At 66.0% G+C, this 46,360-nt stretch carries 48 protein-coding genes and 1 pseudogene (1 of these 49 only partly in view); 29 read left to right on the top strand and 20 right to left on the bottom strand.

Going from position 1 to position 46,360, the window contains the following annotated elements; genetic code table 11:
* The 5 genes from TL10_RS03220 to TL10_RS03240 form a co-directional block, all read left to right on the top strand.
* On the top strand, nucleotides 1–697 hold the end of the coding sequence (locus TL10_RS03220; protein ID WP_043984462.1) for a thiamine pyrophosphate-binding protein. Its footprint begins 1,019 nt before the window's first position; 697 of the gene's 1,716 nt are visible here — the last part of the coding sequence; the start codon falls outside the window, past its left edge; its stop codon occupies nucleotides 695–697.
* Complete coding sequence (locus TL10_RS03225; RefSeq protein WP_043401811.1) at nucleotides 678–1,325, top strand: DUF8713 domain-containing protein; 648 nt, start codon at nucleotides 678–680, stop codon at nucleotides 1,323–1,325. Before TL10_RS03220 ends, TL10_RS03225 begins: the two co-directional genes overlap by 20 nt.
* Complete coding sequence (locus tag TL10_RS03230) at nucleotides 1,322–2,353, top strand: 3-oxoacyl-ACP synthase III family protein (RefSeq protein WP_043401813.1); 1,032 nt, start codon at nucleotides 1,322–1,324, stop codon at nucleotides 2,351–2,353. Before TL10_RS03225 ends, TL10_RS03230 begins: the two co-directional genes overlap by 4 nt.
* Nucleotides 2,350–3,393: a pyridoxal phosphate-dependent aminotransferase gene (locus tag TL10_RS03235; RefSeq protein ID WP_043984463.1), complete on the top strand. Its 1,044-nt coding sequence runs from the start codon at nucleotides 2,350–2,352 to the stop codon at nucleotides 3,391–3,393. Before TL10_RS03230 ends, TL10_RS03235 begins: the two co-directional genes overlap by 4 nt.
* A gap of 69 nt (nucleotides 3,394–3,462) precedes the next feature.
* On the top strand, nucleotides 3,463–3,951 hold the full coding sequence (locus tag TL10_RS03240) for a MarR family winged helix-turn-helix transcriptional regulator (RefSeq protein WP_043984464.1): 489 nt from the start codon (nucleotides 3,463–3,465) through the stop codon (nucleotides 3,949–3,951).
* 48 nt (nucleotides 3,952–3,999) lie between these two features.
* Here the strand turns inward: TL10_RS03240 and TL10_RS03245 are convergent, their stop codons facing one another.
* Together TL10_RS03245 and TL10_RS03250 are read right to left on the bottom strand one after the other, a co-directional pair.
* Nucleotides 4,000–5,205: a GAF domain-containing sensor histidine kinase gene (locus tag TL10_RS03245; protein WP_043401823.1), complete on the bottom strand. Its 1,206-nt coding sequence runs from the start codon at nucleotides 5,203–5,205 to the stop codon at nucleotides 4,000–4,002.
* The gene (locus TL10_RS03250) at nucleotides 5,202–5,879 is read right to left on the bottom strand and encodes a response regulator (protein ID WP_043984465.1); all 678 of its coding nucleotides are present in this window, start codon (nucleotides 5,877–5,879) and stop codon (nucleotides 5,202–5,204) included. Before TL10_RS03250 ends, TL10_RS03245 begins: the two co-directional genes overlap by 4 nt.
* Before the next feature lie 177 nt (nucleotides 5,880–6,056).
* On the opposite strand from TL10_RS03250, the gene TL10_RS03255 reads away from it, so the two are divergent.
* On the top strand, nucleotides 6,057–6,827 hold the full coding sequence (locus TL10_RS03255; RefSeq protein WP_043984466.1) for an HAD family hydrolase: 771 nt from the start codon (nucleotides 6,057–6,059) through the stop codon (nucleotides 6,825–6,827).
* Between the two features lie 65 nt (nucleotides 6,828–6,892).
* Here TL10_RS03255 and TL10_RS03260 read toward each other — a convergent pair whose 3' ends face one another.
* The 4 genes from TL10_RS03260 to TL10_RS03275 all read right to left on the bottom strand — a co-directional run bounded on the left by TL10_RS03260 (nucleotide 6,893) and on the right by TL10_RS03275 (nucleotide 11,612).
* Nucleotides 6,893–7,858: a hypothetical protein gene (locus tag TL10_RS03260; protein WP_131630668.1), complete on the bottom strand. Its 966-nt coding sequence runs from the start codon at nucleotides 7,856–7,858 to the stop codon at nucleotides 6,893–6,895.
* 108 nt (nucleotides 7,859–7,966) lie between these two features.
* Nucleotides 7,967–8,839 carry a 3-hydroxyisobutyrate dehydrogenase gene (gene mmsB, locus TL10_RS03265; RefSeq protein WP_043401834.1) on the bottom strand — a complete coding sequence of 291 codons (873 nt, stop codon included), beginning with the start codon at nucleotides 8,837–8,839 and terminating at the stop codon, nucleotides 7,967–7,969.
* A 76-nt stretch (nucleotides 8,840–8,915) separates the two neighbouring features.
* A complete protein-coding gene (locus TL10_RS03270; protein WP_043984516.1) occupies nucleotides 8,916–10,076 on the bottom strand; it encodes an acyl-CoA dehydrogenase family protein in 1,161 nt (386 codons plus the stop codon).
* A gap of 15 nt (nucleotides 10,077–10,091) precedes the next feature.
* Complete coding sequence (locus tag TL10_RS03275; RefSeq protein ID WP_043401837.1) at nucleotides 10,092–11,612, bottom strand: CoA-acylating methylmalonate-semialdehyde dehydrogenase; 1,521 nt, start codon at nucleotides 11,610–11,612, stop codon at nucleotides 10,092–10,094.
* Between the two features lie 269 nt (nucleotides 11,613–11,881).
* Between TL10_RS03275 and TL10_RS03280 the strand changes: the two genes are divergently transcribed.
* Nucleotides 11,882–12,208 (top strand): hypothetical protein, encoded by a 327-nt coding sequence (locus tag TL10_RS03280; protein WP_131630669.1) that lies wholly within the window; start codon nucleotides 11,882–11,884, stop codon nucleotides 12,206–12,208.
* A 19-nt stretch (nucleotides 12,209–12,227) separates the two neighbouring features.
* Nucleotides 12,228–13,559: an RNA polymerase sigma factor gene (locus TL10_RS31600; protein WP_052506289.1), complete on the top strand. Its 1,332-nt coding sequence runs from the start codon at nucleotides 12,228–12,230 to the stop codon at nucleotides 13,557–13,559.
* 181 nt (nucleotides 13,560–13,740) lie between these two features.
* Here the strand turns inward: TL10_RS31600 and TL10_RS03290 are convergent, their stop codons facing one another.
* The gene (locus TL10_RS03290; protein ID WP_043984467.1) at nucleotides 13,741–14,454 is read right to left on the bottom strand and encodes a hypothetical protein; all 714 of its coding nucleotides are present in this window, start codon (nucleotides 14,452–14,454) and stop codon (nucleotides 13,741–13,743) included.
* Nucleotides 14,455–14,608: 154 nt separating this feature from the next.
* Here TL10_RS03290 and TL10_RS30865 point away from each other — a divergent pair, with 154 nt between their 5' ends.
* From TL10_RS30865 to TL10_RS03305, 3 genes are all read left to right on the top strand, one after another.
* Nucleotides 14,609–14,884, top strand: coding sequence for a hypothetical protein (locus TL10_RS30865; RefSeq protein WP_043984468.1), 276 nt, complete (start codon nucleotides 14,609–14,611; stop codon nucleotides 14,882–14,884).
* A 191-nt stretch (nucleotides 14,885–15,075) separates the two neighbouring features.
* Entirely contained in the window at nucleotides 15,076–16,524 is a 1,449-nt protein-coding gene (locus TL10_RS31605; protein WP_043984469.1) for an RNA polymerase sigma factor, read from the top strand.
* 120 nt (nucleotides 16,525–16,644) lie between these two features.
* Nucleotides 16,645–17,214, top strand: coding sequence for a hypothetical protein (locus TL10_RS03305; RefSeq protein WP_043984470.1), 570 nt, complete (start codon nucleotides 16,645–16,647; stop codon nucleotides 17,212–17,214).
* An 11-nt stretch (nucleotides 17,215–17,225) separates the two neighbouring features.
* Here TL10_RS03305 and TL10_RS03310 read toward each other — a convergent pair whose 3' ends face one another.
* Genes TL10_RS03310 through TL10_RS03325 form a run of 4 tightly spaced genes read right to left on the bottom strand, consistent with a single transcriptional unit; the run spans nucleotide 17,226 to nucleotide 22,163 of the window.
* Entirely contained in the window at nucleotides 17,226–18,074 is an 849-nt protein-coding gene (locus tag TL10_RS03310; protein ID WP_043984471.1) for an LLM class F420-dependent oxidoreductase, read from the bottom strand.
* A gap of 15 nt (nucleotides 18,075–18,089) precedes the next feature.
* Nucleotides 18,090–18,920, bottom strand: a complete 831-nt coding sequence (locus TL10_RS03315) for an LLM class F420-dependent oxidoreductase (protein ID WP_043401858.1) — start codon at nucleotides 18,918–18,920, stop codon at nucleotides 18,090–18,092.
* A 57-nt stretch (nucleotides 18,921–18,977) separates the two neighbouring features.
* A complete protein-coding gene (locus TL10_RS03320) occupies nucleotides 18,978–20,450 on the bottom strand; it encodes an ATP-binding protein (protein ID WP_043984472.1) in 1,473 nt (490 codons plus the stop codon).
* A gap of 12 nt (nucleotides 20,451–20,462) precedes the next feature.
* Nucleotides 20,463–22,163, bottom strand: coding sequence for an NAD(P)/FAD-dependent oxidoreductase (locus tag TL10_RS03325; RefSeq protein WP_043401863.1), 1,701 nt, complete (start codon nucleotides 22,161–22,163; stop codon nucleotides 20,463–20,465).
* Between the two features lie 265 nt (nucleotides 22,164–22,428).
* Between TL10_RS03325 and infA the strand changes: the two genes are divergently transcribed.
* The 8 genes from infA (at nucleotide 22,429) to truA (ending at nucleotide 27,062) form a co-directional block, all read left to right on the top strand.
* Complete coding sequence (gene infA, locus TL10_RS03330) at nucleotides 22,429–22,650, top strand: translation initiation factor IF-1 (protein ID WP_003886926.1); 222 nt, start codon at nucleotides 22,429–22,431, stop codon at nucleotides 22,648–22,650.
* Nucleotides 22,651–22,747: 97 nt separating this feature from the next.
* Nucleotides 22,748–22,861: a 50S ribosomal protein L36 gene (rpmJ, locus tag TL10_RS03335; protein ID WP_003879483.1), complete on the top strand. Its 114-nt coding sequence runs from the start codon at nucleotides 22,748–22,750 to the stop codon at nucleotides 22,859–22,861.
* A 158-nt stretch (nucleotides 22,862–23,019) separates the two neighbouring features.
* The gene (rpsM, locus tag TL10_RS03340) at nucleotides 23,020–23,394 is read left to right on the top strand and encodes a 30S ribosomal protein S13 (RefSeq protein WP_043401867.1); all 375 of its coding nucleotides are present in this window, start codon (nucleotides 23,020–23,022) and stop codon (nucleotides 23,392–23,394) included.
* Nucleotides 23,395–23,398: 4 nt separating this feature from the next.
* Nucleotides 23,399–23,815 (top strand): 30S ribosomal protein S11, encoded by a 417-nt coding sequence (gene rpsK, locus TL10_RS03345; RefSeq protein WP_020101461.1) that lies wholly within the window; start codon nucleotides 23,399–23,401, stop codon nucleotides 23,813–23,815.
* Between the two features lie 14 nt (nucleotides 23,816–23,829).
* The gene (rpsD, locus tag TL10_RS03350; protein WP_043401870.1) at nucleotides 23,830–24,435 is read left to right on the top strand and encodes a 30S ribosomal protein S4; all 606 of its coding nucleotides are present in this window, start codon (nucleotides 23,830–23,832) and stop codon (nucleotides 24,433–24,435) included.
* A gap of 90 nt (nucleotides 24,436–24,525) precedes the next feature.
* Nucleotides 24,526–25,578 (top strand): DNA-directed RNA polymerase subunit alpha, encoded by a 1,053-nt coding sequence (locus tag TL10_RS03355; protein ID WP_020101463.1) that lies wholly within the window; start codon nucleotides 24,526–24,528, stop codon nucleotides 25,576–25,578.
* 64 nt (nucleotides 25,579–25,642) lie between these two features.
* A complete protein-coding gene (gene rplQ, locus TL10_RS03360) occupies nucleotides 25,643–26,182 on the top strand; it encodes a 50S ribosomal protein L17 (RefSeq protein ID WP_043984473.1) in 540 nt (179 codons plus the stop codon).
* A gap of 16 nt (nucleotides 26,183–26,198) precedes the next feature.
* The gene (truA, locus tag TL10_RS03365) at nucleotides 26,199–27,062 is read left to right on the top strand and encodes a tRNA pseudouridine(38-40) synthase TruA (RefSeq protein ID WP_043402209.1); all 864 of its coding nucleotides are present in this window, start codon (nucleotides 26,199–26,201) and stop codon (nucleotides 27,060–27,062) included.
* A gap of 9 nt (nucleotides 27,063–27,071) precedes the next feature.
* On the opposite strand, the gene TL10_RS03370 is transcribed toward truA, so the two are convergent.
* The 5 genes from TL10_RS03370 to TL10_RS03390 form a co-directional block, all read right to left on the bottom strand.
* Nucleotides 27,072–27,806: a cutinase family protein gene (locus TL10_RS03370; protein ID WP_423136052.1), complete on the bottom strand. Its 735-nt coding sequence runs from the start codon at nucleotides 27,804–27,806 to the stop codon at nucleotides 27,072–27,074.
* 20 nt (nucleotides 27,807–27,826) lie between these two features.
* A complete protein-coding gene (locus TL10_RS03375; RefSeq protein WP_231575695.1) occupies nucleotides 27,827–28,432 on the bottom strand; it encodes a cutinase family protein in 606 nt (201 codons plus the stop codon).
* 114 nt (nucleotides 28,433–28,546) lie between these two features.
* Nucleotides 28,547–29,212, bottom strand: coding sequence for a cutinase family protein (locus TL10_RS03380; RefSeq protein WP_082067823.1), 666 nt, complete (start codon nucleotides 29,210–29,212; stop codon nucleotides 28,547–28,549).
* A gap of 56 nt (nucleotides 29,213–29,268) precedes the next feature.
* Nucleotides 29,269–29,937: a cutinase family protein gene (locus tag TL10_RS03385; protein ID WP_043984519.1), complete on the bottom strand. Its 669-nt coding sequence runs from the start codon at nucleotides 29,935–29,937 to the stop codon at nucleotides 29,269–29,271.
* Nucleotides 29,938–29,952: 15 nt separating this feature from the next.
* Nucleotides 29,953–30,930, bottom strand: coding sequence for an EamA family transporter (locus TL10_RS03390; protein WP_234711357.1), 978 nt, complete (start codon nucleotides 30,928–30,930; stop codon nucleotides 29,953–29,955).
* A gap of 120 nt (nucleotides 30,931–31,050) precedes the next feature.
* Between TL10_RS03390 and TL10_RS03395 the strand changes: the two genes are divergently transcribed.
* The 3 genes from TL10_RS03395 to eccB all read left to right on the top strand — a co-directional run bounded on the left by TL10_RS03395 (nucleotide 31,051) and on the right by eccB (nucleotide 34,669).
* On the top strand, nucleotides 31,051–31,605 hold the full coding sequence (locus tag TL10_RS03395; protein WP_043401880.1) for a CGNR zinc finger domain-containing protein: 555 nt from the start codon (nucleotides 31,051–31,053) through the stop codon (nucleotides 31,603–31,605).
* Nucleotides 31,606–31,715: 110 nt separating this feature from the next.
* Complete coding sequence (gene glpK / locus TL10_RS03400) at nucleotides 31,716–33,233, top strand: glycerol kinase GlpK (RefSeq protein ID WP_043984521.1); 1,518 nt, start codon at nucleotides 31,716–31,718, stop codon at nucleotides 33,231–33,233.
* 86 nt (nucleotides 33,234–33,319) lie between these two features.
* Nucleotides 33,320–34,669, top strand: coding sequence for a type VII secretion protein EccB (eccB, locus tag TL10_RS03405; protein ID WP_043984522.1), 1,350 nt, complete (start codon nucleotides 33,320–33,322; stop codon nucleotides 34,667–34,669).
* Between the two features lie 45 nt (nucleotides 34,670–34,714).
* On the opposite strand, the gene TL10_RS03410 is transcribed toward eccB, so the two are convergent.
* The gene (locus TL10_RS03410) at nucleotides 34,715–36,100 is read right to left on the bottom strand and encodes an aspartate aminotransferase family protein (protein ID WP_043984477.1); all 1,386 of its coding nucleotides are present in this window, start codon (nucleotides 36,098–36,100) and stop codon (nucleotides 34,715–34,717) included.
* The gene (locus tag TL10_RS03415) at nucleotides 36,097–36,618 is read right to left on the bottom strand and encodes an Lrp/AsnC family transcriptional regulator (protein WP_043984478.1); all 522 of its coding nucleotides are present in this window, start codon (nucleotides 36,616–36,618) and stop codon (nucleotides 36,097–36,099) included. Before TL10_RS03415 ends, TL10_RS03410 begins: the two co-directional genes overlap by 4 nt.
* A gap of 114 nt (nucleotides 36,619–36,732) precedes the next feature.
* On the opposite strand from TL10_RS03415, the gene TL10_RS03420 reads away from it, so the two are divergent.
* Both TL10_RS03420 and TL10_RS03425 read left to right on the top strand, forming a co-directional pair.
* Nucleotides 36,733–38,226: a gamma-aminobutyraldehyde dehydrogenase gene (locus TL10_RS03420; RefSeq protein WP_110788951.1), complete on the top strand. Its 1,494-nt coding sequence runs from the start codon at nucleotides 36,733–36,735 to the stop codon at nucleotides 38,224–38,226.
* Between the two features lie 691 nt (nucleotides 38,227–38,917).
* Nucleotides 38,918–40,390, top strand: coding sequence for an APC family permease (locus tag TL10_RS03425; RefSeq protein WP_043984479.1), 1,473 nt, complete (start codon nucleotides 38,918–38,920; stop codon nucleotides 40,388–40,390).
* Nucleotides 40,391–40,584: 194 nt separating this feature from the next.
* Here TL10_RS03425 and TL10_RS29965 read toward each other — a convergent pair.
* Nucleotides 40,585–40,998 (bottom strand): annotated as a pseudogene (locus tag TL10_RS29965) (S8 family serine peptidase); the annotation flags it as partial.
* 220 nt (nucleotides 40,999–41,218) lie between these two features.
* Here TL10_RS29965 and TL10_RS03430 point away from each other — a divergent pair.
* The 5 genes from TL10_RS03430 (at nucleotide 41,219) to TL10_RS03450 (ending at nucleotide 45,114) form a co-directional block, all read left to right on the top strand.
* Nucleotides 41,219–41,929 carry an HD domain-containing protein gene (locus tag TL10_RS03430; RefSeq protein WP_043984480.1) on the top strand — a complete coding sequence of 237 codons (711 nt, stop codon included), beginning with the start codon at nucleotides 41,219–41,221 and terminating at the stop codon, nucleotides 41,927–41,929.
* A gap of 88 nt (nucleotides 41,930–42,017) precedes the next feature.
* Nucleotides 42,018–42,446, top strand: a complete 429-nt coding sequence (locus TL10_RS03435) for a Rid family hydrolase (RefSeq protein ID WP_043984481.1) — start codon at nucleotides 42,018–42,020, stop codon at nucleotides 42,444–42,446.
* A 323-nt stretch (nucleotides 42,447–42,769) separates the two neighbouring features.
* Nucleotides 42,770–43,741, top strand: a complete 972-nt coding sequence (locus TL10_RS03440; protein ID WP_043984524.1) for an NAD-dependent epimerase/dehydratase family protein — start codon at nucleotides 42,770–42,772, stop codon at nucleotides 43,739–43,741.
* Nucleotides 43,742–43,835: 94 nt separating this feature from the next.
* On the top strand, nucleotides 43,836–44,249 hold the full coding sequence (locus TL10_RS03445) for a RidA family protein (protein WP_029119788.1): 414 nt from the start codon (nucleotides 43,836–43,838) through the stop codon (nucleotides 44,247–44,249).
* A gap of 154 nt (nucleotides 44,250–44,403) precedes the next feature.
* A complete protein-coding gene (locus TL10_RS03450) occupies nucleotides 44,404–45,114 on the top strand; it encodes a DJ-1/PfpI family protein (protein ID WP_043984482.1) in 711 nt (236 codons plus the stop codon).
* Between the two features lie 93 nt (nucleotides 45,115–45,207).
* Here the strand turns inward: TL10_RS03450 and TL10_RS29970 are convergent, their stop codons facing one another.
* Nucleotides 45,208–46,224, bottom strand: coding sequence for an NADP-dependent oxidoreductase (locus tag TL10_RS29970; protein ID WP_110788943.1), 1,017 nt, complete (start codon nucleotides 46,222–46,224; stop codon nucleotides 45,208–45,210).
* Nucleotides 46,225–46,360: the final 136 nt, after the last annotated feature.

Raw genomic sequence — 46,360 nt, forward strand, 5'->3', positions numbered from 1 at the left:
GATTCGGGTCCTGGATCCGTTGCCGCACACTGAACTTCAGCCACCAGTGCACGAGGGCCCCGGCATCCGGTACCGCGATACCGTCACGCTGCTCGACGAGCTGGTGCCTGATGGCGCCGACATCGTCGTCGACGCCGGCAACACCGGTGCCTCGACGGTGCACGGGCTACCGGTGCGCCGTGCCGGGCGCTTCGTGGTGGCGCTCGGGATGGGCGGCATGGGGTACAGTTTCGGCGCCGCCATCGGCATGTGCTTTGCCCGGGCGAAAACCGCTGGGCCGCAATACCGGACCGTGGTGGTGGCCGGCGACGGCTCGTTCTTCATGCACGGCATGGAATTGCACACCGCGGTGCAGTACCGGCTCCCGATCACCTTCGTGCTGTTCAACAACAACGCCCACGCCATGTGCGTCACCCGTGAGCAGTTGTTCTACGGCGACCGTTACAGCTACAACCGCTTCACACCGGCCCGGCTCGGCGCCGGTCTGGCAGCGATGTTCCCCGGCCTGCACGCAACCGACGTCACCGAGCTGCCGCAGCTGGCCGGCGCGCTGAGCGAAGCGCTCAGCCGGCATGGACCATCGGTGGTCAGCGTCGAATGTTCCGCTGACGAAATCCCCACATTCGCACCATTTCTCGATTCAGTCACCCAACAGACGCAGAAAGAGAGCTCTCAGCATGTCGCTGCCCGCGCTTGAAGACATCGCCCTACCGATCGACGGGATCACCCGCATCGAGAACGCGCCCCGGGAGAAGGCCACCCCGGTCATCATGGAGATGATGCGGTCGGTGTACCCGCACGACGTGGTCTTCGGTGAGTACTGCACCGTCAACGATTACATCGACTGCCCGCCGGAGGAATTGTTCGAGTACCTGTCGGACACCCGCAGCCTGGAGGAGTGGACCTACAGCCTGCGCGGGTTCACCGAGACCACCGAGCCCGGCCTCTGGTTGGCCTACGACCGGCTGGGCTCGGAGACCGAAATCTACACGCGCACAGTGTCGAACCGTGACGCGATGACCGTCGACTACCACTGCGCGTGGGACCAGGGCCAGCACCTCTGGATGATCTACCTGATGCGCGTCGTCGACGCGCAGACCGTGCTGAACAAGCCCGGCTCGGTGGTGCTGTGGACCAACTGCCACCACCCGTTCTACGACAAGAACCCGTACCCCGAGGCGGCGCCTGCGCAGCGGCCCGTGTGGGTCGGGGATTTCTGGGACATGTTCGGGGCGGGCCACCGCCTGGAACTGGACAACCTCAAGGCAATCGCCGAATACCGGCACCGCAACGGTCTGCCGATCACGCCGGCCTGGATGAAATGAGCGAAGAGATGCAGCAGCCTGCCGTCAGCCTTCTGGATGTCTCGACCTATCTCCCGGGCGAGCCGATCGGTGCCGACTACTACGCGCAATTCGCCGGTTCCGACGACCTGCGGGACAACCTGATGTTCCGGGCGCCGAAGTTCCGGCACCACGTGGCGCCCGACGAGACCGCCATCGACATGGTCGAGCGCGCCGCCGCGGGCATCGTGGACCGGCACGGGTCTGATGTCCTGGCCAATGTCGACGTGCTGATCACCCACACCCAGCTGCCCGACATGCCGTTCTACGGCGGTGGTGGCGGTATGGCGAATCGTCTTGGTATGAAACCGAACTGGGTGATCGACCTGCACAACGGTGGGTGTGCGGCCTTCATCCTGGGCCTGAAGCTGGCCCGGCAGTTGCTCGCGTCCGGCGAGGGACGCACGGCGCTGGTGGCGGTGGCGCAGAACGCGGCGGGTCAGGTCTTCGACCAGGCCACCATCCGGCCCAAGGCGCAGGCGTCCGTGCCCGGTGACGGTGCTGCAGTGGGACTGGTTGCGCTGTCGGATGTTTCGCCGATCCTCGACGTCGAATGCCGCACCTACGGCGAGTACGCCGGTGACATGACCATGGCCGTCGATCCGCCGCGCAAATGGTGGCAGGCGGGGCCGGGGGAGGGCTGCATCGGCTTCACCGAAAGCAAGATCACCAAGGTGCTGGCCCGCGGAAACCGTCAGGTTCCTGAGGTCGCATATGCGGTGTGCGACCGGATCGGGCTGGCGCCCAAGGACATCGGCCTATTGGTCACCAACCAGCCGAACCGGGTGTTCCTGCGGAACTGGCGTGAGGCGCTGGAGCTGCCCGCCGAGCGGCACCGGGACACGTTTGAAGAGTGCGGCAACCTGTTCGCCGCGGGCGTGCCGATCAACCTGGACCGGGCGATCGATGACGGACAGGTCAAGAAGGGCGACATCGTGATGATGGCGGCCTTCGCACACGCTGGTGACTTCGCCGGCGCGGCCGCGGTGCGGTGGGGCGGACAGCGATGACGCCCACCTGCGCGTTGACCGACGCGGTCGATTCGCTGCCCGCCGCAGTCGACCCGTTGGCATTGTCGCTCAACGAGAATCCGTTCCCGCCGCTGCCTGGGGTGCGCGCCGCGCTGACCGCGTCGATCGAGGTGGTGAACCGGTACCCGGAATTCCTGCCACAGCGGTTGCGATCGCTGATCGCCGGGCGCGTCGGCGTCGCCGACGAACAGGTGGTGGTCGGCGCCGGTGCCACGGGCGTGATCATGCAGGTGCTGCAGGCCGTCACCAAACCCGGTGACGTGATGGTGACGGCAACGCCGACGTTCGACGGCTACCCGATCTTCGCGCAGATGGCGCGATTGCGGTCGGTGACGGTGCCGCTGGACCGGCATGGGCACCACGATCTCGATGCCATGGCAGACGCTGCGGCACGGGCGCGGGTCGTGGTGGTGTGCCGGCCACACAACCCGACCGGGACCGTCGAGTCGCCCGCTGACCTGTACCGGTTCCTGGATCGAGTGCCGTCCGGCACGGTGGTTCTGCTGGACGAGGCGTATGTGGAGTTCCTGGCGCCTGACTTGTGCCTGAACATCCCCTCGCTAGTGGAGCGTTACCCCAATTTGGTTGTGGTACGCACCTTTTCGAAGGCCTACGGGCTGGCCGGGCTGCGCATCGGCTACGGCGTGTGTGCCCCGCCGCTGGCCCGTCAGCTGTGGGGCATGCAGCTGCCGTTCGGCATCGGCATCACCGGGTTGGTGGCGGTCGCCGCGTCCTACGACGCGGAAGATCAACTGCAGCAACGTATCCAGATGATCTCCGCCGAAGGGGCATTTCTGCGGGCGCGGTTGCGGTCGATGGGGGTGTACTGCACGGACAGCCACGCCAACTTCGTCTACCTGCCGAGTGGGGCGCGGGCCTGGACCTTCGGCGATGACGGCCCGCGCGTGCGCAGCTACGCCGATGGCGGCGTGCGGATCACTGTCGGGGACCGCAGGTCGTCGCGCGCGGTGCTCGCGGCCATCCGTAAAGCAGTGGACGGGACGAGCGTCGGGGGCTGACCGCGTCGGATCCGTGGCCAACTGGGCGAGCGCAGCGCCGGCGAGTATGCGGTGCGGTAAGAATGAGGCGTGAGCAGTGACCCCATCGCCCGGGCCCGGGCCAACTGGGAGCGGGCCGGCTGGGGCGACGTCGCCGACGGCATGGTCGCCGTGACGTCCGTGATGCGCGCCCACCAGATCCTGCTGGCCCGGGTCGAGACCGCGCTGCGGCCGTATGACCTGAGCTTTTCCCGCTATGAACTGCTGCGGCTGCTGGCGTTCAGCGGCAGCGGCGCACTGCCGATCACCAAGGCGTCGGACCGGCTGCAGGTGCACGTCACCAGCGTCACCCACGCGATCCGGCGGCTGGAAGCCGACGGCCTCGTCGAGCGGGTGCCGCACCCGACGGACGGCCGGACCACGCTGGTGCAACTGACCGAGGTGGGCCGCTCGACGGTCGAGGACGCCACGGTCACGCTGAACAAGGAAGTCTTCGCCGACGTCGGAATGTCCGACAGTCAGTCGGAGGCGCTGGTGACAGCCATCGAGACGCTGCGCCGCAACGCCGGAGACTTCTGATCGCGAGCAGACACAAAACTGTCGCTTTTGCCACTGAAATCGACAGTTTTATGTCTGCTCGCGCACCGTGGTGAGCGGGATGGTCGCGGTGACGATGGTCCCCGAGCCGGGCCGCGACCGGATGTTCAGCCGGCCGCCGACGATCTCGGCGCGTTCTGCCATCGACAACAACCCGTAGCCGCCCGTCTCGTCGGCGCCCAGCGGGCGCTCGAAGGTGTCGAAACCGATGCCGTTGTCGATGATCTCGAGCCGCGCATGTTCGGCGTCGGCCGCGAACTTCAGCAGCGCGTTGCTGGCGTGGGCGTGCTTCACGACGTTCTGCAGGCACTCCTGGGCGATCCGGTACAACGCCAGCTCGATGTGGTCGGGCAGCCGGACGTCGGCCAGTTCCACGTCGACGTCGAGTTGGCCGATGGACCGTGCCAGGCTCGCCAGCCCGCCGGCCAGCCCCAGGTCGTCGAGGACCGGTGGGCGCAGGTTCCCGATGGCGGCCCGGGCCTCGCCGAGGGTCAGATCCACGAGTTCGCGGGCCAACGTCAGCTGCTCGGCCGCGACGGCGGTGTCCGAGCCGACCGCCCGGCTGGCTGCATCGAGCCGGTAGGACAGGGTCACCAGCCGCTGCGAAATGCCGTCGTGGATATCACCGGCCAGGCGGCGGCGCTCGATCTCCTGGGCTTCGATGACCTGCTCGACGAAATTCTCGTGGGCGCGCTCGCGGGCCACCAGCTGGCGGTGCAGCCGGGCCTGATGCATGGCCCCGGCGATCAGCCGGCCGATGACCAGCAGCAGCTCCACGTCGCGGGCGCTGAACTCCCGGCGTTCGACGGTGTGCACGTTGAGCACGCCGACCAGCCCACCCGGGTCGGTCTCCATCGGCACCGACACCATGGACGCGAAGTCACTGCCGCGCAGCGATTCGAACGGCCGGTAGCGCGGGTCGGATTCCTTGTCGTGGCTGATCACCACGGGTTCGCGATTGCTGGCCACCCACCCCGAGACGCCTTCGCCCAGCGGTAGCCGGATCTTGCCGACCTCCTGGTCGAACGGCGGCGTGGCGCCCGTCAGGGTCAGCGACCGTTCGGTGTCGTCGAGCACGTGAACGAAGCAGACGTCGGTGCCGGTGGCCGCGGTGATCATCCGGGCGGCCGCCGCGGCCAGCGGCTCGACGCCGGGACCGCTCGAGGCGGCCTGGATCAGTTCGCGCAACAGGGCCAGTTCGCGGTCGGCGGTCAAAACCTCATTGCGCGGCGTCATCGGTAGATGCCCTCCCGCAGCGCGGTGGCCACCGCGCCCGCCCGGTCGCTGACGTCGAGCTTGCGATAGATCGCGCGCAGGTGACTCTTGACGGTCTCCTCGCCGATCACCAGCCGCGTCGCGATGCCGCGGTTGGACAGGCCGTCGACGACGAACGACAGGATCTCGCTTTCGCGCTGGGTGAGGCCCTGCCGGGCACCGGGCCAGAACTCGTCACGCTGCATGCGGGCGGCGGTGTCGGCAGCGCGCGCGGCCATGCTCGGGTCGATGGCGGTCGCGCCGCCGTGCACCAGCTCGAGCTGACGGACCAGGTCGTCACTGCTGATGCTCTTGAGCAGATACCCCGACGCGCCGACCCGAAGTGCCTGGTACAGGTACTGCTCGTCGTCGTACACCGACAGCATGACCACCTTGCGTTCCGGATCGCGTTCCCGCAGCTCACGGCACAGGTCCAGGCCGCTGGCGCCCTGCATCCGGACGTCGCACAGCACGATGTCGGGCTGCAGTTCGTCGACCACGGCGGCGGCGCGTTCGGCCCCGACGGCCTGGCCGACCACCCGTACCCGGTCGCTGAAAGCGGCCAGCATGGCCTTGAGTCCCTCGATGACCATTTCGTGGTCGTCGACCAGGATCAGCCGAACCGGCGCAGTGTCGGCTTCGGGTTCAGCCGTCATGCGCGATCCGCCTGCGGCTTCTCGCTGGTGCTCATGGCATCACCTTAGAGCGGCGATTCGGCGCTGGTCGGCAGGACCGGCTGTGGACTGCCGGAGAAAGTCCGTCGGCAATCTCGCCCGCCCAATCCCCCATTGGGGGGAGGCCCGGGGTGTGTGACGTAGGACACGCTGGTAGCCATGTCGGTGAGTTGTGTGGAGCGCACGTTCTGGTGGGATGTGGCGCGCCCGGCCCATGCCGTGATCGATCCGCTGCGTGCGGTGATCTTCGACCTGGACGGTGCGCTGGCCGATGTCGAGCGCGATGCACACCGGGTGGCGTTCAACGCCGCATTCGCCGCGCACGGGCTGGACATCTCCTGGTCGGTCGCCGAATACGGCCGGCTGGTCCGCATCGCCGACGAACAGCGTCGCGTCGCCTCGGCACTGCGCCGGCGCGGCTACGGGCGGGTCAGCACCGAGATCGCGGCCCATGTGTACCGCACCAAGACCGACCTGTTCGAGGCGTCGGTGCTCGATGGCGACGTGAGCCCGCGCAACGGCCTCGCGGATCTGGCGGCCGGGCTGTTCGGCGCCGGGATCTCGGTCGCAGTGGTGAGCACCGGTGCGCGCTCGTGGGTGGAGCCGCTGGTCCGGCAGCTGCTGGGCGACGGCATCGCCGAAACCATCGTGACGCCCGAAGATCTGCCGCATCCGACCCGTGACCCCGATCTGCACGGCCACGCGTTGTGGGAGCTGGGTCTGGGGCCGGAGAGCGCGCTGGCGGTGGCGGGCGGCGTCCGCGGTTTCCGCGCGGCACGGGCCGCCAAGCTGGCCACGCTGGTGATCACGACCGGCTATTCGGCCGGCCACGAATTCCCCGGGGCGGCCCAGGTGCGCGCAGAGTACGACGGTCTGATGGCCGCCGGATGCGAGCGCCTACACAAAAACTGGTGGTCAGCCCAGGGCTGACCACCAGTTCGTCACAACTTTTCAATTGTCGAGGCGGGGCTTCAGGCCCCGCCTCTTTCAACGGCTCAGAACCACGGCAGGCTGATCTTCGGCAGGCCGATCTTCGGGAAGATCCGCGGGTGCGGCGGGAAGCCGATCTGCGGGTGCGGGATGTCCGGCATGCCGATCTTCGGCGCCTTCGGCAAGCCGATCTCCGGGTGGGGCAGGTCTTCCGGCTTGGGGAGCTTGGGGGCACCCAGCTTGGTGAAGTCCGGCATTTCCGGCAGGCCGGCGTTCGGCAGCTTCGGCAGGCCGATACCGGGCAGCTTCGGCGCGGCCAGCGCACCGAGCGAACCGATGGCCGGTGCGCCGATGGCCGGCAGGCCGCCGAGGCTGGGGGCAGCCACTGCCGGAGCGGCCATGGCGGGAACCGAGAGTGCCGGCGCGGCGGCGGCGGAGGAGACCTTCGCGATGTCGCCGACGGCGGACAGCGTGCCGAAGGTGGCGGCGGTCGCGGCCGGAGCCACGGCGGACGCGGCGGTGGGCACCGCCGCAGCGGGCACCCCGGCAGCAGCGGCGTTCAGCAGCAGGCCACCGAGGCCGGTGACCAGGCCACCCAGGCCGGCGTCGATCACGAGGCTGGGCAGGCTCAGGCCGGGCAGGCCGAGCGACAGCGGAATCGCGACGGTGGCCTCCGGCGGCTGCATGCTCGACAGGTTGATGGGCGGGAAGCCGCCCAGGCTCCAGTCGTCGCCCCAGTCCAGGCCGTTGTCGTTGTTGCGCGCCGTCTTGCCGGTCAGACCGCCGCCCGAGCTCGAGGTCGAGCTGGAGACGGTCTTGCTGCTGGCCGTGCCGAGGTCACCCGAAGGGGTGGTGGCCGACTCGTTGTTCTTGCTGGCCTGCTGGGTCTGCGTCGGCTGCGACGGATCGGTACCCGGGTTGTTCGGGGTCACCGGACCTGGCGATGCGATGGCGATGCCGGCTCCGAAAAACGCCACAGCAATCGCCGTAGCCGAGGCCGTTGCCCCCTTGGCGGAAAATTTGAAAGTCATGCGGCGCGAATCCTCCCTGTGCGACCCACGCATCCTATGCCCTAATGCGCGCGGTGTCACAGTTAACTAACGAACACCACTGTGACGTGCGGTGATGGTGGGGCGGCGTCATTGACGGAGCAGATTGATTACCGCACTGAAGTCAAGATCGGCATGCTCGGCGGCAAACTTTGCGTAGATGTCCGCGGCATGGCTGCCGAGGGGTGCCGACGACCCCGTCGAGCGCACCGCAGCCATCGCCAGACCCAGGTCCTTGTTCATCAGCGCGGTGGCGAAGCCGGGCTGGAAATCGTTGTTCGCGGGGGAAGTGGGCACCGGCCCGGGCACCGGACAGTTCACCTGTACGGCCCAGCAGTTGCCGGTCGCCCCGGTGATCACGTCGAACAGCGACTGCTTGTCCAGGCCGAGGTGCTCGGCGAGCACGAAGGCCTCACCGATGGCGATCTGCTGGACGGCGAGCACCATGTTGTTGCACACCTTGGCGGCCTGGCCCGCGCCGGACGCGCCACAGTGGATGATCTTGCCGGCCATGGGCTCGAGGACCGTGCGTCCGCGCTCGACGGCCTCGGGCTCGCCGCCGACCATGAACGCCAGCGTGCCGGCCGTCGCGCCCTTCACGCCGCCGGACACCGGGGCGTCCAGTTGGGCGAAGCCGTGCTCGAGGGCCAGCCGGTGCACCTCGCGGGCATCGTCGACCGAGATGGTGGAGGAGTCGATGAACAGCGTGCCGGGGGCGGCCGCCGGCATGACGTCGGCGTAGCAGCTCTTCACCAGGTCGCCGTTGGGCAGCATGGTGATGACGACGTCGGCGCCGGCCACCGCCTCCCGGCCGCTGGCGAAGGTGGTCGCGCCGTGGTCCCGCGCCGCCTGTGCCGCGGCCGGGACCGGGTCGAAGCCGTGCACGGTGTGCCCGGCCGCGATCAGGTTCGCCGCCATCGGGCCGCCCATGTGGCCCAGGCCCAGGAATGCAATCGTCGCCATCAGTTCGTCCTCCCTAGTTCTCCGCGATTTATGCACGATTTCCCGCGCTCATCGCGGATTTTCGTGCACAAATCGCTCAATTGCGTGCGGCGGTCGAGGCAGCCCGCCCGATGACCACGCGCATGATCTCGTTCGTCCCCTCCAGGATGCGGTGCACCCGGAGATCGCGGACGATCTTCTCCAACCCGTACTCGCGCAGGTAGCCGTAGCCGCCGTGTAACTGCAACGCCTGGTCGGCCACCGTGTAGCAGGCCTCGGTGACGTGCAGTTTGGCCATGGCGCACAGTTCGACCTTGCGCGGATTGTTGGTGTCGAGCGCAGTTGCCGCCCGCCACAACATGTTTCGCGAGGTTTCCAAGGTCGTCGCCATATCGGCGAGGGTGAACCGGATGGTGGGCTCGTCGATCAGCGCCGCACCGAACGCCTCGCGCGAGGCCAGGTAGCCCAGGGCCTTGTCGTAGGCCGCCTGCGCGCCGCCCAGCGAGCAGGCGGCGATGTTGATGCGACCGCCGTTGAGGCCGTTCATCGCGATGGAGAAGCCGGTGCCCTCGCCGTCCGAACCGCCGAGCATGGCTTCGGCGGGCACCCGCACACCTTCCAGGATCACCTGGGCGGTGGGCTGGGCATGCCAGCCCATCTTCTCCTCGTTGGCGCCGAAACTCAGTCCGGGCGTGTCTTTTTCGACGATGAACGCGGAGATCCCGCGCGGTCCGTCTGCACCCGTCCGGGCCATCACCACGTAGACGTCGGAGACGCCCGCGCCGGAGATGAACTGCTTGACCCCGTCCAGCACGTAGTAGTCGCCGTCGCGAACGGCCTTGGTGCGCAAGGCCGCCGCGTCGCTGCCGGCGCCCGGCTCGGTCAGGCAGTAGCTGGCGATGGCCTCCATCGAGGCCAGCTTCGGCAGCCAGGTCTTGCGCTGTTCCGGCGTGCCGTAGCTGTCCACCATCCAGGCGCACATGTTGTGGATCGACAGGAACGCCGCGATGGTCGGGTCCGCGGTGGCGAGCTGCTCGAAGATCCGCACCCCGTCCAACCGTCGCAGCCCGCTGCCGCCCACGTCGTCACTGCAGTAGATGGCCGCCATGCCGAGCTCGGCCGCTTCCCGCAGCACATCGGTGGGGAAGTGATCGTCGGCATCCCACGCCAAAGCGTTTGGTGCCAGCCGCTTTTCGGCGAACGCGGCCGCCGTCTCGGCGATCACGCGTTCGTCGTCGTCCAGTCCGAAAAGATCGATGCTCAACGCCGGGCCTTACTTGAAGGTCGGGATCGAGAACTCGGCCCCGTCCTTGATGCCCGACGGCCAGCGCTCGGTGACGGTCTTGACCTTGGTGTAGAACTGGATCGACGCCGTCCCGTACTGGTTGAGGTCACCGAAGCCGGAGCGCTTCCAGCCGCCAAAGCTGTGGTAGGACACCGGAACCGGGATCGGCACGTTGACGCCGACCATGCCGACCTGCACGCGCGAGACGAAGTCGCGGGCGGTGTCGCCGTCGCGGGTGAACACCGCGACGCCGTTGCCGTACTCGTGCTCCGACGGCAGGCGCAGCGCCTCCTCGTAGTCGTGGGCGCGCACGATGACCAGGACCGGGCCGAAGATTTCGTCGGTGTAGATCGACATGTCGGGGGTGACGTGGTCGAACAGGGTGGGGCCCATGAAGAAGCCGCCGGACAGGTCGGCATCGTCGAACGTCAGGTCGTCGCTGGCGCGTTCGCGGCCGTCGACCACCAACTCCGCGCCGGCGTCCACGCCCTGGCCGATGTAGTTGCGCACCCGCTCCAGCGCCGCGCCGGTGACCAGTGGGCCGTAGTCGGCCTTCGGGTCCAGGCTGTGGCCGACGCGCAGCTGGTTGACACGCTCAACGAGCTTGTTGCGCAACCGGTTTGCGGTCTCCTCGCCAACGGGCACCGCGACGCTGATGGCCATGCACCGCTCGCCGGCGCTGCCGTAACCCGCGCCGATCAACGCGTCGACGGCCTGGTCCAGGTCGGCGTCGGGCATCACGATCATGTGGTTCTTGGCGCCACCGAAGCACTGTGCGCGCTTACCGTTGGCGGCGGCAGTCGAGTAGATGTACTGCGCGATGTCGGTGCTGCCGACGAAGCCGACGGCCTTGACGTCCGGGTGCTGCAGGATGGCGTCGACGGCCTCCTTGTCGCCGTTGACGACCTGCAGGACGCCGGCGGGCAGGCCCGCCTCGATGAACAGCTCGGCCAGGCGCAGCGGCACCGAGGGGTCGCGCTCGGACGGCTTGATGATGATGGCGTTGCCGCAGGCCAGAGCCGGGCCGGCCTTCCAGAGCGGGATCATGGCCGGGAAGTTGAACGGGGTGATGCCGGCGACGACGCCGAGGGGCTGGCGCATCGAGTACACGTCGATGCCGGAACCGGCGCCCTCGGTGAACTCGCCCTTCATCAGGTGCGGGATGCCGACGGCGAACTCGATCACCTCGACGCCGCGCTGGATGTCGCCGAGCGAGTCCTCGAAGGTCTTGCCGTGTTCCAGGGACAGCAGGCGGGCCAGCTCTTCCCTGTTCTGGTTGACCAGGTCGATGAACTTCATCAGCACCCGCGAGCGGCGCTGCGGGTTCCAGGAAGCCCATTCCCGTTGCGCGACAACGGCACCCGCCACTGCGGTGTCGACGTCGGCTACCGATGCCAGCAGCACCTGGGCCTGGGTCTGGCCGGTGCTGGGGTTGAGCACGTCGGCGGTGCGGGTGGATTCGCCGGTGGTGCGCTGGCCGTTGATGAAGTGCGGAATCTGGGTGGTCATGACATCCGTCCAAAGAGAGTTCGGGTTCCTCGACTCGCGCGCCGAGATACTTGCATATCCTAGTAATTTGGGGTGGGTGTTGGCAAGGGGGTAGCGACATGGCCTCGATCGCGGTAGCCCGCTGTGGTTGCTCAGGGGGAGATTCGAAATACCCGACTTCTTTGCGGTTGCCTGACCAATTGCCGAAAAACTTGTCAGGATTGATGCGGCGAGATGCTCCTACATGCAGGCGAGGCCAACCGGGCCGAGCGTAGGAAAGGCGGACCACAATGGCTGCGAAGTTGAATCGATTGGTTGCTGGAATTGCCGCGGCAGTAGCAATTCCGGCAGCTCTGGCGGGTGCCGGTACCGCGCACGCGAACCCGTTGGGCGTGAATCCGGTGCCGCACTACGGCGGCATCTGGATCGGTTGGAGCGGCGGCAGCGGGGGTACCTGGTGCACCTACACCTCGGACTGGTTCACCACCAGGGCCTACCAGAATTCAGCCGGCGAGGCAGGCTTCTTCGTTCCGGGCGTTCCGCTCAACAGGTTCTGGGACATCAACGTCAACTGCGACAACGGTGACACCGGTATTTACCCGGGCTACTACTACTGAGCATGGGAGAACCGCGCCAATGAGCGCGCTTGTCGACTGGGACGAAGCGCCCGACGAGGACCTTGCCCGCGCGGCCGCCTCGGGCGACCGCGCGGCGTTCGCCGCGATCTACGACCGCTACGCGGACCGGCTCAACGACTTCGTCGTGCGCATGGTGCGCGACAGTGACGCCGCCGCCGACTGTGTGCACGAGGCGTTCTGTACTGCAGCGACCGGGCTGTCGAAGCTCCGTCAGCCCGAGAAGCTGCGGCCGTGGTTGTATGCGGTGTCGCGGTCGCAGGCATTGCGGCACATTCAGCGCCGCAAGTTCGAGCAACCGGCCGACGACGAGTACCTGGATGGTGCCTCGGGCGAGGCCGGTCCAGATGCTCTCGCTGAGCAGGACGACCTGGCCCAATTGATCCGGGAGGCCTGTGGCGGCCTGTCGGAGCGGGACCGTGAGGTCATCGAATTGAGTTATCGGCACGGCCTCGACGGACCGGAACTCGGCAAGGCGCTCGGCGTCAGTCCGGCGACCGCCAACACCCTGACGCATCGGGCACGGGAAATGGTCGGCCGCTCGCTCGGTGCGCTGCTGGTGGCGCGGCAGACGCGGCAGGATCCGGGGCGATGCCCGGATCTTGCTGCAGTGCTTGATGGTTGGGACGGAACGATGACGGTCTTGATGCGCAAGCGCATCGCCCGGCACATCGAATCGTGTCCCGAGTGTGAATCCGAACGGTGCCGCCGGGTGAGCCCAGCGGCGCTACTTGGTGCGGCGCCCTTCATTCCGGCCCCGAAGGAACTTCGGGATGCCACGCTTGCGGACATTCAGTTGGTCTGCCTGACAACGGATTTGGCCGACGGCGCTGATGCGGCCCCGGCGGGCGCTGACACTGTGCCGGCGGAGGAGCGGCGCCGCCGTCCGGTGCTGCCGATCAGCCTGGCCGTTGGTGCGCTGGTGCTGCTGTTGGGCGCTCTGATCTGGACGTTCGCCGGGCCTGGTCGCGAGGACCGCGAACCGGCCGATAGCGGCATCACGGTTCCCCTGGAAACGCCTGCCACGACGCCGCTTTCAGCTCCGCCGGGCACGCCGCGGAGCGCGTCGTCGCCGTCCAGCGCGCCTGGGCCGCTGGTGCCCGGGGTGTCGACCAAGTCCGCCGCACCGCCGCCGGTGGCCACGAGTCTGCAACCGCAGCCACAACAGAATTGGCCGGCTGCTGAACCGCCACAGTCGCCGCCACCGCCATCGCCGGAGCGCACGGTCAGCAGACCCGGCCCGGTGACGCGTCCGCCGATGTCGGTTGCGCCGCCCTCGTTCGAAGCGCCGCCGCCGCCCACCGGTGACCCGGGTAATTCAGGCCGGAGATGACGCGGGCTGTGCCCCGCCTCGGCCACGACCGGGTTGGCGACTTCAGCGCACGGAACCGTTGACCCTGACGTGACGGCGCACGCCACTCGGACAACTGCGCCCAGGATGCAGGATCAACGGGAAATCCAACACCGCCACGGTGGCTGCGGCCACCGTGGCGGTGTTGGGGGTCTGAAGGATGTCAGCCGGCGTCCAGGGACAGGTTCGGATTGACCGGCCGGGTTTTCTCGGGGCTCGGAATCGCGAGCGGTCCCTTCAGTACCGGCCCATCCGGTTTGGGTGCCGGCGGCTTCGGCGGCGCCGCCGGCGGAACCGGCAGATTGATGATGATCGGCGGGAAACTCGGCAACGGTTGTGCGGGCGGGGCAGGTACCTCCTCTGGTGCGGGAGCAGGTGGTGCCATCTCGGGAGCGGCCGCGGGCGCCGCGGTGACGGGCGACGCTGCCGGCCGCTGCGGCGCGGCCGCGGGGACGTAGTCGGGAACGTTCGGATTGACCGGTGCCACCGTGATCTGTGCGGTGGAGGGTGCCGGAAGTCCTGAGGGGGGCTCCACTCGAACGACCGGAGCGGCCGCGGGCATGACAGTCGAGCCGCCGGCCGCGGTCACCGAGGTGCTGGTGTCGACCGAGTTGATTGCGGCGAGTGCCACGGCGGCCGATGCCACGATCACACTGGCCGCGCCACCCAGGGCGAGTGCCACGCGGCGTCGGGCCCAGCGGCCGTCGTCGATGGTGTCGGCAGCGATGGCGTCGTCCCCAACCACATCGGGCAGGTCGGGGTCGTCGCTGTACGCGAGCCTGGAGAAGGTCACCGAACGCGGGCCGGCGTCGACGACGTCGGCGGCGATGGTGTTGTCGGTGTCGGGGTTCCACGGGGTATTCGAATAGTTGCTCATGCAGGTATGAGCACCACCGGCAGCCGAGTCTGACAAGTTTTCCGCGGCGATTTGGATCTGCGCCGAAAAAAGTGTCCCCGGGCTCCGGGGGTCGCGCTCCTACCTATGACAGAGCCCGCACAGGGCCTCTGCACCACCAAACAAGGAGCGCGAAATGAGCATCAAAAACACCCCGGCCAAGCGGCAGTCTCTCGCGAAACGAGCTGCAGCGGCAGCACTTCTGTCCGGCACCATGGCCCTCGGCGCGTTGGGCATGACTGCGGGCACCGCACAGGCGCAGCCGTCCGTCCCGGCGCCGCAGCACTGGGGCTACGACTACTGCTCGTGGGCCTGGTGGGACTGGGACCACTGCCACGACTTCTACTACTGGCACAACTGGGACTGGAAGCACCACGACCACGATCACGACCACGATCACGACCACCACTGACCGGCCGTGGCGGCACACCGCCTTCGTGAATTCGACGCGCAGCCGGACCCGGTATTGAACCGGGTCCGCGCTGCTCTCGTTCACAACTTATGAACCCGACGCCGATGCACATCGATTCGGCAAATCAGTTCGCCTTCGCCGGATTAGCATCAGTGCATACCGGCGTTCGATCGCCAATGGGAGTCCGTCTCATGACCGCAGTGCCAGATTGGGACATCGTCAGCGACGCCGACTTGGTCGGCGCCGCGCTCTCCGGGGATCGCATGGCGTTTGCGGGCATCTACGACCGCTACGCAGATCGACTGCACGACTTCTGCGTCGGCATGGTCCGCGACCGTGATGCCGCCGCGGACTGCGTTCAGGACGTGTTCTGCACCGCGGCAACGGCTTTGGGCAAGCTGCGGGAACCCGACAAACTGCGCCCCTGGCTGTATGCGATCGCGCGGAACGAGGCGCTGCGCCGGATTCGGCAACGGCGTCGCGAAGAACCGTCCGAAGACCTGCCCGACGAGGCGTCCGACGATGCCGGACCGGACACGATGGCGGCCCGAAACGAACTGGCCAACCTGGTCGCCGAGGCGGCCGGTGGGCTGTCCGACCGGGACCGTGCGGTGCTGGAGCTGGGTTACCGCCACGGACTGGACGGGCCCGAGCTCGCCGAGGCGCTGGGCGTCAGCACCGCCAGCGCAAAAAAGATCATGCAGCGGCTGCGCGACACCATGGAACGCTCGCTGGGCGCACTGCTGGTTGCGCGCCGCGGCCAACAAGGAAACAACTGCGCCGAGTTGGGCGCAATCCTCGCGGGGTGGGACGGGACCTTCACCATCCTGATGCGCAAGCGGATCGCCCGTCACATCGAAAGCTGCCCGACGTGCGATCAGGACCGTCGCCGGATGGTCAACCCGGTCGCGCTGCTCGGTGGCACGCCACTGTTCATCCCCGCGCCGACGTGGCTGCGTGATCGCACGCTGAATCACATTCAGCTGACCGCCGCCAACACGGACCTGAGTAGCGCACCCACCCAGGCGCAGGGTTCGTTGCCGGATGCAGCGACAGAACAATTCGCCGCGGCCGACGGGACCGACGGGGAACCCGCAGCCACCCAACCGCCGAGTCGCGTGATGCTGACGATGTCGCTGTTGATCGGCATTCCGCTGATCGTGCTGGCGCTGAGCCTCGCCTGGCGGTACGAAACCAACGCTCCTGTCACGCCCAACGTGCTCACCAACTCCGTCACTCCGTCGTCCAGCACGACGCCCGAAAACCCGGTGACCACGACCGTCCCGCCTCCGCCTCCGGTCGCGCCGACCGCCGTAGTGACCGGCCCGGCCGAGCCGACGGCAGCCCTTCCGTCACGAGCGGTGCCGCCGCCGCAGACGCCGGCACCGGTGCCGCTGCCGCCGACCGCACCGCCGGTGCTGACTCCGCCACCGCCGCGACCGACACATCATCCGCGGCCGCCCGTCACCGAAGAGCCGTCGCCCAGCCAGACGCCGCCGGTCGTCACCGAACAACCATCGCCGTCACCCACCCCGCGGCCCCTGCCGCCCAGGCCACCACGGCCACGACCGCCGGTCGGCGGCACCGTCGAGCCGGCACCGGTGACCACGACGACGCCGCCACCTCCAGTGATCTATTGACCCGGCTGATCCCGAACCGCCGAAAAAACTCTCCAAAAGTTGTCCCGATGTGGGTGCCTCGCGGCTCCTACCAGTAAGCGCAGCCCGATCGGGCCGGCAAGAACGACACAGGAGCACGCCATGTCCACCGCCATGACCGCCACATTCCCGAACCTGGAGTTCTCATCGGACGCAGCCAGCGGCACCCTGCATGGGGCGCCGACGATGCCGGTCGGTGCGCTCGCCTGGTCACTGGCCGAACCGGAAGAACCTGTGGTTCAGCGCCCGCTCCCGGCCTCCCCGGCCTCCCCGGTCGCATCGACGAGAACGCCGCGGACCAGGCGGGTGGCGCTCGTCGCGATGTTGTTCGGCGGGGTCACCGTCGTTGCCGCGCTCGGCGCGATTGCGCTCGGCGCCGATGACTCAACGTCGACGCCGTTGGCCGTCGTCGACCACACCCGATCGGCCCCGTACGTGGCGCCGGCTCCGGCCCCGATGCCGACCGTCAATCACGTGGCTGCCCCGGCACCGGTGCCGGTGGTCAATGTCGTCACCGCTCCGGTCGTCGCCCCGCCGAATGCGGTCGCTCCCGCGCAGCCGATCGCCGCGCCGCCCGTCGCCGAGACCCCGACGCAGCAGCGGCAGCACTGGACCTGGCTGCGCCGCATCCTGCAGCAGCACCACGAGGACCATCAAGACCAAAAGCACTGAGCGCCTGGGTTTTACCCCCGCAAGCCCAGCGGACCCGCCAGCGCCGTCAGCGTCGGCAGCAGCTTGTCCCAACCGCCCAGCACCTGAATGGTCACGTGGTCCGCGCCGGCGTCGAGATGCTCGGTGAGGCGGGCGGCGATGGCTTCGGGCGTGCCGTGCGCGACCACCGCGTCGATCAACGCATCGCTACCCGGCTTGGCGATGTCGTCCTCGGAAAAGCCGAGCCGGCGCCAATTGTTCAGGTAATTACTGAGATTCAGGTAGAAGTCGACGGTCTGCCGGCCGATGGCCCGGGCCTCTTCGGCGGCCGCGGCAGAACCGTCGGTCAGCACCACCTTGTGCTCGGGCGCGAGGAATGCGTCCGGTCCGATGATCGTGCGCGCCTCGGCGGTGTGCTCGGGGGTGGTCAGGTACGGGTGTGCGCCGGCACTGCGATCGGCCGCCAGCCGCAACACCTTCGGGCCGAGGGCCGCCACCACCCGGCGCGTCACCGGAACGCCCGCGGCATCCAGTTCGTCGAGGTATTCGACGAGGACGTCGTACGGCTTCCGGTACTCCTTGGTGTGTTCGGGATGGCCGATGCCGACACCCAAAACGAACCGCCCCGGATACGCGGCTTCGATGCGGTGATACGACTCGGCGACCTGCGCCGCGGGCGCGGTCCACACGTTGACGATGCCGGTGGCCACCTGCAGCTTCTCCGTCGCGGCCAACAGCGGCTCGACGAACGCCAGGTCGCCGGCGGGGGAGCCGCCAGGCCACACCGCGCCATACCCCAGTTTCTCGATCTCGGCGGCCTGCTCGGGTTGCGGGGCTCCGAACGTCCACACCCCGAAGCGGCCCAGGTTCAGCTGGCTCATGCGTGATCCCTCCAGTTACTGCAGGCCCAGCGGGCCGGCGAGTTCGGTCAGTGCGGGCACCAAGTTCTCCGGCGACGTCAGCACCTGGACCGGCACGTGGTCGGCGCCGGCGTCGAGGTGCTGCTTCAGTCGGGCGGCGATCGCGTCGACCGTGCCGTAGGCGACCACGGCGTCGACGAGCCGGTCACTGCCGGGCTTGGCGACGTCAGAGTCAGTGAACCCCAACCGCTTCCAGCTGTTGAGGTAATTGTTCAGATTGAGGTAAATCTCCAGGGCCTTGCGCCCGACCGCGCGCGCCTTGTCCGCATCCGTCGTCAGGATCGCCTTGTGCTCGGGCGCCAGGAACGCATCCGGCCCGATGAGTTCACGCGCCTGCTCGGTGTGCTCCGGAGTGGTCAGGTACGGGTGCGCACCCGCGCTGCGGCGCGCCGAAAGCTTGAGTACCTGCGGGCCGAGCGCGGCCACCACCCGGTGTTCTTTCGGCACCCCGTACTCGTCGAGCTTGTCGAGGTATTCGGTGAGCGCGTCGATGGGCTTGCGGTACTCGGTGTGGGCCTCGGGATGGCCGACGCCGATGCCGAGCAGGAACCGGCCGGGATAGGCGGTGTTGATGCGGTGGAACGACTCGGCCACCGGTCCGGCCGCCGCCGTCCAGATGTTGACGATGCCCGTCGCGACCTTCAGCCGCTCGGTCGCGCCGAGCAGTGGCTCGACCCAGTCCAATGCCGCGGGCGGTGAACCACCGACCCAGATGGCGCCGTAGCCCAGCGCTTCGATTTCTGCTGCCTGTTGCGGCGTAGCGCCGCGTCCGAATACGCCGTAGCGCCCGAGGTCTGGTTTGGTCACCTCTGCGGCAACCTCCAGGCGAGGGCGGCTATTCCGTTCGGCGCTCGGTGAGCCGAACTATCCCAATGCCGCAGCCGGAAACTCTTCTGGCGCCGGTGCGTGCAAGGGCAACGTGACGATGAACGTGGTGTCACCCGGTTTGGACTCGACGTAGATGTTCCCGTGGTGCTTTTCGCAGATGATGCGCCACGCCAGGTCCAGCCCGAGCCCCGTGCCTTCGCCGAACGGTTTGGTCGTGAAGAACGGGGTGAAGATGCGCTCGATGACGTCGGCCGGAATGCCCGGCCCGTTGTCGTTGATCTCGATCCGGACGGTGTCGCCGACACGCCTGGTGCGGATCGTCAGCACACCGCAGCCCTTCATGGCCTGCAGTGCGTTGTCGATGATGTTGGTCCAGACCTGATTGAGATCAGCTGGGTAGCACTGCAATTCGGGCAGGGCCGGGTCGTATTCCTTGACCACCTTGACGCAGGTGGTGCCGTCCTTGCCGATGCGGTCGCCGAACATCATGAGCGTGCTGCGCAGCAGCTCGTGCACGTTGGCGTTCTGGTACGGGGCCCGATCCATCTGGGAGTATTGCTTGGCGCCGGCGAGCAACGTCGAAATCCGTTTGCTCGCTTCGGAAATCTCGCACATCAGCAGCTCGGTGTCGATGGTGTACTTCAGCCAGCCCAGTGCGCCCTGCAGCGTCGCCGACGAATCGGCGCACCCGATGGATGACGAAATGCCTTCCAGCCAAGCGACATCCAGGCCGGCGTCGACAAAGGTGGGTGCGTAGTCCCACGCGGATGCGATGTCGTGATCCTCCAGCCATTCGCCGATCGCGTCTTCGCGGTCGGAAGCCTCGATGGCGGACAGCTCCTGGTTTCTGGCCTTGAGCACCTGATCGGCGATGCCTTCTTGGATGCCGACCAGGACCCGCAGCGACTGCGGGCTCACCTGACCGTCGGCCAGCATGGCCAGCTTGTGCCGCATCTTGCCGATCCGGTCGTGCAGGTCGGCGACGGCGCGGGCGGTCGCGGCCGCCGGATTGTTCAGTTGATGTGTGAGCCCGGCCGAGAGCTGGCCCAGGGCGAGGAGCTTTTCGCGCTGGCCGACGATCTGCCGGCCGCGCCGGCCGCCGACCTTGTGCCCCTCCAGCAAGTGCACCGCCATCGGGAATTCCTTGCGCATGAAGTCGGCATAGGCGTTGGCGTCCAGGACGAAGAACCGCGACGGCTTGGTCACCCGCACCGACGCCTCATATACCGGTTGTTCGTCCGGAATGTAGGCGGACCACGCACCGCAGTAGACGCCACGCATGGACGTGCGGTTGGTCTCGATGTCGATGCCACCGGACTTCATCGACATCACCAGCTCGCCGTCGAGCATCACGTAGAAACACGTGGCCGGTTCACCCTCGGTGCACACCGGGCCCGGCTCGAACGTCGCGATGTGACCGTTGGCGCACAGCGTGTCCAACTGCTCGTCGGTCAACGCCTCGAACAGGAACAGCGTCTTCAGTTCACTACGCGCGCACGTTTCGCCCATACCGGTCTCCTCCTACGTTTCGGCCAGATACCGGTGCACCAGCATCACTGCCATCGAGCCTTCGCCAACCGCGGCTGCGACCCGTTTGGCCGATTCAGCGCGGACATCTCCTGCAACAAACACACCGGGCACACTTGTTTCCAAGTGGTGCGGCGGCCGGTCGAGGTTCCAGCCGCAGACGTCCTTGAGGTCCGGTCCGGTGAGGATGAAGCCGTGGTCGTCGCGGGCGATGCCGGCGTTCTCCAGCCACTGGGTGCGCGGGGTGGCGCCGATGAAACAACACAGCCGCGAGCAGTCGACCTTCTCTCGCTCGTCGGTCTTGTTGTCGACCAGCCACAGCCCGGTCAGGTGCCCGTCCTCGCCGCAGGTGTCGACCACCTCGGTGCAGGTGCGGACGCTGATGTTGGGCGTGTTCTCGATCTGCTGGATCAGGTAGTACGACATCGACGCTTCCAGCGACGGTCCGCGTACCAGCAGCGTCACCGACTTGGCCTGCTGCGACATGAACATCGCGGCCTGCCCGGCCGAGTTCGCGCCGCCGACGATGTAGACGTCCTCGCCGGCGCACTCGGAGGCCTGCGACACCGAGGCGCCGTAGAAGACGCCGTTGCCGACATAGCTGTTGCCGACGTCCTCCGGGTTGTCCCAACACCCGCTCACCTGCAGATGCCGGTAGTCGACGCCAGTGGCCAGGATGACGGACCGGGCGGTGATGCTCTGGCCGTCGTCGAAGGTCAGCGTCTTGCTGGCCAGCGCCGAGACGTCCAGCCCGACGACCTCGCGGGTGGTGATGACCTCGGCGGCGAAGCGCTCGGCCTGCCGGCGGGCCGACGTCGTCAGTTCGGCGCCCGAGATCCCGGTCTCGAAGCCCAGGTAGTTCTCGATCCGCGAGCTGCGGCCCGCCTGGCCGCCGGTGGTGGTGCGCTCGATCAGGACCGTGCGCAGACCCTCGGACGCGCCGTACACCGCCGCCGCCAGGCCGGCGGGGCCACCGCCGATGACGGCCAGGTCGTACATGTCCAGTGACGGTGTGGTGGCCAGGCCGAGCATCTCGGCCAGCTGCACGTCCGTCGGCTGGACCAGCGTCTCGCCCTGCTCGGAGATCACCACGGGCAGCTCGAGGCCGTCCAGCCCCGCCGCGGTCAGCAGCTGCTTGCCCTTGGCCTCGTCCGACGAATAGGCCCGGTAGTAGTGCTGGTTGCGGGCCAGGAACTGGCGGACCTCCCACGAGCGGGGATTCCACCGGTGGCCGATCACCTTCGTGTGCGGGACCGCGCGGTCGCCGACCTCATGCCAGGCCTCCAGCAGGCCGTCGATGATCGGGTACAGCTTCTCCTCGGGCGGGTCCCACGGCTTGAGCAGGTAGTGGTCCAGGTCGACCAGGTTGATGGCGTTGATCGCGGCGTGGGTGTCCGCGTACGCGGTCAGCAGCACGCGCCGGGCCAGCGGGAACACGTCCATGGCCAGTTCCAGGAAGTCGATGCCGCTCATCTCCGGCATCTGGTAGTCGGCGATGAACATCGCCACGGTGTCGCCCCGTAGCTGTAGTTCGTTGATCGCGACCAGCGCGTCCTGTCCTGATTCGGCGCGCACGATCCGATAGCGTGCGCCGTAGTGTTTACGCAGGTCGCGGGCTACCGCCCGGGACACTGCCGGATCATCGTCAACGGTGAGAATCACCGGATTGCGAGCCGGGGAAGCGGGTCCAGTCATCGCTGTTCATTATGCGCCCTGACTTGCGAAGACGATGGGTGCACCTGGGGTTGGCCGAGGGGCTTCGCTGATTTTGGTACCTGGGGTCAGAGCGGGTATCGTGGACCAACGGTGCAGCTTCTGCGCCGGCTCTTTGCGTGCTCTGTTCTGAAGTTCCCCGGAATTTCCTGGCATTAAGTCCACGTTCTTGTAGCCGGGGTGGGGTCTGCGCCAAGCACGGGCGTATGAGATACGAAACCGAAGAACCAGAGGATTACCAAAGAGTATGGCCAAGAAAGATGGCGCCATCGAGGTCGAGGGTCGCGTGATCGAGCCCCTGCCCAATGCGATGTTCCGCATTGAGCTGGAGAACGGTCACAAGGTGCTCGCCCATATCAGCGGCAAGATGCGGCAGCACTACATCCGCATCCTGCCGGAGGACCGTGTCGTAGTGGAGCTGTCTCCGTACGACCTGTCCCGTGGCCGCATCGTTTACCGCTACAAGTAGCGACGAGCGTCAGCGAGTCACTACCGGCGGGTACAGCAACGCGCCCCGCATCTCCAAAGCACTACCAATTCAGAACAGAGAAAAGGATCGCTAAGTCGTGAAGGTGAACCCGAGCGTCAAGCCGATCTGCGACAAGTGCAGGGTGATCCGCCGGCACGGGCGGGTCATGGTCATCTGCTCCGACCCGCGCCACAAGCAGCGGCAGGGCTAGTCCCCGAAGCAGTAGGCACCACCCAAAACTGAATGCAGACCTCCCAGTACCACTGAGCGAATAGGTCGCTCAACCACGTCCGGCACGGAGGCCGGACCCCGATCAAGACGGGGAACGGACTGGGATCAGACCTCCGCAACGAAAAGGAACACTGCCTGATGGCACGTCTCATGGGCGTTGATCTCCCGCGCGACAAGCGCATGGAGATCGCGCTGACCTACATCTACGGCATCGGCCGTACCCGCAGCCAGGAAATCCTGGCCGCCACCAGCATCGACCGGGACCTGCGCACCAAGGACCTCACCGACGACCAGGTGACCCAGCTGCGCGACTACATCGAAGGCAACCTCAAGGTCGAGGGTGACCTGCGCCGCGAGGTGCAGGCCGACATCCGTCGCAAGATCGAGATCGGTTGCTACCAGGGCCTGCGCCACCGTCGTGGCCTGCCCGTGCGTGGCCAGCGCACCAAGACCAACGCGCGTACCCGCAAGGGCCCGAAGCGCACCATCGCCGGCAAGAAGAAGGCCAGGTAAGTAAATGGCACCCACCAAGAAAGCCGGCGCTGCTTCCAAGCGCGGCAAGCCCACTCGTCGCCGGGAAAAGAAGAACGTCCCGCACGGCGCCGCTCACATCAAGAGCACGTTCAACAACACCATCGTCTCGATCACCGATCCCCAGGGCAACGTCATTGCCTGGGCCTCGTCGGGTCACGTCGGCTTCAAGGGTTCGCGCAAGAGCACCCCGTTCGCCGCGCAGCTCGCCGCCGAGAACGCTGCCCGCAAGGCGCAGGAGCACGGTGTCAAGAAGGTCGACGTCTTCGTGAAGGGTCCGGGTTCGGGCCGCGAGACCGCGATCCGTTCGCTGCAGGCTGCCGGCCTCGAGGTTGGCGCGATTTCTGACGTCACGCCGCAGCCGCACAACGGCTGCCGTCCGCCCAAGCGGCGCCGGGTCTAGGGAGGATCTGAAAAATGGCTCGTTATACCGGACCCGCCACCCGCAAGTCGCGCCGTCTCGGCGTCGACCTCGTCGGTGACGATCAGTCGTTCGAAAAGCGCCCCTACCCGCCCGGCCAGCACGGCCGCGCGCGGATCAAGGAGAGCGAATACCGCACCCAGCTGCAGGAGAAGCAGAAGGCTCGCTTCACCTACGGCGTCATGGAGAAGCAGTTCCGCAAGTACTACGAGGAAGCCAACCGCAAGGCTGGCAAGACTGGTGAGAACCTGCTGCAGATCCTCGAAAGCCGTCTGGACAACGTCGTGTACCGCGCCGGTCTGGCCCGTACCCGCCGCATGGCCCGCCAGCTGGTCAGCCACGGTCACTTCACCGTCAACGGTGTGAAGGTGAACATCCCGAGCTACCGGGTGTCGCAGTACGACATCATCGACATCAAGTCGAAGTCGCTGAACACCCTGCCGTTCCAGATCGCTCGCGAGGTCGCCGGCGATCGTCCGGTGCCGTCGTGGCTGCAGGTTGTCGGCGAGCGTCAGCGCATCCTCGTGCACCAGCTGCCCGAGCGCGCCCAGATCGTCGTGCCGCTCACCGAGCAGCTGATCGTCGAGTTCTACTCGAAGTAGTTTTGATGGATGCCCGTCCGGCCTAATCCAGGGCCGGGCGGGACCGCCCAAACCGGCATCAAATAGCGGGTGCCGAGAAGGAGATAGAAAATGCTGATTTCTCAGCGTCCCACCCTGTCCGAGGACGTGCTGGCCGAAAACCGGTCCCGGTTCACCATCGAACCGCTGGAGCCCGGCTTCGGTTACACCCTGGGCAACTCGCTGCGGCGCACGCTGCTGTCGTCCATCCCGGGCGCAGCGGTCACCAGCATCCGCATCGATGGTGTGCTGCACGAGTTCACCACCGTCCCCGGGGTCAAGGAAGACGTCACCGACATCATCCTGAACCTCAAGGGCCTGGTCGTTTCCTCGGAAGAGGACGAGCCGGTCACCATGTACCTGCGCAAGCAGGGCCCAGGTGCCGTCACCGCCGGTGACATCGTGCCCCCGGCCGGTGTGACGGTGCACAACCCGGACATGCACATCGCCACCCTCAACGACAAGGGCAAGCTGGAGGTCGAGCTCGTCGTCGAGCGCGGTCGCGGTTACGTCCCGGCCGTGCAGAACAAGGCTTCGGGTGCCGAGATCGGCCGTATCCCGGTCGACTCGATCTACTCGCCGGTGCTGAAGGTCACCTACAAGGTGGAGGCCACCCGCGTCGAGCAGCGCACCGACTTCGACAAGCTGATCCTCGATGTCGAGACCAAGAACTCGATCGCCCCGCGTGACGCCCTGGCTTCGGCCGGCAAGACGCTGGTCGAGCTGTTCGGTCTGGCCCGCGAGCTCAACGTCGAGGCCGAGGGCATCGAGATCGGCCCGTCGCCGGCCGAGGCAGACCACATCGCCTCGTTCGCGCTGCCGATCGACGACCTGGAGCTGACCGTGCGGTCGTACAACTGCCTCAAGCGTGAGGGTGTGCACACCGTCGGCGAGCTGGTCTCGCGTACCGAGTCGGATCTGCTGGACATCCGTAACTTCGGCCAGAAGTCCATCGACGAGGTCAAGATCAAGCTGCACCAGCTGGGTCTGTCGCTCAAGGACAGCCCGGCCACGTTCGACCCGTCGCAGGTCGCCGGCTACGACGTGGCCACCGGCACCTGGAACAGCGATGCCAGCTACGACCTGGACGCCGACCAGGACTACGCCGAAACCGAACAGCTTTAAAACAGAGAAGTTCCGTCCCGGCCCTACCTGATACGGGGGCCGGCCCCAATTAGGAGAAGTTGCAATGCCTAAGCCCACAAAGGGTGCTCGCCTCGGCGGGTCGTCGTCACACCAGAAGGCGATCCTGGCCAACCTGGCCACCTCGCTGTTCGAGCACGGCCGCATCAAGACCACCGATGCCAAGGCCCGGGCGTTGCGTCCGTACGCCGAGAAGCTCATCACCCACGCCAAGAAGGGCGCGCTGCACAACCGGCGCGAGGTGATGAAGAAGATCCGCGACAAGGACGTGGTGCACACCCTGTTCGCCGAGATCGCACCGCACTTCGCGGACCGCGAGGGCGGCTACACCCGCATCATCAAGGTCGAGAACCGCAAGGGCGACAACGCCCCCATGGCCGTGATCGAGCTGGTCCGGGAGAAGACCGTCGTCTCCGAGGCCGACCGCGCCCGTCGCGCCGCCGCCGCTCAGGCTGCTGAGGCTCCGGCTGAGGAAGCCGCTGCCGAGGCTCCGGTTGCCGAGGTCGAGGCTGCCGACGAGGGCATCGCCGATGCTCAGACCGCTGAGGCCGAGGCTGAGGCGACCGAGGATGAGGCCAAGTCCTAATCAGGTTGTGAACGACATGCCCGCCATCGAATCTGATGGCGGGCATGTTCGTTTACGCCTGGATATCTCGTACGACGGCACCGAATTCGCCGGCTGGGCACCGCAAGCCGGGCAGCGCACGGTCGCCGGTGTCATCGAGGAGACGCTGTCGACGGTGTTCCGCGAGCCGGTGCGGTTGGTCACTGCCGGTCGTACCGACACCGGAGTTCATGCGACCGGTCAGGTCGCGCACGTCGATGTGCCTTCTGCCGCACTGGGTTTCGCCTATCCGCGCACCCGTCGTGATGGTGACCCCGAGTTTCTGCCGCTGGTGCGCCGGCTCGCGCGGTTCCTGCCCGCCGATGTACGGGTGCGCCAGATCGTCCGTGCGGCACCCGGTTTCGACGCCCGGTTCTCCGCGTTGCGGCGACACTACGAATACCGGTTGTCGTTGGCGCCGTATGGGGTAGAGCCGCAGCAGACCCGCTTCATCACGCCCTGGTCGCGACCGCTGGATCTGGACGCGATGACGGCCGCTTCACAGGAGTTGTTGGGGCTGCAGGATTTTGCGGCCTTCTGCCGATTCCGGGAGGGCGCGACGACCATCCGGGACCTGCAGCGGCTGGAATGGCAGCGCTCGGGTGATTTGGTCACCGCCTACGTGACGGCCGACGCCTTCTGCTGGAACATGGTGCGCTCGCTGGTCGGTGCGTTGCTCACTGTGGGCGTGGGTCGTCGTGAACCCGGTTGGATCGCAGGCCTTTTGGCAGCCGACAGCCGATCCAGCGAGTACACCGCCGCCCCGGCGCGGGGCCTGACACTGGTGTCGGTGGACTACCCGCCGGACGATCAATTGGCGTCGCGCATCAACGTCACCCGCGATCTGCGCACCCTCGACTGACTGTCGCGGCTACGGGGCCGGGGGAGCCGGGGGCGCCGGTGCGGCCAATCGGGCCGCGACGAAGTCGGCCGCCTGGGCGACCATGCCGGACCCGATGTAGCCGTCCTGCAGGTGGTTCTGCCAGTCGCCCTGCAGTTGGGCGATGGTCTGGGGCAGTCCGTCCATGCAGACGGGGTCGGTGCCGTTGCACTGGTCGATGGTCCGATCCCCGTAGACCGGGCTGATGTTGCCGGCACCCATGCGGTGGGTGACGTTGCCGAACAGCGCCACCGCGGCGATGTGAGAGTCCATCCCGGGCGGCAGCGGGCTGTCGAACCCGAATCCCTTGTTGTCCGAGGACAACGCCATGGTTGCCGACGCCGCGCCCAGCGAGTATCCGCCGATCACCAGCCTGGTGTCGGGACACCGCGACGCCATGTCCTGAATGCGTGAGCTGATGTCGTTGGCGCCCTGCGGGATTTCGATGTTGGCGGGATAGTTCACCGCGTAAACCCCGACATTCAGCGGTGTCTTGGCGCGCAACGCATCGACGAAGGCGGTTCCGACCCGGCCGATGCCGGGGCGTTCATTACGGCCGCGCGCGAAGACCACTTCCACCTGCGGGCATGGGGCTGCCGTTGCAACGCCGATGAATCCCGACGGTCCGGCGGTCGTCGTCACCACCAGCCCGGTGGTGACGGACGCTGCCGCGCCAACCACGGCGACGGCAGACCGAACGGAGTTCATGACGGAGCGGGGGGCCATGGCTGGAGTCTAGCCGCGCTTCACAACCGTGCCGCTACGAACTTCGCGGCCTGGTTCACCATGCCGGACTTGATGTACCCGGGCGCGAGGTGGTCCTGCCACTCGGCACGCCACTTGTAGGGGCTGCTCGGATTGCAGACCGGGTCATCGGAATGGCACAGGTCGATGGTGCGGTTCTGGTACGTCGAACTCAATGCCGTGATGGGCGCTGCCCAGTTGACGCCGTTGCCGAACAGGGCTACCGCCGCGATGTGCTGATCGGTGCCGCGGGGCAACGGGCTGTTGAAGGTGAACGCCGAAATGGGCACCGCGATAACCAGATCCGTGGCTGCGGCGCCCAATGAGTAACCGCCGAGCACGATCTTGGTGGCCGGGCAGTTGCGGGTAAGCCATTGCACGCGCCGGCTCATGTCGTTGGCGCCCATGTCTACCTGTGTGTCCGCCGGGTAATTCACCGGGTATAGAGCGATATTCGGGCCGCGGAGCTGGCGCAGCGCGGTGACGAACGCGGCCCCGACCTGTCCGGGGCCGGGCGGTTCCATCCGGCCGCGGGCGAACACCACTTCCGCGGGTGCGCAGTTGGCGGCGGCGTTCGCCACGCCAATGTCCGTGAGTAACACGGACATTGGCGCGGCACTGACAGTCAGAGCGGTGATCAGCACAGCAGATATACGGCGGCCAATCACAAATCCGATGGTATCTCGACGAATTGACGGTCTCGTCGAGAAAAGATGCCAGCCTTACAACAATCCGGCGACGAAATTGGCCGCGGCGTTGGTCGCGCCACCCGCGTACGTCTTGTGCGCGTCTACGACCTGACCGTCGGTCTGGCAGATCGGGTCACCCGCGTTGCACAGGTCGATGACCTTGCCGCCCCACACCGGGCTGGCCGTCAACGGCAGGCCCAGCTTGGCAGACGGATTGCCGAACACTGCGATGGCGGCGACGTGGCCGGCGGCCTCGGGCGGCAGCGGGTTGTTGAAGCCGACGCCCGGAACCGGGATGGCGCCGATGACGTCCATCACGGCCGCGCCTTGCGAGTAGCCGCCGAGCACCTGCCGGGTGCCCGGGCAGTTGTCGGCCATCCACTGGATGTGGGCGCTGGCGTCGTTCGCGCCGTCAGCGGCAGCCAGGAAGTCGTAGGACGCCGGGTAGACGACGGCGTAGGACCCGACGGAACGGCCACCGACCTTGTTGCGCAACTGGTTGACGAACGCTCCGCCGACCCTGCCCAGGCCGGGGTCTTCGGACGTGCCGCGCGCGAAGGTCACCTCGATGTCGGGGCAGTTAGCGGCAGCGGCGACGCCGACGGCACCCAGGGATGGCGGTGTCAGCACGGTGATGCCGGCGATGACTACGGTGGTTGCGGTGCCGGCGAAGACGCGGCGCAGTGCACTGATGATCACACCGAATCCTAACCGCGGTTCCGGATGTGGGTCCGCGCCAGACGCTCAGCCGCCGGTCAGACGCGGGATGCGATGAACTGCGCAGCCTGTCCCACGAACTCGGACGTCTCGTAGCGCGAGTGTGCGAACGGGTTGCGGCCGCGCGAGCAGATCGGGTCGCCCAACAGGCACAGATCGACCGAGCGGTTGGAGAACAGTCCCATTGAATCCAGCGGGTGGCTGAACTTGGCTGACGGATTGCCGAATACCGCGGCGGCCGCGACTCGGCTCGCGAGGCCGGCGGGCAGCGGCGGTGCCGAGCCGACTTCGCCGATCCGGTCGCCGAGCGGCGGAATGCCCGCCAGCATGTCGACCACTGCGGCGCCCTGCGAGTAACCACCCAGCACGATCTTGGTGCTGGGGCATTGCTGCGCCATCAGGGCGATGCGGTTCTGTGCGTCTGTGGCGCCGTCCTGCGCGGTGAGGAAGTCATAGGACGCCGGGTAGTCGACGGCGTAGCCGGTGACGGTGCGGCTGCCGACCAGGGGCTGCAGCGCGTCGACCAGTACCGAGCCGACGCGGCCCATGCCGGGGTCGTCGTGCGTGCCGCGCGCGAAGATCACCTCGATGTTCGGGCAAGGGTCTGCCTTGGCCGGTGCCGACGGCAACAGCGCGGAACTGGAGATGACGGCGGCGGCGATCGCGGCCACGCGGACCGACGTGCTGAGCAAGGTCACGCGGGCCATCTTCACATATCGCGCTCAGCTACGGCCAATCGTTTGCCCTGCTGGCAAACCCTCCGGACTGTCCGGCCAGTCGTCGTGCCAGCTGGCCTCACCGCGGTCACCCTGGCGGGCGAGCGTCAGGCCCGCTAACACCACCGCACCGCCCAGCAATTGGATCCCGGTGATGGCCTCGCCCAGCAATGCCCAGGCGGACAGCACGGCGAACATCACCTCGGACAGGCCGACCAGGGACGCGAACCGGGGCTGCAGGCGGGCGATGCCCATGATGCCGAAGGTGTACGCCATCGCGGTCGGCACGATGGCCAGCGCGATCACGGGGACCAGCCAGGAGGTGGTCAGGCCTGCCAGCGTGGTGTCGTGGGCGGTGAAGGCGAGCGGCATGACGCCGGAGACGCCGAGTAGCGCGACCGTCACCGCGCCGACGATCAGGCCGCCGGTGGCCAGGGTGATGGAGTGCAGCCCGGTGCCGTCGGCACTGGCCTTGTCGGACATGACGAAGTAGCACGCGGCGCAGACGGCGGCGCCCATGCCCCAGGCGATGCCGGCGAGGCTGATCTGGGCTCCGGTGTGGCTGCCGGGTCCGATCAACCCGAGGACCAGGGTGATGCCGGCGATGGCGATCGCGACGCCGGCCAGGGTCAGGGTGCTGGGGCGACGACGGGTCGTGGCCCATACCCAACCCACCACCAGCAGGGGTGCGGCGTACTCGAGCAGCAGCGCGACACCGACCGGCAGGTAGGCGACGGCGTTGAAGTAGCACAGCTGGGCGCCCGCGATCGGGATGGCGCCGTAGGCGATGACCGTCCCTTTGTGGCTCAGGGCTTCGCGCACCCAGCCGCGGCGCAGGATGGTCGCGACCACGGCCATGACCAGCGCGCCGCCGGTCAGCCGGGCGACCACTGCCGCGGTAGGGCTCCAGCCGGCCTCGATCAGGGACTTGCCGAGGGCGCCCGCCATCCCGAAGGTGAAGGCAGACGTGACGGCGAAGATCATGCCGGTCCGGAAGTGACCGGCTGCGGTGCCGTTCGACGCAGTCACGGGCCACCTCCGATGGTGTAATGAGTGAAGTTGAGATTGGTCATGACGCTACGGAGGGTGGGTGTAACGAGTCAAATGAATTTCAGTCATGACACCGAGCTCACGCTGCGCGCGGCATGTGTATTGGTCAACAGTGACCGGGTCGACGGTGATCAGCTGGCCGACCTGGCGGCCCTCGACGGGTACCTGAATGAGTTCGGCTGGACGGGCCGGCGCGACCGCGACGCCGACGAGCTGGCGGCGGTACACGGTCTGCGCGCGCGCCTCGGCTCGCTGTGGGCCGCGGCGGGCGACGAGGAGGCGGTGGTCGGCCAGGTCAATGCGCTGCTCAGCGACAACCGCGCCATGCCCTGGCTGACGCGGCACCCGGAGATGCCGGAATGGCATCTGCACCTGGCGGCCGACCAGGATCCGCTCGTGCAGCGCATGGGCGCCGAGATGGCGATGGCCCTCGCCGACCTCATTCGGGCCGGTGAACTGCGCCGGCTCAAGACGTGCGCGGCAGCGGACTGCACCGCGGTGCTGATCGACATGTCGCGCAACCGATCCCGCATCTTCTGCGACACCGGCAACTGCGGAAACCGCCAGCACGTCGCGGCGTACCGCGAACGCCGCGCGCGCGAGAACTGACGTTTCCGTCCGACGCGCCCGGCGCCGGTTGCCGTAATGCATCGCGTCACGCGCGTCCGTCTCCTACCGTGATCACCGACACCTCAGTGTTTGAGCGGAAGGACGGGCCATTGGCCGAATTCGTAGCGGCCATCGACCAGGGCACCACCAGCACCCGGGCGATGATCTTCGATCACTCAGGTCGTGAGGTCGGACGCCACCAGCTCGAACACGAGCAGATCCTGCCGCGGGCCGGCTGGGTCGAGCACAATCCCGTCGAGATTTGGGAGCGCACCGGCTCGGTGTTGCAGACCGCGCTGAACAAGACCCGGTTGTCGGCGTCCGATCTGGTCGCGCTCGGGATCACCAATCAGCGTGAGACGACAATGGTGTGGGACAAGCACACCGGGCGCCCGTACTACCACGCGATCGTCTGGCAGGACACCCGCACCGACCGCATCGCGTCGGCGCTGGAACGCGAGGGCCACGGCGATGTCATCCGCCGCAAGGCCGGCCTGCCACCGGCGACGTACTTCTCCGGCGGCAAGATCCAGTGGATCCTCGAGAACGTCGACGGTGTGCGCGAAGCCGCCGAACGCGGTGACGCGATCTTCGGCACCTGCGACACCTGGGTGCTGTGGAACCTGACCGGCGGCACCCGCGGCGGCGTGCACGTCACCGACGTCACCAACGCCAGCCGCACCATGCTGATGAACCTGGAGACCCTCGATTGGGACGACGAACTGTTGTCGTTCTTCGGGATTCCGCGCCAGATGCTGCCGAACATCGCGTCGTCGTCGGTGTCCGAGCCCTATGGTCTGACCGCAGCCGACGGTCCGCTGGGCGCGCCGGTGCCGGTCACCGGCATCCTCGGCGACCAGCAGGCCGCCATGGTGGGGCAGGTGTGTCTGTCGGCGGGGGAGGCCAAGAACACCTACGGCACAGGCAATTTCCTGCTGCTCAACACCGGCGAGAAGATCGTGCGCTCGGAGCACGGGCTGCTGACCACGGTGTGCTACCGCTTCGGCGACGCGAAACCCGTTTACGCACTGGAGGGTTCGATCGCCGTCACCGGTTCGGCCGTGCAGTGGCTGCGCGACCAGCTGGGCATCATCGCCGGCGCTTCTGACAGTGAGACGCTGGCCCGCCAGGTCGAGGACAACGGCGGCGTGTACTTCGTGCCGGCGTTCTCGGGACTCTTTGCGCCGTACTGGCGTTCGGATGCGCGCGGGGCCATCGTCGGGTTGTCGCGGTTCAACACCAACGCCCACTTGGCGCGGGCCACGCTGGAGGCCATCTGCTACCAGAGTCGCGACGTGGTCGACGCCATGGCCGCCGACTCCGGCGTGCACCTGGAGGTGCTCAAGGTCGACGGCGGCATCACCGCCAACGAACTGTGCATGCAGATTCAGGCCGACGTACTGGGCGTCGAGGTGGTGAAACCCGTTGTCGCCGAGACCACTGCGCTCGGCGCGGCCTACGCCGCCGGACTCGGGGTCGGGTTCTGGTCGAACCCCGACGAACTGCGCGCCAACTGGCAGGAGCACAAACGCTGGGCGCCGTCGTGGGACGACGGCCAGCGTGCGGCCGGATACGCCGGCTGGCAGAAGGCCGTCGGCCGCACCCTGGACTGGGTCGACGTCTCCTAGCGATTTGGGCACGCACAAATTACCGGGATGAATTGGCGTCGGGGCGCATGTCCGCCCGCGGTTAGGCTGCTAGCCGGGGGATGGACATGGCTCGGGGGCAGGGTGCGCAGCTAGAGGCCAGCGGCCGGCGCTTTCAAATGCGTCGACTGATCCACGCACTGGTGCGTGGTGACGCCGCGATGGTCGATGAACCGATTCGCGCGCAATCGATTTCGTACGCGTCGGGATGGCTCGCCGGACTGCTCGCGGTCGCAGTGTGCGCGGTCATCGCGATCGCGTCACCGGCAGGCGGGCTGGGGGAGGCGCCGATTGTCATGGTCCGGGACACCGGCGCGCTGTATGTGCGCATCGGCTCGACGTGGCATCCAGCGCTCAATCTTGCGTCGGCGCGGCTCGTCGCCAAGTCCGCGGTCAACCCGGTGCCGGTCAATGCTGACGCGATTGCCGCCGCGCCGCGCGGACCTCTCGTCGGAATACCCGGTGCCCCAGCCGAATTGGGTCGACCGATCACCGCGGCAGCGTGGCAGGTCTGCGACAGCGGCCGGACGATACTGCTCGCCGGCCAGGACACCGGCGGGCCCGACCGGGCGCGGCCGATCCTGGCGACGGCAGCAGGCGAGCATCATGCGACGACGTATCTGGTGTACGCCGGCAGGCGGGCTGAAGTCGACTTGCGGGATCTCGCTGTGGTCCGGGCACTGCGACTCGACGGCGTCACGCCGCGGCCGCTGTCGCGGTCTTTTCTCGACCTGTTGCCCGAAGTCCCCGCCATTGCGGCGCCAGGCATCCCGGGTCTTGGGACAAAGGGGCCCGGCGGTTTCCTTGTCGGACAGGTACTTCGAGTCAACCGCGCCGATGCTGCGGAGCACCATGCGGTGCTCGTGAGCGGTCTGCAGCGCGTCGGCGACGTTGCGGCCGACCTCATCCGGTTCGCCCACGGCGTGGCCGACGGCGACCTTCGGACCGTGCGACCAGCGGACATCGCCAACATTCCGGCGGTCCACGACCTTGCGGTGTCGAGCTTCCCGGAGCAGGCCCTTGCACCACTACCGAGCGAGGTCCCGGTGTGCGCACAATGGCAATCGGATTCGAGTCGCGTGAATACCGCTGTCTTACCGGGGAAGCCGGCAGCGCATGAGGTGGCGCTGGTGCAAGCCGACGGCGACGGTCCGAATATCGATGCGGTGGCAATACCGCCGGGACGGTACGCGTACGTGCATGCCACCGGGGTCACCGGTGGATCGGTGACCGGCCCGCTGTACCTGGTGGCAGATACCGGAGTCCGGTACGGCATCCACGACGCCGATACGGCGAAATACCTTGGCGTGGAGGGTGAACCTATGCCGGCACCTTGGCCGCTGCTGGCCCGGTTACCCGGCGGGCCTGAGTTGAGCGTGCCGGCGGCTGAAGTGCTGCGGGACGGACTGGCGCCGTAGCGGCCGATGATCTCGCGAAATCCGGTCTCGGCCCGCCTCAAGGATCTAGAGCCGGCGCCCCGCTTCGTCGAGGACGCTGTGCAGGATGCTATAGATCTCGTCGAACTCCTTCTGGCCGCTGATCAGCGGCGGAGCCAGCTGGATCACCGGATCGCCACGATCGTCCGCGCGGCAGTACAGACCCGCCTCCCACAGTGCGGGGGTCAGGAAGCCGCGCAGCAGGTGCTCGGACTCTTCGCCGTTGAACGTCTCCCTGGTGGCCTTGTCTTTTACCAGTTCGATGCCGTAGAAGAATCCCTCGCCGCGGACATCGCCGACGATCGGAAGGTCGTACAGCTTCTCTAGTGTTGCCCTGAATATCGGGGCGTTCGCTTTCACATGAGTATTGATGCCCTCGCGCTCGAAGATGTCGAGGTTGGCCAGCGCCACCGCGGACGACACCGGGTGTCCGCCGAAGGTATAGCCGTGGGCGAACATCGTCTTGCCGTCGTTGAACGGTTCGAACAGGCGGTCGCTGGCGATCATCGCGCCGATGGGGGAGTAGCCGGATGTCAAACCCTTGGCGCTGGTGATGATGTCGGGGATGTAGCCGAAATCGTCGCAGGCGAACATCGAGCCGATGCGACCGTAGGCGCAGATCACCTCGTCGGACACCAGGAGTACGTCGTACTGGTCGCAGATCTCACGGACTCGCTGAAAGTACCCAGGTGGTGGTGGGAAGCAGCCGCCCGCGTTCTGCACTGGCTCCAGGAATACTGCGGCAACGGTATCGGGACCTTCGAATTCGATGGCCTCGGCGATGCGGTCGGCGCAGTACCGGCCGAATGCCTCCTGGTCGTGTGCGTAGGCATCGGGCGCGCGGTAGAAGTTGGTGTTCGGGGCGCGAAAGCCGCCGGGGGTGAGCGGTTCGAATGGCGCCTTGAACGCGGGGATGCCGGTGATCGCCAGCGCGCCCTGAGGGGTTCCGTGGTACGCGATGGAGCGCGAAATCACCTTGTGCTTACCGGGTTTTCCGGTCAGCTTGAAGAACTGCTTGGCCAGCTTCCAGGCACTCTCCACCGCTTCGCCGCCGCCGGTGGTGAAGAAGACCCGGTTCAGGTCGCCCGGCGCATAGTTGGCGATGCGCTCGGCCAGTTCGATCGCGGGCGGCGTTGCGTAGGACCACAACGGGAAGAAGGACAGTTGCTCGGCCTGGCGGGCAGCTGCCGCCGCGAGCTCCTCGCGTCCGTGCCCGACCTGCACGACGAACAGGCCCGAAAGTCCGTCGATATAGCTCTTGCCCCGGTCGTCGAAGATGGTGACGCCCTCGCCCCGGGTGATGATGGGTGGGGCGATGTCGGTCCCGTGACGGGCGAAATGGCCCCACAGATGCCGCTTGGCCTTGGCTGCCAGGTCGGTTGAAAGTGTTTGTGCTGCATTGATTGTTGTCATCGCGTGCCCCAGTTGTATTGCTGTTTGACGAGTTTGAGATAGACGAGCGTTTCGGTGGACAGCACCCCGGGTACCGCTCGAATCTTGCTGTTGAGCAGGTCGAGCAGGTGGCTGTCGTCTTCGCAGACGACTTCGATGATGATGTCGAAGGTGCCGGCGGTCAGCACGACGTAGTCGACGGACGCGATGGCGGCAAGTTGGTCGGCGACCTTGGTGGTATCGCCGGTGCAGCGAACGCCGATCAAGGCCTGGCGTCCGAAGCCCATTTGAACAGGGTCCGTCACGGCGACGATCTGCATGACGCCGCAGTCGATCATGCGCTGGACCCGTTGGCGCACAGCTGCTTCCGACAGCTCGACCGCTTTACCGATGGCGGCGTAGGACTGCCTGCCATCCTGCTGCAGTTGCTCGATGATCTCTTTCGAGAGTTCGTCGAGCTGGAATGCGGTGCCACCCCTCGTTTGGCTACTGCGCGCAGTCATCGCAGCGGCATCGGGCGGTGCATCTGGGATGGCCATGGCGTCAATTGTGCACGGATTCCGTCGTTCAGCACAACATTTTCGACGGAATCAGTCGAATGTTGCGTGATTTCGAGTGGAATACGCAGCAATGTTGAGGTAGCGTTCGGGATCGTGAGCGCAGGTGGAGGCCAGGTCGTCGCAGGTAGCTTCATCAACGGAGAGATCGTGACAACGGCCGGGAGGCCGTTCGAGATCATCAATCCGGCGACGGGTGCTGTCGTGGCGTCATATGCGCTGGCGACGCCCGCCGATGTGGACGCTGCAGTGGCCGCGGCTCGCGCGGCGCAGCCGAGCTGGGCCCGGGCAATTCCGGCAGAGCGGGCCACGGTTCTGGCGCGGTTGGCCCGACTGGTCGCCGAGAACGCTGACGAACTCGTGGATCAGGAGGTCAGCCAGACCGGTAAACCGGTCCGGCTGGCGGCAAACTTCGACGTCCCCGGCAGCATCGACAACATCGACTTTTTCGCCGGTGCCGCGCGACACCTCGAGGGCAAGGCCACTGCCGAGTACTCGGCCGATCACACGTCGAGCATCCGACGTGAGGCGGTCGGTGTGGTCGCCACCATCACGCCGTGGAACTACCCGCTGCAGATGGCGGTCTGGAAGGCATTGCCCGCGCTGGCGGCCGGTTGTGCCGTGGTGATCAAGCCCGCCGAGATCACCCCGCTGACCACGCTCACGCTGGCCCGATTGGCCGGCGAAGCGGGACTGCCCGAAGGTGTGTTCAATGTGGTGACGGGGCTGGGCGCCGACGTCGGCGCCGCCCTTGCCGGGCATCGTCACGTTGACATGGTGACGTTCACCGGCTCGACGGCAGTCGGGCGACGAGTCATGGCAGCAGCGGCGGTTCACGGCCACCGCACTCAGCTCGAACTTGGCGGCAAGGCTCCGTTCGTGGTCTTCGGTGACGCGGACTTGGATGCCGCGATCCATGGCGCGGTGGCGGCATCCCTGATCAACACCGGCCAGGATTGCACGGCGGCGACCCGCGCCATCGTGGCGCAACCTTTGTACGACGACTTTGTGGACGGCGTTGCCGAACTGTTCGGCAAGGTCGTCACCGGAGACCCGCATGACCCGAATACCGATCTGGGGCCGGTGATCTCGGCGCCACACCGGACCAAAGTCGCCGGCATGGTGGCGCGGGCGCAGCAGCAAGGCGGGCGGATCGTGACAGGCGGAACATTGCCTGAGGGTTCCGGCACGTTCTATCCGCCGACACTGATTGCCGATGTCGCGGAAGACTCCGAGATCTACCGCGATGAGATTTTCGGTCCTGTGCTGACCGTGCGGCCCTTCATCGATGACGACGATGCACTGCGGCAGGCCAATGACACCGAGTACGGGCTGGCGGCCTCGGCATGGACTCGCGACGTGTACAGGGCCCAGCGGGCAGCGCGCGAAATCCGGGCCGGCTGCGTGTGGATCAATGATCACATCCCGATCATTTCCGAAATGCCGCATGGCGGTTTCGGTGCTTCTGGGTTCGGCAAAGATATGAGCGCGTATTCGTTCGAGGAATACCTGACCATCAAACACGTGATGAGCGATATCACCTCGGTTGCCGAAAAAGACTGGCATCGAATTATTTTCGCCAAGAGGTAGTAGTCCCGCACGATCGTCGACACCAACCCGGGTGCAAAAGTCTCGCGGAGCACTTCTGTTGCGCAGCCTCCAATTAATTCGGAGTCCGTGGAATGAACCTCGAAAGCGTATCGCCCGCCCCGCCTGCCATGAAGTATTCGGAAGGCGCCAAAATCTACACGCAGTGTGTCCGGGTATTCATGCGCCACAACACTATTCTTCCCAGCGGTCCCTCTCTGGCAGTCAGCTCGCTGAGCTCAGAACCAGACGATAGACGCGATTTCAATATCGTGAGACACGTGCGCCGTCTCGCCGCGGACACATATTTACTCGACACTGATCTCGGATGTCCAATCCTGCTCGACCCAGCGTCAGACTAACGATATGAGCGGAATCTTCGGCTAGGTTGTTTCGCTTCCCGACGTGCGGCGGGCGAAGGTGATCACGAACGCGCTCAACGATGGCCAAACATGACCGACTTCTGTGACGACTGCCACCAGAAATAGCGCGGTCTTGTTGGCACTTTTAACACTTGTTGTAACTACTAGTAACAACCCGACCCTAAAGTTGTCGGAGGGTAGTAGTAGAGCGAAAGCGGTTGTCCCGCTGGGTCACTTCGCCCCGTACACACATCAGCCGTCGGCACCGTAGCCGGCATGCGGTCCGCGCCGTGTTCGTGGACCGACCAAATCACCATTGAGGAGGCCGATCAATGCCGTCAATATCCAATGTCGAGCGGCTCGAGGAACTCAGAGATTCTCAGCAGAATGCAGATACCGGACTTGCGGCCGCCAGCATGAGCGGTGTCGAGCTCGTCGCACAGTCGACCGCCGGCATCGCACCAAGCGCCGTAATGGTTTCTGGCGCAACCCTTGTGGCTGCCAGCGCGAGCGCAGGAACCTTGTATTCCTACGCCATCTCCTTGTGCGTGCTGCTGTTGGTGGGCTGGTGCGTATCCCGGGCCGCGAGGTTGCGGCCGGGCGAAGACCTGCTCTCTCATATCACCGCCGCGTTCGGTAGAGCGGTCGGCTTCGTCGGGTCGACCGGTCTCGCCTTCGGGTACCTGCTCATCTCCGTCGGCTGCGTCGCCCAATTCTCGCAGTACGCCAAACCCCTTCTCGGAGTTGCTCCACCGGCGAGCGCCGGAGTGCCCGCTACTTCGATTTCGGTCACAGTGGTCTTGGAAATCGTGTGTGTGCTCTGCGCGGCTTGGATGATGATCCGCGGCGTCCGGATCTCCGCATGGACCGGTGTGGTGCTCGAGGTGCTCTCTATCGGAGCAATTCTGGTCGTGCTCACCATGGTTTTGCTTCGGCACGGGTTCAGTCTCGCGCCGCTGATGCCCACCGGAATCACGATGCAGCAGGTGGTCAGCGGCATGGTACTGGCAACCCTGGGTTTCGTCGGGTTCGAGTCTGCCGCTTGTTTGTCCGTCGAGGCGAAAGACCCACAACGGACAATCCCGCGGGCAGTCACGGGCAGTGCGCTACTGGCCGGTGCGCTCTACCTGTATGGGTCTTACGCGCAGATCGTCGGATTCGGTGGTGCCGACAATCTGGCTGCCGACGCAACGCCTTTGAACACGTTGGCCGACGGCCTTGGCGTGCACTGGCTTGGTCTGGCCATCGATCTGGGTGCGGTGGCTTCCAACTTCGCCTGTGTGGCCGGCTCACTGACAGCGGCCAGTCGGGTACTGCGATCGATGGGTGAGTCGCAGTTGGTGCACAGCAAGCTCGCCGCGACGCATCCCATCCGTAAGACCCCGCATGTTGCGATCATCTTGCTCAGTGCGGCCGCACTGATCGCGGCACTCGGCTTGGGAGTCAGCGGAATCAACGAGCTCGATGTGTATTCCTACACCGGAACCATGGGAACCTTCGGCTACATGATTGCCTACATGCTGATGGGTCTGGGTATCCCGATTCTGGTGCGGCGCTTGGCACCACAGACCAGCGTTGGCGTCGCCGCCATCATTGGGCTGACCGCCACGGGCTGCCTTGCGTACGTCTTTTACCGCAACGTGTATCCGATCCCGGACTGGCCAGCAGACGTGATCCCATGGATTTTCCTGGCAGTGCTGCTCGCCGCGGCCGCGTGGTATGTCGCAGGACCGGCTCGCATCGCCCGCAGGCAGACCCGCGAATCGTCGTTGGCCGCGGACCCGGCGCCCGAGCCCGCGAGGTGACGGTCAGGGCACTCGAATCGACACGGAGCCACGCAGGCCTCCAGCCAGGGGCACGGCAACAAACCATACGTTCGATCAGCTAGCGCCGTGGCCGCCGGCGCCCGGTCACGGCGACGGCGGCCACCGCGATGCAGATGGCGGTGCAGAGGAAGGCGATTCGGCGCGATGGCCGATGGTCGGGACCGGGCGTCGGCGGGATGGCGCGCGGTGTCTTTGATGCGGGCCATCACCTGCCGGGCGGACAGTTGCGGCAGTCGCGAACGCAGCAGTGCGACAACACCACTGACGACGGGTGCGGCGTAGCTGGTTCCGGACAGTGGGCGGGAGTCTGGCCGGCTGTCGACGAGACCGTCGCCCTGCGCGCTCAGCGACACCACTGATTCGCCCGGCGCGGCGACGTCGACCCAGGGTCCGGCCAGGCTGAATGATGATGGCGCACCGGTCGTGCTGACCGAGCCGACGGTCAGCACGTAGTCGTCGTACCACGCCGGGCTGACCACGGTGTGCACGGTGTCCCAGTCCGGCGTGCCCGGACGTTTGGGGCCGGACAGTGGATTCTGTTGTGCGCATTCACCGCTGGTGTTACCGGCTGCGGCGACCACTGTCAGTTCTCAAAATGAATGTCACATTCTCAGTTGAGATGTCACGCAATGTCACAAATGACAAAGATTTGAGAATTTCTGGGCACGAGCCGCGGCCCGATACTTCGGGGGTGTGTCAGTCCTCAAAAGGACGTTGACGACGGTGAACTGAAAATGGCAACAACCTAGCGGATACCGGCAATTTTGCCTCTGGCTGGACCTCATGAGGTGACCGCAGACTCGTCGTATGACATTGCCGGACGCTTCACCCTCCCAAAAGGAGCTGCCCTCCACCGACGCCGATGTGGTCACGTTGCCGAGCACACCACTAGCGCTCGCCGCGCTCGAATTGGTCCGAGGCGCAGAGTCGCCGGCGATCGCCAATCACAGCGTGCGGAGCTATTTGTTCGCTCGGCTGCTCGCTCCACACGTTGGGCTGGCACCTGGCCGAGATTTCGACGATGAGCTTCTCTATTTTGCGTGTGTCCTGCATGACGTTGGATTGTCACCGCTCGCCAAGAGAAACACGCGCTTCGAGGTCGACGGCGCGGACCGCGCGGCCGAGTTTCTTAGCGGCCATGGTCTGGAGGCGCAGAAGGTCGACGCGGTCTGGGAAGCCATCGCCCTCCATAACACTGCGGTCATCCCTGAGCGGATGGGCGCCCTGACTTCGTTGACATACCAGGGCGTCGCCATCGACTTCGGCGGTGTGCTTGGTCTGCCGGAGGCACACGTGAACGCGGTAACCGCACAAATCGGAGCCGTAATCCACTCTGCCTACCCTCGTTTCAATATGGCTACGTCGGTCATCGACGCGGTCGCCGATCACGCTGCAAGCGGTCCGAACAACGCCCCGCGCTATAGCCCTCCGGGCGAAGTTTTGCGCGAGCGACGCGAATTCGGTGTCACCTACGGTGAGCAACTCATCGCCGATGGCGGTTCACGCTGGGGCAACTGAGCGCCGAAGCGCGTCCATTGAACAGAGACTCCCTGACGGCTGGTTTGCCGAAGTGGATATGAAATGAACAACGAAAGGATGCACCTGAATGTCTACACCTGAGTTCTTTGACACCCCCGGGTATGGAGATATTTTTCGCACGCAGTACAGCTACGGTCAGGCCGTTCGGATCGGCGATCGCGTGGAAATCTCTGGCCAGGGCGGATGGAACGATGACCTGACCTTCTCGGTCGATTCTCTGGAAGCAGAGATCCAGAAGGCCTTTGACAATGTCGAAAAGACCCTCGTGGCGGCAGGTGCGACGTGGAATGACGTTGTGAAAGTCAATACATATCACAAGCCCACCAGCGCCGATTCTATCGGCGACGATCACCTGACGGCAGTTGTTGATCAGTTCCGCAAGCGGGCGGGAGAACACCTGCCACTGTGGACTGCGCTCGGCGTGAAAGCGCTGGGTCTGCCCGAGATGCGTATCGAGGTCGAGGCTGTGGCTCTGATCCGGTCTGGCGGCAAATAGTTCCCGTACGACAGGGCTGTCTCGGCGCGAGACGGCGGCGGGACAGCCCTGTCGCAGTCGCTACGGCATACATATCCCTGCTTCGAGTGGAATAGACGAGTGATTCGGCGACCGCCGGCGCTTTGTTGTCCGAACCGAGATTGCAGTACATCGACCGCCGTGCAGTCCGCGCCATTGTGTAGAACATGTTCTGCGTCAGTAGATTTCGTGCACATAGAGAGCCAACGACGGCTACACGCATGGGCTTTCGACCCTAACCTGCGCCAGGTCAGTGCCGACCTGCTGCGCACAGTGCAATCGTCCGAAACGAGAGGACCGTGATCATGAAGATTCTCGTCACCGGCGGCTCCGGATTCGTCGGCGAACACCTCGTCAGGAGGCTGGCTGCGGACGGGCACAACGTACTCGCTCTTGCTCGGTCTGCCACATCAGTCGATAGGGTCCGCACGCTGGGGGCAACGCCGCTACCCGGCGATCTTGACCGTCCCGACGAATTCGCCCTACCCGCGGTCGATGCCGTCGTGCACGCCGCGGCATACTTCCGCTTCGCTGGGCCGCGCGCGGCGTACTTCCGCTCCAACGTCGCAGGGACCCGGGCGCTGCTGAACGCTGCGAAGCGCGCCGGCGCGACCACATTCGTGTACATGAGTGCTGCGGGAGTTGTCATGGACGGCCATGGCTCACCCATGCAGGCTGTCAACGAGTCCGCGAAGACCTATCCGAAAAGCTTCTCCGGCTATATCGCAACCAAGTCGATCAGTGAGGCTGAAGTGCTCGCGGCGAACACGATCGGGTTTCGCACCATCGGACTACGCCCCTCGGCGATCTGGGGCCCAGGCGACTCGTTCAGCCGTGAGATTCCCGGTCGCATCGAAACCGGGCAGTTCGCATTCATCAACCGCGGCGACTACCCGTTCAGCACCTGCCACGTCGACAATGTGGTCGAGGCGGTGCAACTCGCACTCGGCGGCGGTCCGGGTGGACGCGCCTACTTCGTGAACGACCGGGAGCCCATCACCTTCCGCCAATTCATCGCGTCGCTGGCAGATGTCCAGGGCCTGTCCATCGACAAACTCCGATCAGTTCCCTACACCGCGGCGGTTTCCCTGGGCTGGCTCATGGAGACGATCGCTTCTCTCCGCCCCAATCAGACCGACCCACCACTGACCCGAACGATGGTCCGCATGATCGGACGAGAATTCACTACCGACGATCGCGCCGCCCGTGCCGAGCTCGGCTACGTCGGCCAAACCTTGCGCGCCGACGGGCTCAAGCAATTGAGAACCGCACGCTAGTGCGGAAACGCTGCACCGCACCAGATCCCGTCAAGCCGCCACAGGCGCCCCCCTTTTGCAGCTGGATTGCTGCACACTCACTGAAAGGAAGACCATGATTCGCAGGACATCCCCGCAGGTCAACAACTTCATCACCCCCGACGTGTTCAAGGGCTTCGGCTTCAATCAGATCGTGAGTGCGGGCGACACCGTCCATCTCGCCGGCGTTGTCGCAAATGTCGGCGGCTTGGAGGACCTGCAGATCGTTCATCCCGATGACACTGCCGGGCAGTTGGATTTCATCCTGCGAGTTATCGAAGACCTCTTGAGAACTGAAGGCTTGGACCGCACAAATCTCGTATCCCTGACGATCTACGCGTCCGACCTGCCCGCATTGGCGGAAGCCATTCCCCGCGTTTACGTTCCGTGGGTCGGGGACCACGCTCCCAACATGTCCATTGTCCAGGTCGCCGGCTTCTTGTTGCCGGGTCAAGTCCTGGAGATTCCGGCGATCGCGTATCGCGGATGAGTCATTCCAGCGGCCGACTAGGTCCGAGGAGAGGTAACCCCACGACTGAAGACGGCTTGGCGCCCGCAGACTGCTCGGCGATATGGCTGCAGTCATGCGGTAGGCGGCAGCAACGCGAGACGCAACGGACCTTTCCTACAACCAGAATGAAGGCATGAACGATCACGGTGAGGCCAAACAGCATCGGCACGAGCTGAAGATTGGATCCGTCATCTTCGATGACATGGACCAGATCGACTTCACGGGCCCCTACGAGGTGCTCGCGTCTCTGAGCAACGTCACGTACACCACATATGGCCTGTCGTCCCAGCCCGTCCGTGATTGGCGTGGACTGGGACTTCTACCCGATGCGGTGCTCGAGGATGCGCCCCAGCTGGATGTTCTGCACGTACCCGGAGGTCCCGGTCAGCAGGCCCACATGGAAGACCAGCGTCTTTTGAATTGGCTGCAAAGACAGGCATCTGGAGCTCGATGCGTCTTATCGGTGTGTACCGGCGCACTGCTGCTGGGAGCCGCAGGGTTGTTGCATGGACGGCGTGCAACCACACACTGGGGTTCGCTCGATGTACTTCCGATCTTCGGTGCCACCGTCGTCCCTGAGCGCGTAGTCACCGACGGTAGCTTCGTGTTCGCCGCGGGAGTCACCGCTGGTATCGACGCGGCCCTTATGGTCGCGGCCGAACTGCGCGGACTTGACGAAGCCCAGGCGATCCAACTCTTCATCCAGTACGCACCGCAGCCGCCGTTCTCCAGCGGCACACCCGAAACGGCGCCGCCGCACGTCTTGCAATCCGTCACCGCCCAAGGCAGACCACTTCTTGAGCGTCGGCTTCAAACCGCCCGGCGGATCGTCGCCAACAGCTGAGGCGACGCAGTGCGTCGTCGGACTCGTTCGAACGAGTGGCCTAGCATACGCGAGACCTGTTCTGCCTCAATATGATCAGGACTGCTCACGTGTCTACACAGGCAGAGTCTCGACTACCAACTTGCCTGTAGTTCCAGATTCAAACGATCGGATGAACGCACGTGGCAGCTCATGGAAACCGTGGACCACGGTGTCGATCTCTTTGAGAGTCCCCTCTTGGAGTAACCGTGAGAGTTCCCGGTGGGCCTTCGCTGCGCGGTTGAAGTAGTCAAGGACGATGAATCCCTGTACATGGGTGCGTTTACTGAGCAGCTGTCCGAAGTTTCGGGGCCCGGCGGGCCTTTGTTCCAGGTTGTATCCATCGATCAATCCGCAAAGGGCTATGCGGGCGTGGTTGTTGAGTCGATCGATGGTCGCTTCGAACATCGGGCCGCCGGAGTTCTCGAAGACGCGGTCGATTCCATCCGGGGTGGCCTCGACCAGTTGTTCTGCCCAGTTCTTCGCCTTACGGTCGACGACGTCATCTGCGCCGAGATCGTCGAGAAGCATGCGGCACTTTTCGGGTCCGCCGGCGACGCCGACGACGCGGGCGCCTGCATGCTTGGCCAGCTGTACTGCGATGCTGCCGACAGCACCGGAGGCTCCCGAGACCAGGACCGTCTGTCCGGCTTGAGGTTTGAGTATGTCGCGTATACCTGCCCAGGCGGTAAGCCCCGTCATGCCAAGGATTCCGAGCCAGCGCTGCAGCGGTACGCCCGAATTCTCAGGGATACGTTCCCACTCAGATCCGGGAGCGTTGACCACGAATCGTTCTTGCCAGCCGACAAATCCACGCACGAGATCTCCTGGCGAGAATTCTCTGTGGCGTGCGGATACCACACGGGCGATTCCCAGCGCTCGTACCGGGGCGCCGATCTGGACAGGCGGTAGGTAGCTTGGGCGATCGTCGAGCCAACCACGAATCGCTGGATCTATTGAAACAAAAAGGGTTTCGAACTCTACATCGCCGTCGTCGAGATCTGGAATTACGGTCTCCACGAGGCGAAAATCCTTCTCGGTCACCGGCCCTTTCGGGCGGCGGGCCAGCACATACTGCAGGGTCTTCGTCACGTGGATCTTCCTTAAGTTTGTAGTTGCAGTTATTTCGAGCTGTTACGGCAGTTACGGTGTGCTGCGACCCGGGTGGGTCGGGTAAGGCTTGTGGGTTGTTTGCCGGCCCGGTGGTGCGGCTTGAAAGGACTGGCCG

This window comes from Mycolicibacterium llatzerense, from assembly GCF_000878195.1.
Taxonomy (GTDB): Bacteria; Actinomycetota; Actinomycetes; order Mycobacteriales; family Mycobacteriaceae; genus Mycobacterium; species Mycobacterium llatzerense.

Coding starts and splice junctions, on each gene's coding strand:
- TL10_RS03225 (WP_043401811.1), top strand. CDS start 678: ATGTCGCTGCCCGCGCTTGAAGACATCGCCCTACCGATCGACGGGATC.
- TL10_RS03230 (WP_043401813.1), top strand. CDS start 1,322: ATGAGCGAAGAGATGCAGCAGCCTGCCGTCAGCCTTCTGGATGTCTCG.
- TL10_RS03235 (WP_043984463.1), top strand. CDS start 2,350: ATGACGCCCACCTGCGCGTTGACCGACGCGGTCGATTCGCTGCCCGCC.
- TL10_RS03245 (WP_043401823.1), bottom strand. CDS start 5,205: ATGACGCCGCGCAATGAGGTTTTGACCGCCGACCGCGAACTGGCCCTG.
- TL10_RS03250 (WP_043984465.1), bottom strand. CDS start 5,879: ATGACGGCTGAACCCGAAGCCGACACTGCGCCGGTTCGGCTGATCCTG.
- TL10_RS03255 (WP_043984466.1), top strand. CDS start 6,057: ATGTCGGTGAGTTGTGTGGAGCGCACGTTCTGGTGGGATGTGGCGCGC.
- TL10_RS03260 (WP_131630668.1), bottom strand. CDS start 7,858: ATGACTTTCAAATTTTCCGCCAAGGGGGCAACGGCCTCGGCTACGGCG.
- mmsB (WP_043401834.1), bottom strand. CDS start 8,839: ATGGCGACGATTGCATTCCTGGGCCTGGGCCACATGGGCGGCCCGATG.
- TL10_RS03275 (WP_043401837.1), bottom strand. CDS start 11,612: ATGACCACCCAGATTCCGCACTTCATCAACGGCCAGCGCACCACCGGC.
- TL10_RS03280 (WP_131630669.1), top strand. CDS start 11,882: ATGGCTGCGAAGTTGAATCGATTGGTTGCTGGAATTGCCGCGGCAGTA.
- TL10_RS31600 (WP_052506289.1), top strand. CDS start 12,228: ATGAGCGCGCTTGTCGACTGGGACGAAGCGCCCGACGAGGACCTTGCC.
- TL10_RS03290 (WP_043984467.1), bottom strand. CDS start 14,454: ATGAGCAACTATTCGAATACCCCGTGGAACCCCGACACCGACAACACC.
- TL10_RS30865 (WP_043984468.1), top strand. CDS start 14,609: ATGAGCATCAAAAACACCCCGGCCAAGCGGCAGTCTCTCGCGAAACGA.
- TL10_RS31605 (WP_043984469.1), top strand. CDS start 15,076: ATGACCGCAGTGCCAGATTGGGACATCGTCAGCGACGCCGACTTGGTC.
- TL10_RS03305 (WP_043984470.1), top strand. CDS start 16,645: ATGTCCACCGCCATGACCGCCACATTCCCGAACCTGGAGTTCTCATCG.
- TL10_RS03310 (WP_043984471.1), bottom strand. CDS start 18,074: ATGAGCCAGCTGAACCTGGGCCGCTTCGGGGTGTGGACGTTCGGAGCC.
- TL10_RS03320 (WP_043984472.1), bottom strand. CDS start 20,450: ATGGGCGAAACGTGCGCGCGTAGTGAACTGAAGACGCTGTTCCTGTTC.
- TL10_RS03325 (WP_043401863.1), bottom strand. CDS start 22,163: ATGACTGGACCCGCTTCCCCGGCTCGCAATCCGGTGATTCTCACCGTT.
- infA (WP_003886926.1), top strand. CDS start 22,429: ATGGCCAAGAAAGATGGCGCCATCGAGGTCGAGGGTCGCGTGATCGAG.
- rpsM (WP_043401867.1), top strand. CDS start 23,020: ATGGCACGTCTCATGGGCGTTGATCTCCCGCGCGACAAGCGCATGGAG.
- rpsK (WP_020101461.1), top strand. CDS start 23,399: ATGGCACCCACCAAGAAAGCCGGCGCTGCTTCCAAGCGCGGCAAGCCC.
- rpsD (WP_043401870.1), top strand. CDS start 23,830: ATGGCTCGTTATACCGGACCCGCCACCCGCAAGTCGCGCCGTCTCGGC.
- TL10_RS03355 (WP_020101463.1), top strand. CDS start 24,526: ATGCTGATTTCTCAGCGTCCCACCCTGTCCGAGGACGTGCTGGCCGAA.
- rplQ (WP_043984473.1), top strand. CDS start 25,643: ATGCCTAAGCCCACAAAGGGTGCTCGCCTCGGCGGGTCGTCGTCACAC.
- truA (WP_043402209.1), top strand. CDS start 26,199: ATGCCCGCCATCGAATCTGATGGCGGGCATGTTCGTTTACGCCTGGAT.
- TL10_RS03370 (WP_423136052.1), bottom strand. CDS start 27,806: ATGGCCCCCCGCTCCGTCATGAACTCCGTTCGGTCTGCCGTCGCCGTG.
- TL10_RS03375 (WP_231575695.1), bottom strand. CDS start 28,432: ATGTCCGTGTTACTCACGGACATTGGCGTGGCGAACGCCGCCGCCAAC.
- TL10_RS03385 (WP_043984519.1), bottom strand. CDS start 29,937: ATGGCCCGCGTGACCTTGCTCAGCACGTCGGTCCGCGTGGCCGCGATC.
- TL10_RS03390 (WP_234711357.1), bottom strand. CDS start 30,930: ATGATCTTCGCCGTCACGTCTGCCTTCACCTTCGGGATGGCGGGCGCC.
- TL10_RS03395 (WP_043401880.1), top strand. CDS start 31,051: ATGAATTTCAGTCATGACACCGAGCTCACGCTGCGCGCGGCATGTGTA.
- eccB (WP_043984522.1), top strand. CDS start 33,320: ATGGCTCGGGGGCAGGGTGCGCAGCTAGAGGCCAGCGGCCGGCGCTTT.
- TL10_RS03410 (WP_043984477.1), bottom strand. CDS start 36,100: ATGACAACAATCAATGCAGCACAAACACTTTCAACCGACCTGGCAGCC.
- TL10_RS03415 (WP_043984478.1), bottom strand. CDS start 36,618: ATGGCCATCCCAGATGCACCGCCCGATGCCGCTGCGATGACTGCGCGC.
- TL10_RS03425 (WP_043984479.1), top strand. CDS start 38,918: ATGCCGTCAATATCCAATGTCGAGCGGCTCGAGGAACTCAGAGATTCT.
- TL10_RS03430 (WP_043984480.1), top strand. CDS start 41,219: ATGACATTGCCGGACGCTTCACCCTCCCAAAAGGAGCTGCCCTCCACC.
- TL10_RS03435 (WP_043984481.1), top strand. CDS start 42,018: ATGTCTACACCTGAGTTCTTTGACACCCCCGGGTATGGAGATATTTTT.
- TL10_RS03440 (WP_043984524.1), top strand. CDS start 42,770: ATGAAGATTCTCGTCACCGGCGGCTCCGGATTCGTCGGCGAACACCTC.
- TL10_RS03445 (WP_029119788.1), top strand. CDS start 43,836: ATGATTCGCAGGACATCCCCGCAGGTCAACAACTTCATCACCCCCGAC.
- TL10_RS03450 (WP_043984482.1), top strand. CDS start 44,404: ATGAACGATCACGGTGAGGCCAAACAGCATCGGCACGAGCTGAAGATT.